This is a genomic window from Clostridium sp., assembly GCF_018372875.1.
Taxonomy (GTDB): Bacteria; Bacillota; Clostridia; order Clostridiales; family Clostridiaceae; genus Clostridium.
The window spans coordinates 1-45,926 of the sequence record NZ_JAHAIF010000020.1 but is presented as its reverse complement, the minus strand read 5'-3'; the positions used below and the strand labels follow the sequence as shown (position 1 = coordinate 45,926).

Annotated in this window: 46 protein-coding genes, 2 tRNA genes, 1 other RNA gene and 1 riboswitch; of the genes, 13 read left to right on the top strand and 36 right to left on the bottom strand. The window is 29.4% G+C overall.

From position 1 onward, the window contains the following. Positions 1 to 101: 101 nt before the first annotated feature. The 12 genes from KIB46_RS08670 to dnaX form a co-directional block, all read right to left on the bottom strand. A complete protein-coding gene (locus tag KIB46_RS08670; RefSeq protein WP_291671438.1) occupies positions 102 to 1,463 on the bottom strand; it encodes a methyl-accepting chemotaxis protein in 1,362 nt (453 codons plus the stop codon). A 177-nt stretch (positions 1,464 to 1,640) separates the two neighbouring features. Beyond that, on the bottom strand, positions 1,641 to 2,897 hold the full coding sequence (locus KIB46_RS08665) for a DUF1015 family protein (RefSeq protein ID WP_291671437.1): 1,257 nt from the start codon (positions 2,895 to 2,897) through the stop codon (positions 1,641 to 1,643). Between the two features lie 21 nt (positions 2,898 to 2,918). Continuing rightward, positions 2,919 to 3,827 (bottom strand): D-2-hydroxyacid dehydrogenase, encoded by a 909-nt coding sequence (locus KIB46_RS08660; RefSeq protein WP_291671436.1) that lies wholly within the window; start codon positions 3,825 to 3,827, stop codon positions 2,919 to 2,921. A 77-nt stretch (positions 3,828 to 3,904) separates the two neighbouring features. Next, complete coding sequence (locus tag KIB46_RS08655; protein ID WP_291671435.1) at positions 3,905 to 4,978, bottom strand: alanine--glyoxylate aminotransferase family protein; 1,074 nt, start codon at positions 4,976 to 4,978, stop codon at positions 3,905 to 3,907. Positions 4,979 to 5,201: 223 nt separating this feature from the next. After that, positions 5,202 to 5,387: a hypothetical protein gene (locus tag KIB46_RS08650; protein WP_027099104.1), complete on the bottom strand. Its 186-nt coding sequence runs from the start codon at positions 5,385 to 5,387 to the stop codon at positions 5,202 to 5,204. A gap of 145 nt (positions 5,388 to 5,532) precedes the next feature. Continuing rightward, positions 5,533 to 6,759: an ABC transporter permease subunit gene (locus KIB46_RS08645; protein ID WP_156561402.1), complete on the bottom strand. Its 1,227-nt coding sequence runs from the start codon at positions 6,757 to 6,759 to the stop codon at positions 5,533 to 5,535. Next, a complete protein-coding gene (locus KIB46_RS08640) occupies positions 6,759 to 7,673 on the bottom strand; it encodes an ABC transporter ATP-binding protein (protein ID WP_291671434.1) in 915 nt (304 codons plus the stop codon). Before KIB46_RS08640 ends, KIB46_RS08645 begins: the two co-directional genes overlap by 1 nt. A gap of 170 nt (positions 7,674 to 7,843) precedes the next feature. Continuing rightward, positions 7,844 to 8,119, bottom strand: a complete 276-nt coding sequence (locus KIB46_RS08635) for a pro-sigmaK processing inhibitor BofA family protein (RefSeq protein WP_156561404.1) — start codon at positions 8,117 to 8,119, stop codon at positions 7,844 to 7,846. A gap of 19 nt (positions 8,120 to 8,138) precedes the next feature. Next, the gene (locus tag KIB46_RS08630; protein WP_156561405.1) at positions 8,139 to 8,417 is read right to left on the bottom strand and encodes a DUF2508 family protein; all 279 of its coding nucleotides are present in this window, start codon (positions 8,415 to 8,417) and stop codon (positions 8,139 to 8,141) included. Between the two features lie 209 nt (positions 8,418 to 8,626). After that, a complete protein-coding gene (gene recR / locus KIB46_RS08625; protein WP_156561406.1) occupies positions 8,627 to 9,223 on the bottom strand; it encodes a recombination mediator RecR in 597 nt (198 codons plus the stop codon). Between the two features lie 70 nt (positions 9,224 to 9,293). Then, positions 9,294 to 9,638, bottom strand: a complete 345-nt coding sequence (locus KIB46_RS08620) for a YbaB/EbfC family nucleoid-associated protein (RefSeq protein WP_027099110.1) — start codon at positions 9,636 to 9,638, stop codon at positions 9,294 to 9,296. A gap of 66 nt (positions 9,639 to 9,704) precedes the next feature. Continuing rightward, positions 9,705 to 11,342 carry a DNA polymerase III subunit gamma/tau gene (gene dnaX, locus KIB46_RS08615; RefSeq protein WP_156561407.1) on the bottom strand — a complete coding sequence of 546 codons (1,638 nt, stop codon included), beginning with the start codon at positions 11,340 to 11,342 and terminating at the stop codon, positions 9,705 to 9,707. Between the two features lie 124 nt (positions 11,343 to 11,466). Here dnaX and KIB46_RS08610 point away from each other — a divergent pair, with 124 nt between their 5' ends. Further along, positions 11,467 to 12,258, top strand: coding sequence for a thymidylate synthase (locus tag KIB46_RS08610; protein ID WP_156561408.1), 792 nt, complete (start codon positions 11,467 to 11,469; stop codon positions 12,256 to 12,258). Further along, positions 12,258 to 12,749 carry a dihydrofolate reductase gene (locus KIB46_RS08605; protein ID WP_156561409.1) on the top strand — a complete coding sequence of 164 codons (492 nt, stop codon included), beginning with the start codon at positions 12,258 to 12,260 and terminating at the stop codon, positions 12,747 to 12,749. The genes KIB46_RS08610 and KIB46_RS08605 overlap by 1 nt, the downstream gene beginning before the upstream one ends. Positions 12,750 to 12,901: 152 nt before the next feature. On the opposite strand, the gene ffs is transcribed toward KIB46_RS08605, so the two are convergent. From ffs to KIB46_RS08565, 8 genes are all read right to left on the bottom strand, one after another. Continuing rightward, positions 12,902 to 13,165: signal recognition particle sRNA large type (ffs, locus tag KIB46_RS08600), an RNA gene on the bottom strand. A gap of 3 nt (positions 13,166 to 13,168) precedes the next feature. Beyond that, positions 13,169 to 13,258 (bottom strand) — tRNA-Ser (locus KIB46_RS08595). Positions 13,259 to 13,398: 140 nt separating this feature from the next. Beyond that, positions 13,399 to 14,166: a prolipoprotein diacylglyceryl transferase gene (gene lgt, locus KIB46_RS08590; RefSeq protein WP_291671433.1), complete on the bottom strand. Its 768-nt coding sequence runs from the start codon at positions 14,164 to 14,166 to the stop codon at positions 13,399 to 13,401. A 3-nt stretch (positions 14,167 to 14,169) separates the two neighbouring features. After that, the gene (locus KIB46_RS08585; protein ID WP_156561411.1) at positions 14,170 to 14,631 is read right to left on the bottom strand and encodes a nucleoside deaminase; all 462 of its coding nucleotides are present in this window, start codon (positions 14,629 to 14,631) and stop codon (positions 14,170 to 14,172) included. A 54-nt stretch (positions 14,632 to 14,685) separates the two neighbouring features. Then, positions 14,686 to 15,936: a hemolysin family protein gene (locus KIB46_RS08580; protein WP_291671432.1), complete on the bottom strand. Its 1,251-nt coding sequence runs from the start codon at positions 15,934 to 15,936 to the stop codon at positions 14,686 to 14,688. A gap of 410 nt (positions 15,937 to 16,346) precedes the next feature. After that, positions 16,347 to 17,204, bottom strand: a complete 858-nt coding sequence (locus tag KIB46_RS08575) for a phage major capsid protein (protein ID WP_291671431.1) — start codon at positions 17,202 to 17,204, stop codon at positions 16,347 to 16,349. A gap of 3 nt (positions 17,205 to 17,207) precedes the next feature. Next, positions 17,208 to 17,774 (bottom strand): DUF4355 domain-containing protein, encoded by a 567-nt coding sequence (locus KIB46_RS08570; RefSeq protein WP_291671430.1) that lies wholly within the window; start codon positions 17,772 to 17,774, stop codon positions 17,208 to 17,210. Positions 17,775 to 18,884: 1,110 nt separating this feature from the next. Further along, the gene (locus tag KIB46_RS08565; RefSeq protein WP_291671429.1) at positions 18,885 to 19,469 is read right to left on the bottom strand and encodes a helix-turn-helix domain-containing protein; all 585 of its coding nucleotides are present in this window, start codon (positions 19,467 to 19,469) and stop codon (positions 18,885 to 18,887) included. Positions 19,470 to 19,603: 134 nt separating this feature from the next. Between KIB46_RS08565 and KIB46_RS08560 the strand changes: the two genes are divergently transcribed. The 8 genes from KIB46_RS08560 (at position 19,604) to KIB46_RS08525 (ending at position 25,113) form a co-directional block, all read left to right on the top strand. Then, the gene (locus KIB46_RS08560; RefSeq protein WP_291671428.1) at positions 19,604 to 19,795 is read left to right on the top strand and encodes a helix-turn-helix transcriptional regulator; all 192 of its coding nucleotides are present in this window, start codon (positions 19,604 to 19,606) and stop codon (positions 19,793 to 19,795) included. Between the two features lie 184 nt (positions 19,796 to 19,979). Continuing rightward, positions 19,980 to 20,276, top strand: a complete 297-nt coding sequence (locus KIB46_RS08555; protein WP_287620892.1) for a DNA-binding protein — start codon at positions 19,980 to 19,982, stop codon at positions 20,274 to 20,276. 8 nt (positions 20,277 to 20,284) lie between these two features. Next, positions 20,285 to 20,467 (top strand): hypothetical protein, encoded by a 183-nt coding sequence (locus KIB46_RS08550; RefSeq protein WP_291671427.1) that lies wholly within the window; start codon positions 20,285 to 20,287, stop codon positions 20,465 to 20,467. Between the two features lie 124 nt (positions 20,468 to 20,591). After that, the gene (locus KIB46_RS08545; protein WP_291671426.1) at positions 20,592 to 22,823 is read left to right on the top strand and encodes a phage/plasmid primase, P4 family; all 2,232 of its coding nucleotides are present in this window, start codon (positions 20,592 to 20,594) and stop codon (positions 22,821 to 22,823) included. Positions 22,824 to 22,838: 15 nt separating this feature from the next. Beyond that, a complete protein-coding gene (locus tag KIB46_RS08540) occupies positions 22,839 to 23,042 on the top strand; it encodes a hypothetical protein (protein WP_195271047.1) in 204 nt (67 codons plus the stop codon). A 191-nt stretch (positions 23,043 to 23,233) separates the two neighbouring features. After that, the gene (locus KIB46_RS08535; RefSeq protein ID WP_291671425.1) at positions 23,234 to 23,641 is read left to right on the top strand and encodes a hypothetical protein; all 408 of its coding nucleotides are present in this window, start codon (positions 23,234 to 23,236) and stop codon (positions 23,639 to 23,641) included. Position 23,642: 1 nt separating this feature from the next. Continuing rightward, complete coding sequence (locus KIB46_RS08530; protein ID WP_291671424.1) at positions 23,643 to 23,813, top strand: hypothetical protein; 171 nt, start codon at positions 23,643 to 23,645, stop codon at positions 23,811 to 23,813. Between the two features lie 133 nt (positions 23,814 to 23,946). Then, complete coding sequence (locus tag KIB46_RS08525; protein ID WP_291671423.1) at positions 23,947 to 25,113, top strand: site-specific integrase; 1,167 nt, start codon at positions 23,947 to 23,949, stop codon at positions 25,111 to 25,113. Between the two features lie 85 nt (positions 25,114 to 25,198). Here the strand turns inward: KIB46_RS08525 and KIB46_RS08520 are convergent. The 4 genes from KIB46_RS08520 to KIB46_RS08505 form a co-directional block, all read right to left on the bottom strand. Next, positions 25,199 to 25,273 (bottom strand) — tRNA-Arg (locus KIB46_RS08520). A 117-nt stretch (positions 25,274 to 25,390) separates the two neighbouring features. Continuing rightward, on the bottom strand, positions 25,391 to 27,793 hold the full coding sequence (locus KIB46_RS08515; RefSeq protein ID WP_156561413.1) for a cation-translocating P-type ATPase: 2,403 nt from the start codon (positions 27,791 to 27,793) through the stop codon (positions 25,391 to 25,393). A 192-nt stretch (positions 27,794 to 27,985) separates the two neighbouring features. Beyond that, positions 27,986 to 28,846, bottom strand: a complete 861-nt coding sequence (locus tag KIB46_RS08510) for a DegV family protein (RefSeq protein ID WP_291671422.1) — start codon at positions 28,844 to 28,846, stop codon at positions 27,986 to 27,988. A gap of 46 nt (positions 28,847 to 28,892) precedes the next feature. Continuing rightward, the gene (locus KIB46_RS08505) at positions 28,893 to 29,669 is read right to left on the bottom strand and encodes a staygreen family protein (RefSeq protein ID WP_291671421.1); all 777 of its coding nucleotides are present in this window, start codon (positions 29,667 to 29,669) and stop codon (positions 28,893 to 28,895) included. Positions 29,670 to 29,802: 133 nt separating this feature from the next. Between KIB46_RS08505 and KIB46_RS08500 the strand changes: the two genes are divergently transcribed. Beyond that, the gene (locus KIB46_RS08500; RefSeq protein ID WP_156561416.1) at positions 29,803 to 30,519 is read left to right on the top strand and encodes a lysophospholipid acyltransferase family protein; all 717 of its coding nucleotides are present in this window, start codon (positions 29,803 to 29,805) and stop codon (positions 30,517 to 30,519) included. A 72-nt stretch (positions 30,520 to 30,591) separates the two neighbouring features. On the opposite strand, the gene KIB46_RS08495 is transcribed toward KIB46_RS08500, so the two are convergent. Further along, positions 30,592 to 31,947 (bottom strand): MATE family efflux transporter, encoded by a 1,356-nt coding sequence (locus KIB46_RS08495; protein WP_156561417.1) that lies wholly within the window; start codon positions 31,945 to 31,947, stop codon positions 30,592 to 30,594. Between the two features lie 111 nt (positions 31,948 to 32,058). Next, on the bottom strand, positions 32,059 to 32,712 hold the full coding sequence (locus KIB46_RS08490; RefSeq protein WP_156561418.1) for a DUF6483 family protein: 654 nt from the start codon (positions 32,710 to 32,712) through the stop codon (positions 32,059 to 32,061). Positions 32,713 to 32,913: 201 nt separating this feature from the next. On the opposite strand from KIB46_RS08490, the gene KIB46_RS08485 reads away from it, so the two are divergent. Continuing rightward, the gene (locus KIB46_RS08485; RefSeq protein ID WP_291671420.1) at positions 32,914 to 33,639 is read left to right on the top strand and encodes an ATP-binding protein; all 726 of its coding nucleotides are present in this window, start codon (positions 32,914 to 32,916) and stop codon (positions 33,637 to 33,639) included. Positions 33,640 to 33,741: 102 nt separating this feature from the next. Beyond that, positions 33,742 to 33,845, top strand: a riboswitch (purine riboswitch). A 28-nt stretch (positions 33,846 to 33,873) separates the two neighbouring features. Beyond that, the gene (locus KIB46_RS08480; protein WP_156561420.1) at positions 33,874 to 35,268 is read left to right on the top strand and encodes an FAD-dependent protein; all 1,395 of its coding nucleotides are present in this window, start codon (positions 33,874 to 33,876) and stop codon (positions 35,266 to 35,268) included. A gap of 42 nt (positions 35,269 to 35,310) precedes the next feature. Here KIB46_RS08480 and KIB46_RS08475 read toward each other — a convergent pair whose 3' ends face one another. The 10 genes from KIB46_RS08475 to KIB46_RS16385 form a co-directional block, all read right to left on the bottom strand. After that, positions 35,311 to 36,072, bottom strand: coding sequence for a YdcF family protein (locus tag KIB46_RS08475; RefSeq protein ID WP_291671419.1), 762 nt, complete (start codon positions 36,070 to 36,072; stop codon positions 35,311 to 35,313). A 99-nt stretch (positions 36,073 to 36,171) separates the two neighbouring features. Next, positions 36,172 to 37,476 carry an HD domain-containing phosphohydrolase gene (locus tag KIB46_RS08470; RefSeq protein WP_291671418.1) on the bottom strand — a complete coding sequence of 435 codons (1,305 nt, stop codon included), beginning with the start codon at positions 37,474 to 37,476 and terminating at the stop codon, positions 36,172 to 36,174. 99 nt (positions 37,477 to 37,575) lie between these two features. Then, the gene (locus KIB46_RS08465; RefSeq protein WP_156561423.1) at positions 37,576 to 38,052 is read right to left on the bottom strand and encodes a hypothetical protein; all 477 of its coding nucleotides are present in this window, start codon (positions 38,050 to 38,052) and stop codon (positions 37,576 to 37,578) included. A gap of 116 nt (positions 38,053 to 38,168) precedes the next feature. Then, positions 38,169 to 39,218 (bottom strand): peptidoglycan bridge formation glycyltransferase FemA/FemB family protein, encoded by a 1,050-nt coding sequence (locus KIB46_RS08460; RefSeq protein ID WP_156561424.1) that lies wholly within the window; start codon positions 39,216 to 39,218, stop codon positions 38,169 to 38,171. A 21-nt stretch (positions 39,219 to 39,239) separates the two neighbouring features. Then, positions 39,240 to 40,460 (bottom strand): ATP-grasp domain-containing protein, encoded by a 1,221-nt coding sequence (locus KIB46_RS08455; protein WP_291671417.1) that lies wholly within the window; start codon positions 40,458 to 40,460, stop codon positions 39,240 to 39,242. Positions 40,461 to 40,540: 80 nt separating this feature from the next. Beyond that, positions 40,541 to 42,079: a UDP-N-acetylmuramoyl-L-alanyl-D-glutamate--2,6-diaminopimelate ligase gene (locus KIB46_RS08450; protein ID WP_156561426.1), complete on the bottom strand. Its 1,539-nt coding sequence runs from the start codon at positions 42,077 to 42,079 to the stop codon at positions 40,541 to 40,543. A 17-nt stretch (positions 42,080 to 42,096) separates the two neighbouring features. Next, a complete protein-coding gene (locus KIB46_RS08445) occupies positions 42,097 to 42,807 on the bottom strand; it encodes an amino acid racemase (RefSeq protein ID WP_291671416.1) in 711 nt (236 codons plus the stop codon). 320 nt (positions 42,808 to 43,127) lie between these two features. Then, the gene (locus KIB46_RS08440) at positions 43,128 to 43,619 is read right to left on the bottom strand and encodes a serine hydrolase (RefSeq protein ID WP_363290408.1); all 492 of its coding nucleotides are present in this window, start codon (positions 43,617 to 43,619) and stop codon (positions 43,128 to 43,130) included. 288 nt (positions 43,620 to 43,907) lie between these two features. Further along, on the bottom strand, positions 43,908 to 45,509 hold the full coding sequence (locus KIB46_RS08435; protein ID WP_291671414.1) for an amidohydrolase: 1,602 nt from the start codon (positions 45,507 to 45,509) through the stop codon (positions 43,908 to 43,910). Further along, positions 45,502 to 45,723: a CPCC family cysteine-rich protein gene (locus tag KIB46_RS16385; RefSeq protein ID WP_363290407.1), complete on the bottom strand. Its 222-nt coding sequence runs from the start codon at positions 45,721 to 45,723 to the stop codon at positions 45,502 to 45,504. Before KIB46_RS16385 ends, KIB46_RS08435 begins: the two co-directional genes overlap by 8 nt. Between the last annotated feature and the right edge of the window lie 203 nt (positions 45,724 to 45,926).

Below are 45,926 nucleotides of genomic sequence, written 5' to 3'. Positions count from 1 at the left end.
AGAATATTTTATCATAAATCCTAAACTCGTAGAGTTTGGGATTTATTTTTTTTACAAAAAAAGAGCTACGCACTAATTATTTAGTGCGACAGCCCCTTTAATTATTTCCATTCTTCATCTTCTGGTTTTTCTAATCTAAACACACCGGCTGCTTTTAAAGTATTATCAGCAAGTACTCCAAGCTCCTTAGCTAATTCATATACAAGCTTAGATGATGAATCCATCTCTTCTGAAGCATAGTTAATCTCTTCAGATAATGCAACTATTTCCTCTGAAGTTTCAGAGATATTTTTAACTTTTTCTATAATATAATCACTCTTTTTTGATACTTCTTTTGAGCTTTTTTCTAAACTATTCATTGCAGGATTCATATCAATAATTAACTTAGATATATCCTTAAATGCTGATGTTGATGTGTAAATAATATTATTTTGTTCTTGAATATCTTTAACCATATCACTAGTCTTACTAACTAAATTTTTAGAATTTCCCAAAACATTACCTACTAATTTATTTATATTTATAGATGATTCCTTAGTTTGTTCAGACAATGCTCTTATTTCCTCTGCAACAACACTAAATCCTCTTCCTGACTCTCCAGCTCTTGCTGCCTCAATAGCTGCATTTAATGCTAGAAGATTAGTTTGTTCTGCAATTCCATTAATAAGAACTGATATCTTGTCCACTTCTTCTATATTAGCTTGCATGCTTTGAATAATAGAAACAAATTCATCAAACTTTCCATTAAAGTCTTCAAATGATGTTCTTAGTTTTTCCATATCATAAAAACTTATGTTGGCTTTGTCATTAACATCCCTGGACATACTGGTTATATTATTAGTTGCCTCTAAATTAGTTTCAAGTATGCTCTTAAAATCAGTTAAAATACTTACTATATTTAATATACTAGCAGATTCCTCTGTTAAATTTGACGTTATTTCTGATACAGACTTTGAAATGTTCTCTGCTGAATTCATTAACCCTTGAGATGTATAAGTTAATGTATTAGACTTATCATTAACTTCAATAGCGGCACTATTAACATCTCCTAACATTTTTACAACAGCATCTTGCATTGCATCTGTCTCTATAGCTATACCAGCTAATTCATCTTCTCTTTTAAAGTGCTTTTCTCTAATTCTATAAAAGAAGTCTCCTTCTTTTAATAGTTGAAAATGGGTTCTAAATCTGTGTATTAAGGTCGCAAACTTTGCTACTGCCTTATAAACAAAAATTACACCTGCTACTAAAGTTACTAATAGTATTGAAGAATAGGCTAATATCATTTTATTAAATGATGATCCTATTGCTAGACTGATAGCTTCATCCTTTAAAAGCATTTTTCCCATGAAATATAGTGATAAAATACTAATTCCATATACTATTGCAAATACTACTGCAACTTTCTTTGTAATAACAATTTTTAAACTTTTTCTATAGGTCTTATCGTATTGGGCGTTCACTTGGCATTCCCCCTTTATCGTACTGTGATTTGAAATAAAAAAGAGCAAGGCAAACATGCCTTGCCCTCTATTGAGCTAGATAATGACCATATCGCCTTATTTAATTATCGTAATATTATTAATAACTCTTAACATAGTTATTAATATTTTTATAAACCTTTTTATAAAAAATTTCTCTTATCTTAATTTATGAACAAATAATCCACTTCTTAATTTAGGTTCAAACCATGTAGACTTAGGAGGCATTACTTGATTTGTATCAGCTACCTTCATTATATCTCCAACCTCTGTAGGATACATAGAAAAAGCAACCTTCATATCCTTATGAACTCTTCTTTCTAGTTCACTTAATCCTCTTATTCCACCAATAAAATCTATCCTATCTGATGTTCTAACATCCTCTATTCCTAATATAGGAGTAAGAATATTATCTTGTAATATTGCTACATCTAAACTCTTTATAGGATCCTCTTCATTAAAACTTCCCTTTTTAGCTTCAAGCAAGTACCACTTATCTTCAATAAACATACCAAATGTATGCTTACTAACTGGTTTTATTGGTACATTTTCTTTAGATTCTATAATTATAAAGTTATCTTTTAACTTCTCAAAGAATTCATCAGTAGATAAACCATTTAAATCTTTAACTACTCTGTTATAATCCATAACCATTAAATCATTGTCTGGGAATGCCACTGCTAAGAAGTAATTAAACTCCTCTTCCCCAGTATAGTCCGGATTTTCTTCTCTTCTTTTTAACCCTACCTTAACTGCTGAAGCTGACCTATGATGCCCATCTGCAATATAAAGATTTTCTATTTCATTAAATAATGCAATTATTTCTTCTACTATTATTTCATTATCTATAACCCATACTTGATGACCTATTCCATCTTCTGAAATAAAGTCATATACTGCCTTTCTTTTAGTTCCTTCCTTAGTCCATTCTTTAATAACCTCAGAAGTAACTTCATCTTCCCTATAAGTTAAGAATATTGGACCTGTATTAGAATCACAATAATCTACATGATTAATTCTATCTAATTCTTTATCTGCCCTTGTATATTCATGTTTTTTTATAACATTATTAAGATAATCATCTATAGATGCACAAAATACTAATCCAGTTTGAGCTCTTCCGTTCATTATCTGTCTGTAAATATAAAGGCAAGGTTTCTCATCTTGAATAAATTGACCATTTTCAATCATTTTGTCTAGATTTTCTCTAGCTTTCTCATAAACCTTTTTATCGTGTATATCTACAGAAGGGTCTAAGTCTATTTCTGCCCTATCAATATGAAGAAATGAGCAGGGATTATCTACAACCATATCTCTAGCCTCTTCACTACTCATAACATCATATGGTAGTGCTGCAATCTTTGAGGCCAATTCTTCAATTGGTCTTATACTTTTAAACGCCTTAACTATAGCCACTTCATTGTACCCCCTAATATTTTATAAACTAAAGAATTCTTTTATAGTTGATGCTACCTCATCACCAATTCTTGTTTGTGCTTCTTCAGTTGAAGCTCCTATGTGAGGTGTTACACTTACATTAGGATGATTAACTAAAGCTTCATTTGCTGTAGGTTCTTTAGCAAATACATCTATACCTGCTCCAGCCACCTTTCCACTGTTTAATGCATCTAATAAAGCATCTTCATCAACAACATTTCCTCTAGCACAATTTATTAAATACGCTCCATCTTTCATTAATTCGAACTCTTTTTTACCTATTACTGAACCCTTTTCTTTATCATATGGAACATGTAATGATATAAAGTCAGACTTCTTTAATAAATCTTCCATATCACAGAATTCATATTCTAAGTTATCTTGTTTTCCAAATATATCATTATATATTACAGTCATTCCAAGGGCTGTGGCCTTTTTAGCTAAGGATCTACCTATTCTGCCCATTCCTATAACCCCTAAGGTTTTACCTGCAATTTCTATCCCTTTATATTTCTTCTTATTCCATTGTCCATCTCTCATTGTTACATTTGAATTACTTAAAAATCTTGCAACTGTAAACATGTGAGCTAATACTAGTTCTGCAACAGAATCTGAACTTGCATTAGGAGTATTCTTTACTGTAACACCCTTTTCATGGGCATGTTTTATATCAATGTTATCAACACCAACACCTGCTCTAACTACTAACTTTAATTTTCCGCCTTCAGCTTTATCTAATACATCAGCCGTAACCTTAGTAGCTGACCTTACAACAAGTGCATCAAAATCCTTTAATGCTTCTCCTAACTTATCTGCTTCTATATGCTCATTAACTACTTCTGCCCCGGCTGCTTTTAAGCTCTCTATAGCAGCAGCTTCTAACCCGTCGTTTGTTAACACCTTAATCATAATATATTCCCCCTTAATCTTTGCTTATTACCATATAATTTTGAAGAGTTTAGATAATACTCTAAACTCTCAAGATTTTATAATCCTAAAACTTCATCAATATTCTTTAATAATTCTTTTATATCTTCAACTTGGCAATCTGCCATATGAGCTATTCTAAAAGTCTTATCTTTTAAGCTTCCATATCCATTAGAAATTTGGAAACCTCTTTCCCCAAGTGCTTTGTTTAATGCTGATACATCTATATTCCTTGTATTCTTAACATTAGTAACTGTATTTGATAAATGATTCTTATCTGAATATAATTCAAAATTCTTTTCTGCCCAATCTCTAACTATTTGTGCCATTTCCTTATGTCTTGCAAATCTATTTTCAAGACCTTCCTCATTTAAGATATAATCTAGCTGATAATCTAAAGCAAACATATGAGAAAGTGAAGGAGTTGATGGATATTGATAATCCTTCTTTTGAATATATTTATATAGTTGAAGTAAATCTAAATAATATCCCCTGTTAGGAACTTGTTCAGCTCTCTTTCTTGCTTTCTCAGAAAATGTACAAATTGACATTCCTGGAGGCAACCCAATACATTTTTGAGTTGAAGTAATACAAACATCTATCCCACACTTGTCCACTTCTACCTTACTTCCTGCTGCAGAACTAACCATATCTACTATAAATACAACTTCAGGATATTTTTTTACTACCTCTCCTATTTCTTCAATTGGATTCATTATGCCTGTAGATGTTTCATTATGAGTAACTGCTATTAAATCATATTCTCCTGTAGCAAGTGCCTTATCAACCTCATCTGGATCAACAGCTTTACCCATTTCTACTTCATAAAGATCTGCTTGTACATTATTTGAAACTGCCATCTCGTACCATCTCTTACCAAAGGCACCTACTGAAAATACTGCTGCTTTTTTTGCTGTACAACATCTTATAGCACCTTCCATAAGCCCACTACCTGAAGTAGTTGAAAGAAGAATTTCATTTTCTGTGAAAAATATCTTTCTCATATTATCACTAATTCTTCTTTGCAGTGCTGAAGCCTCCTTACTTCTATGACCTATCATTGGTTCAGCCATTTTGGATAACACCTCTGGACGTACTTCTACTGGTCCAGGAATAAATAATTTCTTATGCATGTTTAAAATCCCCCTTAATTATATATATATATTTATTGCTGCACTCGAATTTCTAATAAAAAAGCCCCATGTGTATTTGTATGAAATACAAGTGTTCTTGTAATGTATATTATATACCATTATTATGAAATTGGATATACTTTTTTTAAATATTTTTATTTTTAAGATTTATTTATGATTTACTTATATTTACTACCTACAAAACTAAAAACCACTAGTATTTTTACCAGTGGTTTTCATTTTCATCAAAATATAAAACTGATTCAGTTTCTCTACAATACTTTACGCACATACATTGAGATAACTTTCTAGGACATTTATAGCAAAGGCATCTTGTATCATCGCCATTACAATTCCCATTCTTCTTTTCAGGGCATTCTCCACAATTAACTCCAGTACCGGCTGGCATAAAATCATCTCCTTAAACCTTTCAATATAATATAGATTAACATAATAATAGAAGTAAAAGAAGCAATAATTGTAATAAGAGGGGTAATAGAAATATAGGGTATTAATAAAAATAAAGCTTCGCAAATGCGAAGCTTTATTTTTACTTATGCTAAAATATCTTTCTTTTTAAATATAATAGTGGATATTATATAACAAAGAATAATAGTTCCAACCATTAAAGCAACTCCAAGGCCTATGCTGAAGTTAGGATTATTAAACATCTGAGCTATACTACCATCTATAACACTAACTGTATTTCCATAGTTTAAGAATATTAAATGTCCAAACTTAGATGCTACAGAAGGAGACATCATACAAATCATAGTACTTGCTACACAAACTAATACTGAAATAGCCATACTAATCATACTGCTTTTAACTAATGTAGATATCATAAATATAAGAGCACAGCATGCAATTATAAATAATATTTGTAATGCAAACCCTTGGAATAATGCATCCCCTCTTGTTGATAATATTCCACTACCATCAACCTGTGATAATTGAGGTGCACCATACTTTTCTATTTCACTATAATCCCATTGGAACTTCATACCTACCAATTTAGGCATCTTTGCAGCATCAAATCCAGTGAATGCTCCTATCACTCCATAGGCAGCAACTTCTAATCCAGCTATCATAGCTACAACTGTAATAACAACTGCAATAAACTTAGATAAAATAACCTTTGCTCTAGAGATTGGCTGAACTAATAAAAACTTTAATGTAGCTGGTGTAGACTCACCTGAAACAATATCACTCATAAACACAGCAATACCTGCTGCTAATATTATTAAACCTATAACTTGCATGAACTTCATTCCAACATTTGTAGGATAGAACTCCCACTCTTCAACTGGCTTTACCCCAGCATCTAAAAATGAATTTATTTCTGCCATCCTTTGTTTCTCATATGTTTTATATCTATCAGGATAACTTTTGTCATCTAAAACTTCTTGAATATTTTTCTTTTCTTGTTCTAATGTTTTTCTCCACAAATTAGGATCATCAGGATTCTTCTTTCTTTCCTCTTGAAGTTTAATCTCTTCCTTTAGGTTAACTATATATTGTTTTTGTTCCTCTATTGCTTCCTCTGCCCATTTATCCTTATATGTCTCTAACTCTTTTAAATGATCTTCAGCATATTGGATAGAGCTATTTAAAGATTCTATTCTACCTTCTGGAGTATTATTGTAAGCTATATCTTTTGCATCTATATTACTTATAATTCCAATTCCTACAACGCAAATAGCAAATAGTGCAAATACAATCCATGTTTTAGCTCTTTTAGATATCTTAATTAATTCATTTTTTATTAATGTAAATAGCATTATCTTACCCCTCCTTCAACAAGCTCCATATATCTTTGCTCAAGTCCTTTTCTATTCTTATAAATTTCTTCAACTAACACATTATTTTTTAATAATACCTTTAATAATTCCGTTGTTTTTCCTGTTTCCATTATTATGTGAACTTCTTCATCTATAACTGTTGATGAATTTACGAACCCGATATCCTTTAATACTTTTATAGCTTGTTCCTTATCGCTTGAAACGATTAATGTTAAACTATCTAATTCTGTTTCCATGCTATTATCATGAATATCTTCTACAGACTTAATAACTCCATTATTTATAAATGCAACTCTATCACAAAGATTTTGAACTTCGCTTAATATATGGGAAGAGATAAATACTGCCATTCCCCTTTCTCTTGCAGCCTTCTTTACAACATCTCTAAAATCTATAATTCCAGAAGGATCTAACCCGTTTGTAGGCTCATCTAAAATTAATAACTTAGGATTTCCTATTAATGCAGCAGCTAATCCAAGTCTTTGTTTCATTCCTAAGGAATACTTTCTTACTTTATCGTCTATTCTACCTTTAAGACCAACTAAATCTATTAATTTTTCTACTTCCTCTTTAGATACCTTTCTTATTCTTGCTATTTGCATAAGATTTTCTCTACCAGAAAGATATTTATAAAGTTCAGGATTTTCTACAACTGCGCCAACATTTTTAAGAGCTTGTTCTTTTTCTGATAAAACACTTTTACCACATACCACTATTTCCCCTTCATTTGGAGATATTAACCCAACAAGCATTCTTATAGTTGTTGTTTTACCCGCACCATTTGGTCCTAAAAACCCAAAAATTTCTCCCTCATTTACAGATAAATCTAAGCCTTTAATAATTTCTCTTTTGCCAAGTTTTTTCTTTACCCCTTTTACTTCTAAAACTTTCATATGTTCTCCTCCTAAAATTCTATATACTAATAATAACCAACAATACTTAAGATTAAACAATCTAAAACCTTAGTTTTTTCTTAACATATTCTTAAATTACACAATTATTGTCTTTGATTTTATAATTTTCTATAATTAAAAAAAGCTCACAATTAAGTGAGCTTATAAAACTACATAAACAATTTGAATATTACTAAAACAGCTACCCCTGGTACTCCTAAAAATCCTGCTACAAGAGCTGTTATCCAGTTGATCCCAATAAGGTTTGGATATCCAACTTGTCCACCTATAAAGTTAACTAAATATAATAATATCACACCAAATACACCATTAAGAAGTATCTTTAAAGGCCACTTAAATAACTTTAAAATAATAAATAATATGGCTAACCCTACTATACCAAATATTATTGGATTCGTAGTTACTAACTGTGTTAATTGTTCCATTGAAATCCCCCCGTTTACTTTACTCTGCCATTCTTATACACCTATCTAATATATATTCATTACTTACTCTAATATCTCTTTCTTTTGCCAATGAAAGTAAATATTCATATCTTTTTAATGCAACTTCTTCAGCATAGATAGCAAGTTCAATTAATTTTGAGTCCTGTACATTATCGAATATGCTTCTTGCAGCTTCAAGTTCTGCTTTGGCATCTTCAATTGCATCTATAATATCTAATCCTTCATTTTCACTTTCCTTAATACCTGTAATATATTGAATTATATTCTTTTTATTCATAACTACCCCTCCAAACTTATTTATTTAAATTATTTCCATTTTTAGAGGTAATATACAAACGCTTCAAAATTTTTGGAACACATTTCACTATATCCCATATATTAATTCTATAAGAAGCTTTTCACTCATTATCAAACAAAACTTCTAAAACTCCCATCTATCTATTAAGGGGCCCAATGTAAATTGTGGCCCTCCTTTTTATTGCCATATTATATTTCAGTTCTACCTTCTAAGGCTTTAGATAGAGTTACTTCATCTGCATACTCTAAATCTCCACCTACTGGAATTCCAGCTGCAATCCTTGTTACCTTAACATCCAGAGGTTTTAATATCTTAGATATATACATAGCTGTTGCTTCTCCCTCAATGTTGGGATTAGTTGCAACTATTACTTCTTTTATATCTTCTCTCATTCTAGATACTAATTCTCTTATTCTAATATCTTGTGGACCTCTTCCTTGCATAGGAGAAATATTTCCATGCAGAACGTGATAAAGTCCATTAAATTCCTTTACCTTCTCCATTGTCATAATATCTTTAGGTTGTTCTACTACACAAATTACACCCTTATCTCTATTAGGATTTGAACATATTGAACATGGGTCACTATCAGTAAAATTTCCACAAACCGAACAGTATTTTATAGTTCCTCTTGCTTTAACTAATGCCCCTGCAAATTCTTTAACCTCATCTTCTGGTAAATTTAATACATGTAGAGCTAGTCTTTGAGCTGTCTTTTGCCCTATACTAGGTAACTTTGCAAATTCTTCTATTAGTTTTTCTATAGCTACTGGATAAAAATCCATACCTTACCTCATTCCTTTCAGTAAAAAGGCATACAGGAATAATTTATACCTGTATGCCTTAAATAATTTCCTAGAATAAACCAGGCATCTTTAAACCACCTGTTAATTTACCCATCTTGTTAGCTGTTTCTTCATCAGCTTTTCTTAAAGCTTCATTTACAGCACTAAGTACTAAATCTTCTAACATCTCAACATCATCTGGATCTACTACTTCTGGTTTTATGTTAATTCCTAAAACTTCTTTCTTTCCATTTACACGAACTGAAATAGCTCCTCCACCAACTGAAGCTTCAAATTCAGCAGCTTCAACTTCTTTTTGCATTTCTTCCATTTGCTTTTGCATTGCTTGAGCTTGCTTCATTAAGTTATTAATGTTTCCTCCGCCGAAGCCACCTGGAAATCCACCTCTTGCCATAATCAATTCCTCCTTACAAAATATATATTTTATATTATATAGTATTTTTCAATTCAATTCTATCTTTTATTCATCTATTATTTCTAATGCAGATTCTCCTAATGCCTGTAAGAGAACTTCTTCAGGGTTTCTCTCTGCTTCTTCCTTAGTTTCAACAGTAAATCTAACCTTTAATCTTTCTCTCATTACTTCTGAAACCACTTCATTAATAACCTTTATATTATCAGGTTTTTCTAATCTTATTTTATTAAACGCATACTCTTCTTCATATTTTATTACAACAACACCATTATTGCAGGCTACAGGTCTTCCTGTCATTAATGATGCATATATAACCATAGCTCTTCTAGCTTTTAAAGCCTCTAATATATCATGCCATGATCTTTGTATATCTCCAATAGATGTTGTTGCATTAGTATTCACTTCAATAACAGGAGTTTCTGTTACTGCTTGTTCTTTGTTAATCACATTTTGTGTTGCAACTATTTTTTGCACATTAGATACTTCTGAAATCTGATTACTACCTTGTTGTACTTGAGCCACTTGTATCTTTCCACTCTTTATTGCTTCTTCTAATCTATTTATTCTAGCAAGAATTACTTCACTAGATGTATCATATTCAATTTTGCACATTTTAATTGTAGCTAATTCTAAATATAGTCTTGCTTGTTTACTAATCTTAGCATTACCCTCTGCCTCTTGAAGTATTCTAATATCTCTCATTATTTCTTCTACTCTTATTCTAGAGCCTTGCTCTTTTATAAGATTTATATTTTCCATAGACATATCTAGCACTTCTTCAGGGTTATTAGTTACTTTAGCCATTAGTAAATTTCTAAAGTGTCCTGTTAAGTCCTTAATAAATAAATTTATATCCTTACCTGCATAAACTACTTCTTCAATAATATTCATTGCTCTTTGTATGTTTCTTTCTATTATTGCTGAAGTTATATTAAATAAATATTCATTAGTTACTAATCCAAGCATTCCAACTACATTATCATAATTAACTGAACCATCACCCATTGCAATCGCTTGATCTAATATACTTAATGCATCTCTCATGGCACCATCAGAAACTCTAGAAATAAGTTCTAAACTTTTTTCATCTGCTAAAACTCCCTGAGCACCTACTATTTTTCTTAATCTATCTGAAATGTCTGACTTACTAATTCTCTTGAAGTCAAATCTTTGGCATCTAGAAAGTATAGTAATAGGTAACTTTTGTGGATCAGTAGTTGCCAAAATAAATATTACGTTAGCTGGTGGTTCTTCTAGTGTTTTTAGGAAGGCATTTACTGCTCCCATAGATAACATATGAACCTCATCCATTATATATACTTTAAATCTAGCTTCCTGTGGAGGATACTTAGCATCATCAATTATATCTCTAATTTTATCTACTCCATTATTAGAAGCAGCATCTAATTCTGTGACATCTATAGCTAATCCCTCATTTATCTTCTTGCACATTTCACATTCATTACAAGGATCTCCATTTACAGGATTAAGACAATTTAAAGCTTTTGCCATAACTTTTGCAGTAGAAGTTTTTCCTGTTCCTCTGGTTCCACAAAAAAGATAAGCATGAGCAATTCTATCATTTTGTATTTGATTTTTTAACGTAGTTGTTATGTGTTCTTGACCTACTACATCTTCAAAATTTTTAGGTCTCCATTCTCTATATAAGGCTGTATATGCCAAGGTCTTCACCTCTCTACTCTTGTTAAATCCTATATTTCTTATTATACACTACTGCAGAACATATTAGTAAATAATTATTTAATATGTTAAAATAGTTTAGATACTATTTTTAGGGAGGTTAATTATGAGTCTTTACGATGAAAAATATTTATCTATAGTAAAAGACATTCTAGATAATGGGTATTATGATAATAATAGAACTGGAATGCCTACATATAAGTTGCCACATCAAATAATGCAATTTAATCTTCAAAAAGAGTTTCCTATCCTAACAACTAAGTTTGTTGCTTTTAAAACAGCTGTTAAGGAAATGCTTTGGATTTATCAAAAGCAATCTAATGTAGTTGAAGACTTAAGACAAATGAACGTTAAGATTTGGAATGAGTGGGAAGGTGAAGATGGTACTATCGGTAAAGCCTATGGATACCAAGTAAAAAAATTTCACCAAATAGATAATCTAATAGAAGCATTAAAGAACAATCCTCAAGATAGAAGAATGATGTTAAATCTTTGGAACTGGGAAGACCTTCCTGAGATGACCCTTGCTCCTTGCTGTTTCTTAACTATGTGGGATGTTACTGACGGTCACCTAAACTGTATGTTAATTCAAAGATCCGGTGATATACCTTTAGGAGTTCCTTTTAACAGCGCTCAATTTTCAGTTCTAACTTGTATGTTAGCACAAGTTACAGGATTAAAGCCTGGCTTATTTACTCATGTAATTAACAACGCTCATATATATGAAAACCAAGTTGAGGGTATGAAAATACAACTTACCAGAGCAAATGATGCATACACTGCTCCTAAGTTATGGTTAAACCCTGAAATAAAGGACTTTTATGACTTTACAATTGATGATATTAAATTAATAGACTATGAATATCATCCTGCAATTAAAATGGAGGTGTCTGTTTAATGCTTTCAATTATTGTTGCTATAGCAGAAAATAACTTAATAGGTGGAGACAATAAACTACTATGGCATTTATCTGAAGACTTAAAAAGATTTAAAGAAATAACTATGAATAATACCATAATAATGGGTAGAAAAACCTTTGAATCATTACCTGGAATTCTTCCTGGTAGAAAACATATAGTCATAACTAGAGATCAAAATTATAAAGTTGATTCTGATCAAGTTGAAATAGTACATAATATTCAAGATGTTATAAATGAATATGCAAATAATAATGAAAATGCCTTCATAATTGGTGGAGGTGAAATATATAATACAACTTTCCCTTATTGTAGCAAGTTATATCTTACAAAAATTAAAAGAAGTTTTTCAGGAGATACTTATTTCCCTGATATAGACTTTAGTAAGTGGAAAATTACTTATTCTTCTGGTGAAAAGAAAGATCCTAAAAACGGAATAGAATTTGAATATATTAATTTAGATAGACAGTAAGAAAAAGAGGGATTTTAAGCAAAGCTTAAATTCCCTCTCTTTCTTATCCTATTGTCCTATATTGTTAATCCTATTGAAGAGTAACCTAAATATTTCTTGTATATCATAAAAAAAGCCTTTCCTTTATTTTAAGAAAGGTGTACATAATAAAACCGTGCACCCTAGTTCGATTATAAATCATACGCGTTACCTATGCAGTTAGCTCAAGCCAGATTAATCCACGGCACACGAAAGTGACCACTTATCGCTGCTTCCTTCCGGACCTGACGAGGTTCATGGGTTCCATTGCGTGGGACCCGACTATCAACACCACTTACATAGGGCAGACCATACTCATTATAGCCTCCCTAGGGAATTCAATCCTGCTATAGCGGATTGCAGGTTACAAGGCACCGCTAACTCCCCATCTAGCACGGCATTGGCGGAGAGAGTGGGATTTGAACCCACGATAGAGTTTCCCCTATACACGCGTTCCAGGCGTGCTCCTTCGACCACTCGGACATCTCTCCAAGATATACTATTGTTTTTAATACTTCATTATAATATCATAGATATAATTCTAATTCAATAGAATATTTCTTCCTTAAGATTTTATAAAAGAACTGTTCACAAATTTAATATACTATGCAATTTGCTACAGTCCTCAATTTTACTTCTTCTTTCTATAAATATATACTAATAAAAATATACTTATAACTATTCCTAATATACTTACTATCTGAGCTATTCTTAACCCAAAGAACATTAGGCTATCTGTTCTTAATCCTTCAATAAAGAATCTTCCTAGAGAATATAATCCTATATAACTAGAAATAACAATTCCATCAGTTCCCTCTTTTTTCTTATACAAAATAAATATTAAAATTCCGCAAACTAATAAATTCCACATTGATTCATATAAGAAAGTTGGATGATAATAATTTCCCCTTATATACATTCCATCCTGTATAAACTTAGGAAAATGACTTATAAATTCAGACGATACAGGGCCACCATGAGCTTCTGAATTCATGAAATTTCCCCATCTTCCTATAGCTTGAGCTAAAATTAAAGATGGAGCTACAACATCCATATACTCTAATATATTTATCTTCTTCACTTTTGCAAAAATATATGCAGCTAAAAAAGCTCCTATAAGTCCACCATGAATAGCCAAGCCACCTTGTCTTATATTAAATATATCTATAAGATTGCTTCTATACCTATCAAATTCAAAAGCTACATAATATAATCTTGCTCCAATAATTGCACAAGGAAATGCAATTAAAAATCCATCTGTTAATAAATCAAAACTTAAATTTTTCTTTTTACAGTTAAAATAAGCTAATGTTAAAGCAACTATTACTCCTAATCCTATTAATAATCCATACCACCTTACTTCTAATCCAAATAGTTCAAATGCAATTGGGTTGTTCATAAACTATAATCTCCTCTTCTGTAAAATTCCATTCCTCTTTAAATCAAAAAATTTTTTTAATATATCACTACATCGTTCATCATAAGCCCATATAACATTAACAAAAGAATTTAACCTTCTATTGTCTACTAAATTAACTACAGAACCACAAGCTCCCATATCTTTATTAAATGTACCTATATATAGCCTTGATATTCTACTTTGCAAAATAGCTCCTGCACACATTGGACAAGGTTCTAATGTAACATACATTTCACATCCATTTAATCTCCAATCTCCAATGTTACTGCAAGCCTCTCTTATTGCTATAATCTCAGCATGTTCAGTAGGATTACTCTTTTTTTCTTTTTGATTATAACCTCTTCCTATAATAATACCATCTTTCACAACTATAGCACCAACTGGTATCTCTTCTGCCTCCATAGCCTTTTCAGCTTCTATTAAAGCATACTTCATAAAATCCATAAACTATTAACTCCTATATAACTATAGAGGAAGTTAAATAACTCCCTCTATACATTAAGTAAATATTCTAACTTTCTTAATCCTATTTTTATCTACTTCTTCAACAACGAATCTGATGTTATTAATAAGAACCTCTTCTTTTTCTTCAGGTATTCTTCCAAGTTCTCCTATTACTAATCCACCTACAGAATCTAACTCCTCAGACTCCATACTTACTCCTATAAGATCACTTATATCATTAAGTCTAGCACTTCCGTCTACTATATATTCGTCTTCTTTTACTACCTCAATCATTTCATCTTCATCGTCATACTCGTCTTCTATTTCACCAACTATTTCTTCAATTAAATCTTCGATAGTTATTATTCCAACAGTTCCACCATACTCATCTAAAACTATAGACATGTGGTTTTTACTCTTTTTCATTTCCTTAAATACTTCTGTTATTTTCTTAAATTCAAATGTATAGAAAGGCTCTCTTGTATAATCCGTAACCTTAAAATCTTCTTCATTTATATCTGCTATTATCAAATCTTTAACATTAAGTATTCCTATAATATTATCAATAGTTTCCTTATAAACAGGAATTCTAGAAAATTGTTCTGTTTTTATTATATCTAAAACTTCTTTATATTTACATTCAACATCTATAGCAGTTATATCAACTCTTTGAACCATTATATCTTCAACTTGCATATCTGCAAAATCAAAAACATTAAATATCATTTCCTTTTCTACATCTTCAAGAACACCTTCTTCTTCACTTACACCAACCATTGTCTTTAATTCTTCCTGCGTTATAAATGGCTCAGATGCTTTAGGATTTCCTCCAAGAAGCCTAATAAATATAGATGAGATTCCAGTAAATACACTAACAAGTGGTCTAAAAACAGATACCACTAGTTTAATAGGTTTACTAACAATTAATGATACGTTTTCTGACTTTTGTTTTGCAATTGATTTAGGTGTTATTTCACCAAATATAAGTATTAATACAGTCATAACTAAAGTTACTATGGTAACAGCCTTATCACTACCTCCAGATAACTTTAAAGCTAATGAAGTAGCCAATGATGATGCTCCTATATTAACTATATTATTTCCTATAAGTATTGCTCCTAAAAGCTTGTTTGGGTCCTCAATTAATTTCTCTACAAGTTTTGATCCCTTAACATTTTCATCTACCATATGCCTAATTCTTATCTTACTTAAAGACATAAGTGCTGTCTCTGACATCGAGAAAAATCCTGATAATATAATCATTATAATTAATAGAATTATCTCAAACGTGTAGCTAGAGTCCAACTATAATCACTCTCCTAATTCTCCTAAATATATTTTAATATTTATTATATCATAATATTTCTATTTTTTATATTAACTATTATGCCTAGAAATTCTAATATTAATATCATATACAAATCTAATTTACAAAAAAGGTGAGCAGATATTTTTTAATATAAAAATGTAATAATACCTTTGATTTATAGCAAATTAAAATTTTACAATTTCCTAGACGTTAAAAAAAAGTACTCAAGAAAAACTTGAGTACTTGGTATCCCCAGTAGTAATTATAAAGTGTTTTTTATAGCTTGTCCTAATAAATAAAAACCCACCTTAAAAGCTTAGTATTAAAAGCTTTAGGCGGGTTTTATTTTAATCATAAAAATTCTATTTATTTCTTAATTCCGCGACCTATTGTCGCCAAGATGTCGCTACTCTACTTTAGGCTTTATTACTGAAAATGCTTCATCTCTTAATACTTGTGAAGCAACTCTCATTGTAACTCTTAATCCCATAAGATCTTCTTGTCCTAAATTAATGCTTGTACCATCTTCTAGACTTAATGTACTTTCTCTAAGTACTTCATATTGAATATCTTCTAATATCCCTAATCTCAAGTAATCAAAATCACCAGTAATTAATGGAGTTTTTGTACTATCAAAATGAGTTGTATATTCAACTGGTGTAGAATATATATTATTTACATCTGTAACTAATTGAGTTCCCATTGTTGTCTTAAGGTTTCTCAGCTTAGTTTTAGTTGCTGGTGCTTGAATTAATACAGTAGGTGTAAAGCCACCTTCTTCAACTTTTCCCATTGTATTAGATATATCAATCATTATGTCATCTGTTTCATCTACTCCCCTAGTTGTTCCAACTGAAAGTAATGTCTTTTTAAATGGATTTTTTGTATCTCCAGTTAATATAGTCCTATCTATTACACTATAAAAACTTTCTGCTATAGCGTCCTTTAGATCCTCAAATAAATTTGTTACTGGATCTGTAAGAGCCTCCTTTGAAGCAGTCATTATTATTGCTATCTTTTTAGCTTCTAATGTTACTGGAATTATTGAAGGTTTTCCAACTTTTATTTTTTCACCTTCTCCAACCCATGTTGCTCCTGGAACATTAATTACAACTGGTATTGTTTTTTTAGGCGTTGTCATTGGCTCAACCTTTGCATATTTCATACAAATAGAGCCCTCCATTATTTGCTTTACTATCTCATTACTTATTTCATGTGGGATAATCCCATCTAGTTGTTGACTTAAAATCAATTCATCTGCCATATATTATCTTACTCCTTTGACTATACGCTCAAAGTCGCTCATTTGCCCTCTATTATTAATAGAGCCATTTCCTCCTGGAATATATGAATGTAGTTTTAGTCTATTTTCAACTGCTCCATCAACATATTTGACCATTAGATCTTTGAACGTTTCTATATTTTTTATTGTTTCTTCCGTATCCTTACCAGCTAAGAAGTTAACCATCTCAACTGGTATATTCGATTTTACTAACAACTCTTGATATTGCATTTTTAATTCTAATTGTTGCTTTTCCTTATTAGCTTTTTCAAGAGCAGCATTTATTTCTTCTAACTTAATTTCTGCATCTGTTTTTTGAGGATATCTCTTATTTATTTCCTCTTCAATCAAATTATTTAAATTCTTTTCTTTCCATGACTCAATACTCTTATCAAGCCTTTTATTAACTGTTTTATCTACAATGCTATCATAATAGCCTTTAATTTCTAAATTATTATCTAATGCACTTTTAAATTGTTCTAGAGTTACCTCACCAACTGAATCATTGTCAATTGACTTTTGCTCTTCTTGATTATTATTTACTTCTTCCATTTCTCATTTTCTCCCTTCACCATAGACTTTTACACCTATGACTTTTCACGAATTTCATAGAATTTCTGTAACTGGTCAACCGGAATTTGCTACTCTTCAAATTTAGAATGTACCCCTTATAAACACATTAATATTTATGCAAATAATCCTGTATATTATACATTTATATTCTGTATAGGAATACCAATTAATATTATAAATCGCTTTATCACTAACCTTGAGCGATTTTATCATTTAATTAGCGACAATTTTAGCGACAATGCGATTTGTATTAATATTTATATGCACAATTTATACATTTGTTCATAAAGACCAACATTACACCTACATTATACCACAACCCCAGTAATAAAGCCACTTACAAAGATATTTATTGTTTTCTCGCAATGTGTCGCACATCTGTCCAGGTCAGCCTATAAAGATAATGCATAGTTATGCAAGTGTGCAAGGATAAATTATTTACTATTGCATATCTTTCTAAGCTAGTAATATCAATACTCACAGAGATTTATGCAATAGTGCAATAGTCTATTCGTGTATATACTCTATAATATATAATTAATTATTACCCATTTACCCATATTTACATTATTTTATGGGTATTGGGTATATATTTATTTATTATATTTTTTCAATTCTAAATATATATATTAACTATTGCAAAGCTAGTAATAGACTAACTTTAACTATTGCAACCCACTATTGCACCACTATTGCAAAATGTCATATTACTATTGCACATCATATATTCTTACCCAAAAATGTCTGGGTATTTTTCAATATTTAATTTTTCCTTACCCATAAAAATTTTAAGTGTTACCCAAATTTAAAATCGTGCGACACTGTCCTGTAGTTGTCGCATATTTGTCGAAAAATTTTTTTAAAAAAAAGACCCTTACTATTTAGTAAAGGATCATAAATTCTACGGTCAATCAAATTGACCGAGATTTATTAAACTATAAAATATAAAAATAAGCTTCGTCCTTAAGACGAAACTTATTTTTTTTGATAATACTAGGTGTTGGTTTAATCGACACCTAGATAGTAAGATCCTAATGGGTTAACCCCACTTGTGGGTACGAATTTCGTACTAACATATGGATCTAGCAATTATTTATTCTCAAATTCTTCAAATGATTCTTTTATTGAATTTCTTATATTTTGTTTTAATTTATTATATTGTTCATCATTAAGCTTATTTACATCATATGATTTTTCAAATACTGCTGAATTATATATTTTTATTAATTCTGATATAATATCTTTTTCTTTACTATTAAATAAAACCATAATGTTTGTAAAATCTTCTATTCCCTTAATAATTTTATCACACTTTTTTAATAAATTTTCTTGGTCCTCTAAAATCCATTTAATTTTATTATCATTAAGGTTACCATCTTCTAGAACTTCTTTTTTCATTTTATTAGACTCTTCGATTTCTTTCATCTCTTTAAGTAATTTTTCAATATCATATTTAGCATCAAATTCTTCCCATATTGGTATATTAGGATCTAAGTCTGTTACTTGAATATTTAAAGCTTTTGCAATTTTTATTAATATCTCTAATGATGGAGTTCTTAATCCACTTTCATAATTAGATAATGCTCTCAATGATATGCCAGATTTACTAGCTAACTCACTTTGTGTCATGGGTATTCTTTTTCTATAATATTTTATTTTCTTATTTAGTTCCATGAAATCACCTCAAAAATAATTATATCAATCAGTATGCACAATGTACATATTTTTTATTAATCTGTATTGACTTATGCACATTGTGCGTATTATAATACAAATATGCACAATGTACATATTGGAGGTGTATTTATATGAATATGAAGCTTGAAAGAATCAAGAAAAACTGGTCACAAACCGACTTATCATTAGCAGCTAAAGTATGTAGAACAACAATATCACAAATTGAAAAAGGTCAAATTGACAACATTAGATTTGGTACATTAAAGAAACTTGCAGCTGCTCTTAACTCAACAGTTGAAGAATTATTTTTAAAAGAAGAATAAGAACTCAATAGATATTTTGGATTTAAAGGCTAATCCTTTTGAAGGATTAGGGTATTTCTATCATATCTAAAACAACAAGCTAAAAATTTAGCTTACTTATCAAAACGGAAAATTCCGCAGTTAAAAATAAAGTGCAATGCTTTATATAAATTAAAAAGACTTTAACTAATAGGAGGTAATTAACTTGAATAAACAAGAACTATTGGATCTAAATCAAATTCATGATGAAACTGGAATATTAGTTGTTACTCTTCAAAGTGACATAAGAAAACAAAGGTTGAAAGCTAAAAAAATAGGCAGAAAATATATGGTTACTCGTGAGGATCTTAACAGATATCTAGGTATTGAAAATGTTGACGAAATACTTAAAAGAGATTTAGAAATAGCAAAGTTAAAAAATCAATTAGAAGGTTTTAAACGCCAATACGCTACATTAAAGCAACTAATGGATACAATGCAAGGCGTTATAAACATATTGTAGGTGGCGCAATGAGTAAAAGTTTATTATCAAGATTTAAGAAAATCTATGAAGAAGGAACTGGATTAAAAGTAACAAGGAGTAACTTAGATAAGAATGGTAACTTAACAGTTGGAATTGTTAATTCAGAAGGTAAAGAATTATTTTACTTGAACGTTAGGGAATACCCTAATGGCGAGATTTATTGGTTTTAGGAGGATTTTATGAGTTTTAGATTATTTGAAAAATATATTGATATTTGCCGTGAGTTAGGGGTAACTCCTTCATTAGAGGGTGCTGCTAAGTTCAAGATGGCATTTTATAAGTAGGTGATATTGATTGAAAACTAAAGAAGAGGTCATGGAAAGGCTTAATTTATGGCCAGTTGTTCCCATCATTGATTATGATGATTATCGTTGCAGTTGGAGTGATAAAAGTGAAAATCAAGTTTTACTTAAAAATTACCAGGAACTTAAAAATTATATACCACCTAAAAACAAAAGAATTACTGGATACTATATATATACTGGTGAAAAAAGCAACATCATTGTTATTGATTTAGATATAGGTCATAAATCGGATGTTAATGGTATTAGTAATTTCAATGATATTATAACTAATCTACCAATTGAGGATCAAAAAATAATTAATAATACTCTAACTGTATTAACAAAAAGGAATGGTATTCATTTATATTTTAAATACAACTCTGAAATAAATAAAAAGGTAAGCTTTGATGGAATAGATATAATAACTAACGGTTGCCTTGCTCCAGTTCCAGGAAGTAAAAGACGTATAGATCCACCTGGTAATAAAAAGATAGGAACTTACGAGTTATTATTTGACTATCCAATACAACCCATGCCACAAAGTCTAATAGAGGTAATTAAGCAGTATTATGTTAAACCTGAAGAAAAATCTAAGAGGGGTAGACCAACAACTACAAGTAAATACTACAAAGCTATGGTTGAGGGTGATGGTAGAGATGATAATTTAATATCCTGGTTAGGTCATATGATTAAGCGTAATCCTAACCTTAGAAATAAAGACGAGCTATTACCATTAGCTGAAATGTATAGCTTAAGATATTTTAATCCACCATTAGAAGATAAAATTATTAATGAAAAAGTCAATAGTATTTTAAAATATGCTGATCCACCTTATGTAAATGAAAAAGGAAAAATAATAAATGGTGCCTTAGCTGATACCTTAATATCAGATATTAAATATAAATATTATATGGGAAAAAATTATACTTATAACGGCCTATTTTATAAGGAATGGGAATTAACTGAAACTTTGAGAAAGAAAATATACACTTACGTTACAACTGAAAATGAAAGTACCAAAATGGCTAATGAAGTAATATCTCTAATGCATGATAAAGCTAGTGTTGAGGATTCTAAAGACTTTGAATATATAACTGTTAATAACGGACTATTACATTTAAGAAGTAATAAGCTTCTTCCACATAATGAAAACATATTTACAACTTTCAAAATAGATTGTGAATATAAAAGTGATTGGAAACTAGATTATGAAGGCTCTAATATTCAAAGATTTCTAAATACTACCTTCCAAAATAATGAAGACTTAATTAACATGGCAGTTGAGATTATGGGAATGTCTTTATTACCTAACCCTTCATTATTTCAAAAGCATATATTACTTATGGGTGAAGGTAATAACGGTAAAAGTATTTATATGAATTTAATAAAGTCATTACATGGCGGTTATGTATCTGCTCAAACTACAGATAAATTATGTGATAAAAAGGAAAATAAATTTTGTACATCTGCTATGATCGGTAAAAGATTAAATCTTGTTGATGATGAAAATGACATTTATATGAAAGATACTGGATTGTGGAAAAGTATAGTAACTGGTGGTGTTGTTAGTATCGAATATAAAGGTCAAACTCCTACTAGTGGAAACTTAAATATCCTTCTCATATCAGGAACTAATCATGTATTTAAATCAAAAGATAATTCAGACGGTTTTTATAGAAGGTTTTTCATACTACCATTTTATCAAAAGTTTGTTGATAAAAATAAGTTGAATCTACCAATAAACAAAGACGCTTTACCTCGTGATGATTTTATAGAAAGTAATATATTAAATAATGAAATGTATATTCTTTTAGGCTTAGCCTTAGAAGGATTGCAACGAGTATTAAAGCGACACTATAAGTTTAAACCTATAAAAGCTATAGATGAAACATTAGATAAACTAAAAGCTGAAAATAACCCTATATATGAATTTGTTAATGACTTAAAAAAAGGTGAGTATTTGGTTGAGCAAATAACTGGAACTCAATTCAGATTTATATATGAGAGATGGTGTAATGATAATGATAAATTTGATATGGGTGGAAAAACATTTGGAAACCTAATAAAAAAATATTATGAAACTAAAATATCTCATGGAAGAAAGTATTTCAATGTTGATATGCCAAAAGAATATTTAGAACTGTTAAGTAATATTAAATATTCACTAAAGAAAGATATAGAAATACAACCTAAAGATCCAGTATATAACGGTGTACAACTATGTAACACTATTAAATTGTAAAGGAGCAATTTACCAATGGATAATATTATAGATCAACTTAACAACACTATAGAAAATAACGATTATAACACTCTTGAAATTATAAGAGATGACTTAATAGAATTTAAAGAAAATTTAATAGGATCATTGGAATCAATTGATCCTATTAATGGTATTGATGATGTCATGGAAGATATAGACTTATTAATTGAAAAAATCAATGGTGATATGGATTGGTAATATAAAAAATTAACCTTAGTAAATTCTAGAGATAAGGAGTTATCGTGTCTAAAATTTACAAAGGTTATTTAATTAATCTGCCAAGATCAAAAAGTTTTTAACACTAACCCAAGAAATAGGTTAGGAACAATAACTTTTCATCTATTATTATACCATTTAAAGCTAGTTTTTTCAATGATAAGGAGGATTCTATGAATATTATTGAACAATATAAATTCAATAAAACTCGAATTAAAATCATTAAAAATGATTTTGAAATTTACGAAAATAACTATTTAATTTTAGATGAAAAAGAAAACATTAAATTTATTAACAAGTTAACAATAGAGCTGAATAACTTAAGCGAATTTAACAGAAAATTTGATATCGTATATAATTCATTAAATGAAACTGAAAAGTTTTTTATAGGAGAAAGGTATTTTAAAAACAAATCATTAGATGATATGGTTTATTTCTACTTGAAAAATCAAAACTTAATACCTACAATCTCACCTTATAAACAACATACTAATAAACCCAAATCATATAAAACTATTGAAAGTTATCTAATTAAATTTAATAAAAAACTATTTTCCAAATTAGAAAGAGGTGTTTTATAAGATGTTTAAATATAAAGGAAAGAAATTCATCATAAAATTAGTTCCATTTGTACCTGAAGGTAAGGGAATAACATTTAAATACAACAATATTCACATTTGCTATATAAGTAAACTCACTTCTAAAAATAAGCTTCAAACATTAAAACATAAAATGATATTAAGCTGCATTTAAAGGAGGATTATTAATAATGACAGATGAAGAAAAGAAATTTTATGAATTATTAAATAGAATCAAACGTCTTTCACAAAAGCAATTAAAAGATTTACAGTTATTACTTTCATATATAGAATAGGAGGATTACAAAATGGCTTACTTTAAAAATATAGGAACAAAAAACAAACCTAACTGGATAGTTGAAGCTAGTTTCGGAACTGGTAAAGATGGTAAAAGATTAAGGGTCAAAAAAACTGGTTTCAGAACTCAAAAAGAGGCTGAAGCCTACTTAAACGAATATGCTAATAATGTTAATAAGGGAAATATAAAACTTGAAGCAAGAAATATTAATTTTGGTGAGTTTATAGAGCAATGGTTTAATGATCATAAATCAAAAACTCTATCAATAAATACACTAACTAACTACAGATCAAGAATATATACTCATATAATTCCTTCATTAGGGCGTTACAAACTTACTGAAATTGATAATATTATAATTCAAAACTTTTATAATAGCCTTATTGAAGAAGGCTTAAAACCCTCTTCTGTAAAGAAGATTATAGAAATACTAAATAATTGTTTTAAATATGCTATTAAAATGAGATTAATAGTAATTAACCCTACTGATATTGAAAAATTACCTTTAGATAAGCCTAAAATTGAATACTGGAATAAAGAACAGTTAGATTTTTTTCTTAATAGTATTAAAAATACCTCTTTATATACTCCAATATTAATTGATGTATTAACTGGATTAAGAGTTGCTGAACTTTGTGGGCTACGTTGGAAAGATATTAATTTTGAAAATAGATCCATTGAGGTTAATGGTCAAATTATATTTGATAGACTTAATAATGTACTTGTACCTACAGATGTTTTAAAGACCGATAAGAGCCATAGAATTATAAAGATACCTAATATACTAATTAACCATTTAAAAGCCATTAAAGAGGACGTAAAGCCTAATGAGAATAACTTCATCATTACAAACAGATATGGACTTATAGTTAATCCTCGTAACCTAAGTATGAACTTTGCCAGGGAAGTATCTAAATATAAAAAATCATTAGATGATATAAAAAATGAACTTGGATATGATCCCGAGAACTATATGCAACTTCCTCAAATTACTTTTCATGGTCTAAGACATACCCATGCTACATTACTAATTCTTAATGGTGAAAATGTTAAAGTTGTATCTGAAAGACTTGGTCATAAGGATATAGCAACTACACTTCAAACATATACTCATGTAATGGACGATATGAAGGAGAATACTGCCTCTTTACTTGATAAAATGTTTGATAATCTTTAATTAAGAATAATGTCGCTAACATTGTCGCTAATTTATAATAAAAAAAGCTATAACCCTTTGTATTACTAGGTTATAACTCTCTTCTTGGTATCCCCAGTAGGAATCGAACCTACATCTATCCCTTAGGAGGGGACTATTCTATCCATTGAACTATGAGGACATATTTAATTAAATTACATATAGATTTTATTACACTTACCATTAGTTGTCAACTTCATAAATACTTAATTATATATAACATTAAAATAGAAGCCCTTAAAACTAGAGGGCCTCTAACTTAAACCATTTTAACTTTTGAATTTTCTTTAAATAAAACTCTAGCACCCTTAACTGTTATAGATATTAAAGGCCAAGATAAAACTATAAATATTCCTGCCATAATCCATTCTCTAATCGTTAATGGTGATAAACTAAATACTTCCCTACCAATTGGTGTTATATAACATAATACAACACAACTTATCATACCTATTACTAATACAAGTTTAAATTTAGTAATAGGAAAAGATAATCTAATTAATATAATTAAACTTATTCCTGCAAATATTAGTAATGCTATAGACCTGCTAACTTCTACACTATCGCCTGATAAATAGCTCATTACATATCCTACTGTAGTAAAAGAAACCATAAGTACACCATTAGGAATACTTGTTGTTAATATTCTTCTTAAAAATCCGCCCTTTACCCTACCTTTAGATGGCAATAAAGCTAAGAAGAATGCAGGTATACCTATTGCACAGCTACCAACTAAAGAAGCCTGTATTGGTAATAGCGGATAAGGTAACATTAATGCCGAAAAAATAAATGCTAAACATACAAAAAACACCGTTTTTGATAGAAATAATTCTGCCACTCTTTCTAAATTATTTATTTGCTTTCTTCCCTCTTCAACTATATGAGGCAATGCTCCAAAGTCAGAATTTAAAAGTACTAACTGGGCTACAGCTTTTGTTGCATCAGAACCATTTGCCATAGCTATTCCACAATCAGATTCCTTTAATGCTAACACATCATTTACTCCATCTCCTGTCATTGCAACAGTATGACCATTAGCCTGTAATGCCTTTATAATATCTTTCTTTTGGTGTGGGGTTACCCTTCCAAAGATATTATACTTATCTACAACCTTTTTTAATTCTTCAATGTCCTCCGGTAAGGTTCTTGCATCTATATACTTATCCCAATCTTTTAATCCAGCTCTCATTGCTACTGCTGAAACAGTAACTGGATTATCTCCTGATATTACTCTTAAATTAACTCCTTCTTCTTTAAAATACTTTAACACTCTTGGAGCTTCCTCTTTAATAACATCTTCTATATAAATTAATGCTTCTTCTTTAACTTGCGCTTTAATTCCATTCTTTAGGGAAGGTTGATCTAGTCTTCCTAACAGTAAAATTCTTCTTCCTTTTCTAGCTTCCTTCTCAATTCTCTCACTAAACTTACTGTATCTATCATCCAATAATATTTCAGGTGCGCCTAATACCCATGCTCCTTCACCTTTTATTACTACTCCTCCCCACTTTCTTCTAGATGAAAATGGAACCTTTTCTAATACATCTAAGGTGGCACAATCTTTATACCTTGCTAATATAGCTAATTGAGTTGGATTCTTATTGGGTAAATTATGTACTAACGCTGATAATGTCCTATCTACTAGTTCTTTATCGCTATTTCCTATTAACTCAACATTAACTAAGTTAAGCTTTCCTTCTGTGATTGTACCTGTTTTATCAACACATAATACATCCACTCTAGCTAAAACTTCTGTAGCTGATAGCTGCTGCACTAATGTGTTATATTTTGCAAGCCTAACTACAGATACTATAAAAGTTGCACTTGTTAGAAGAACTAAACCTTCAGGTATCATTCCTACTATTCCAGAAACAGCTCCTAATACTGCACTTCTCCATCCAATATCACTAAAAACTGTTTGAGTTGTTGTTAAAACTATTCCCATCGGAACTATTAACCATATCAGAAATTTTATTATTTTGCTTATAGATGATTGTAACTCCGAATTAATTATCTTAAATTTTCTTGCTTCCTCAGCTAACTGAGATGAGTAAGTATTTGCTCCTACTTTCTTAACCTCAGCCAATCCTTCACCTGCAATAATAAAACTCCCTGATAATATTTTATCTCCCTTTGTTTTATATACCGAATCAGATTCTCCAGTTAACATAGATTCATCTACCTCTAATTCATTACCATCAATAAGCTCACAATCAGCTAATACCTGGTTTCCTGAATCAAGGTATATAATATCATTCAGAACTAATTCTTCAACACAAACTTTTTTAATTATTCCATTTCTTAATACTTTGGCATGGGCCATACTTAAAACAGATAACTCTTCTAAAGTGCTCTTAGCACTTAATTCTTGTACAACTCCAATAATGCTATTTATTATTATTACTCCTGCAAATATAGCATTCTTTGGCGATCCTGCTACTATACAAATCAAAGCTAATAATATATTTAAAGCATTAAATATATTAAAAAAATTCGCCTTTATCATTTGCCACATTGTTCTTGAAGGCGCCTTTGGTATTTTATTTATTTCTCCTCTTGCAATTCTATCTATTACTTCCTCATCTGTAAGACCCTTATTAATATTTTTTATTATAAATGAGGAGTTGTTGATGTTATCATTAAAATTCTCTCTACACTCCATACAATACTCCTTATAACTTTCAAAATCTACTTTATACTTTCATTTTACTTTTATAATCTTAAAACACTCTTAAATAAATTGAAAAATTGTATTAATTCTTATTTATATATTGTTATATTTATATATTTTTTTATTTTTATGATTTATTATCCTTAACAAAAAAAGTAGGAGCCTATAACTTAGCTCCTACTTCTATGGTAATTCATTTTTAGTAAAATAAGCTACCCCTATACTTCCTGGACCTACATGCAAACCTATTATTGGTCCTATAGATTGTATTTTTATTGGAATATTCAATTCTTCTTCTAGCCTCTTCGCAAGTTCTCTTCCTTCTTCTGCACAATTTATATGATGAACTATAACATCTCCAAGTCCATAATTTTCAATGTCATCTAATACTTTATCTACTATTACATTAACTGCTTTTTTCTTTGTTCTAACTTTTTCAAAAACTGAAGTAATTCCATCTCTTACAGTAAGAATTGGTCTTATTTGAAGTATTGTTCCAAATAAAGCAGCTGCACCACCTATTCTTCCACCTTTTTTAAGATACCTTAATGTATCTGGTACAAATAAAAATCTACTAGCATTAACAACCTTATTAACTACTTCAACTACCTCTTCTATAGATTTTCCTTCCTTTGCAGCTTTTGCACCTTCAATTACTTGAAATCCCATCTGCATACAATTAGTTCTTGAATCTACTATTTCTATCCTTGCATTTGGATACTCTTCCAAAACCATATTTTTTGCTAAATGAGCACTAGAATATGTGCCACTCATATCTGATGATAGAAATACTCCTACAACATCATTTCCTGACTTAACAATACTTTTAAACGTATCTAAAAGTTCCTCTATACTTGGTTGTGATGATGTTGGTATCTCCATTTCCTGATCCATAAGCTCATAAAAATACTTATTATCTAAACTAACTTCTCTATAACTTTTTCCTTGAAGAATAACATTTAATGATGTAATTAAAATATCATATTCATGTATTAATTCTTCAGAAATATAACTTGTACTATCTGTAACTAACTTTACTCCCATAAAATCACCACTCTCTATAAAATATTTTATAATATTATACCATATATTACCTAGGGTTTTTTACACTTTGTATTTTAACTCCATCAGTACTTATTAAAAACTCTATTATTGTTTCATTTACTGGATTTTTGTTTATTCCAGCAGATTTTACTCTTATTATAACAATATATTTTCCCTTACATGCTAGAGGTGCACTTAAAGGCTTAATCATCATTATATCTGAAAAATTAGGGCAGTATACATACCTTGGTCCATATATCTTCTTCATTTCTTTTTCTATATAGCTACTTAATAATGTGAATATTACCCCATCCTTTAATCTTGAGTTTATTATATTCTGAGGTACCTTAAAATCACTTTGTACCCTATCCTTCTTTATTAAATAATCAGATACCTTTCCCCATCTTTCTATTTTATTATATTTAGGATCACTAGAATTAAAGTAAACTATAATAGGAGAATCTATTAAACTTTTATTTCCAAGAAAAATCCCCCTATCTCCATATACTATTGCTTCCAAAGCCAATGGAAGTTCTTCTCTAAATATTATATCTCTTTTCTCTATATCACCAAAATTATCTTCTCCATCTATACATAAATATACTTCTAAAATATATTTATTATCAATCTCTTTCCAACATGATATAACTTCATCTCTATGCTTTGAAAACTTATCCTCCCTGTACTTTGTATCTATAAACAAAAATAATTCTCCTGTTTCATCTGAATGTGTTAGTGTATAAAATCGATTTTGTATGTTTGTGTTCTCTAATAATAAGTTATTAACTTCAATATGAAACTTTTCTTTTATAAACTCTTTCACTTTCAATCCCCTTGATAATATTATTTATAATGCATTTATATGAATTATTAAGTTTATTAGTTCTTTTATTTATTATTAAGATATAATATACTGTTTTTATATAAAGTTTTGATTCTAGAAAGGAATTATATTTATGATAAGAACTATTTTATTTTATCCCACAGTGGTCTTAAGCTTATTTATTTCACTGTTAGCACTAATTAAAATTAAATATTTAGAACTTAGAGGAAAAACAAAAGAAAAAACAATATTTATTCATAAAGTAACAAGAGGTTGGGCTCGTTTTGTAATGAAAATGAGTGGTGCAGAAATTACTGTTAAAGGTCTTGAAAATATACCTGGTGACCAGACTGTTTTATTTATGGCAAATCACCAAAGCTTCTTTGATATCCCACTATTAATGAGTGTTATTGATGTTCCAAAAGGATTTATAGCAAAAAAAGAACTTGAAAAATGGCCTGGAATAAGCATGTGGATGAGATATATAAGATGCATATTTATGGATAGAGCTAATTTAAGAAAATCAGCTGAAGCTATTGTTGATGGAATTAATATTCTAAAAAGTGGATATTCTATGGTAATATTCCCTGAGGGAACAAGAAGTAAAGGTGGAGAGCCTCATGAATTTAAAAGTGGAAGCTTTAAATTAGCCCTTAAACCAAAGGTTCCAATAGTTCCTGTTACTATAAATGGCACTTATAAATTACTAGAGAGAAATGGTAACAAAATTAAAGCTGATAAAGTTGAGGTTATTATTCATCCAGCAATAGATACTAAATCACTAAGCAAAGAGGAGTCTTCAACTTTACCAGAAAAAGTTGAATCTATAATTTTATCACCATTAAAATAAGCTTCATTATATTTTAGATAATAAAAAAATGAGTTGTTGCTCCGTTGCAATAACTCATTTTTTATTATCTATCTAATTAGAACTTATTACATTATTAACCCATTTACCAGATCTTAATCTAGCAAACTCAAAGAACAGCTTAACTACCTCTTCTAAGCATATAAAGAAATAAACAACATATACTGGTACTTGCAGAACTACTGCTCCTATAAATGCCATTGGAACAGCAAAAAGCCATATAGTACCTGCCTGAACTAGCATTGAATACGTCGTATCTCCGCCCCCTCTGAATACACCAACTATCATTACAACATTATATGTTCTTATTGCACAGAAAACTGCCATAATTCTTAATACATATATCGTATCATTGACTGTACCTTCAGTAATATTAAACAATTTTAAAATTGTAGGGGCAAATATCCATATTAATATACCTAAAACTAGTCCTACTATAGGTGATACAATTCCTATTTTCTTAGAATAATCTACAGCCTCTTCCTCATGTCCTGCCCCAATTTTATTACCTACCATTATAGCTGCTGCACTTGCAAGCCCTATACAAAATACCATAAACATATTATTTAATGTAGTTGCTATTTGCATGGTTGCTACTGCACCTGTACCTATCTGTGCATAAGCTATAGAGTAAGAAGTAAGGCCTAATGACCATACTAATTCATTTACTATTACAGATGTAGATGTTCTAAAGTAAGTTTTTACAAAAGTAAAATCAAAACTAAAAAGTTCTTTTAGGTTAGAAGATACTTTATTATTCCTTACATATACCTCAAATAATATATATAGCATTTCTATTACTCTTGCTAAAGTAGTAGCTAAAGCAGCTCCTGCTACTCCCATTGGTTTACAACCTAAGTTACCAAATATAAATATCCAGTTTAAAAATGCATTACTTAATACACCAATCAAACTTGCGTACATTGTAACTTTAGGTTGTTCTGTACTTCTTAATGCAGATGAATACGCTTGAGTTACATTAGTTATAAAATAGCTTATTGCAATAACCTTTAAGTACATACTACCTAATTCTATTACACTTTTGTCCTTAGATAATATGCTCATTATACCGTCTGATAAGAAGAATGCTCCTATTCCAAATAATAAAGATGCAATAAATCCTATGGTTAAATCTAATCCTAATACCTTTTTTATACTTTTAACATCTCTTTTACCCCAATATTGAGACATAAATACGCTTGCACCAGCATTAATTCCTGATAAACAAAGCATAAAAATAAAGAAATATTGATTAGCCAGTCCTACTGCTGCAATAGCTTCTTCTCCTAACTTTCCAATCATTAAATTATCTACTAAATTTAGTGATGATGTTATAAAGCTTTGTATGGTTATAGGTATTGCTAATGTCAGCATCGTTTTAATAAACTTTTTATCCCTTAATATTCCCATAATTTCCTCCTTAGTTAAAATAAAAAAAGCACACGGGTAGTCTAGCCGCCCGTCTGCTAAAAAATTTCTTATTAAATTACTGATTTATTTTCTTATAATTAATGTATTTTGTCAACAAATATTCATTAATTCTTTATAGCTATCTTCTATTTCTTCTCTGGATAAATTACCACACTCTAGCATCTCATCACTTAAGTTTTTTAATCTTTCATAATAGCTAATTCCCACTGCTATTATATTTTTATCTTTATTACTTTTCTTTATCATGTAAAATAATATATCTTCAGCTTTATCATATTTTCCAACAATCTCATAAAACTTAAATATCTTTTTATTTTCATTTATGGTTAAATCATATGTAGATAATAAATCTGAGATATGTATTCCATCTTGAAAATACCTTTTTTCTATATCGCTATCCTCATTAAAAGCCTCATTTAAAGCATCTATAGACTTTAGATAATATCTAATTTCACCTTCTTCATCTCCTGTACTTTGACATACAAAACCTTGTAAACAAAGTAATTCCCCAAGGGCTATATATTTTTCTCCATTAAATTCATCCTCACGACTTATAATATCAATAATACTACTAAATGAAAGAGTATCAATAGTCATTATATCTAATCCTACTAACCCCTTTAGTTGATTATTTATAGCCTCTTTAGCCTTACTAATATCTCCATTTATTATATTTTTATCAACCTCTCTTTTAACAATTTTTAATGAATTTTCAATTTCCTTCATAAAATCTTTCTTAATCATAAGCACCCTCCATTTACAGAAAGTTTAATTATAGTATAAATATTATATAAATCAAAATAAATATAAATTAAGTTAATTTATTTTAAATTTTCTATTTATTTATAGTAAGTTAAAGTCAACTTAAAATATAATAAGTATATTTTTAAATTTTGCTTTTTGTTATAAAATTATAATAAATTTATAACATAGGAGGAAATATATATGCAAAAGCTTCTTAGTAAAATGAGACAAGCTATAAATGATTTTAATTTAATAGAAAATGGAGATAAAATTGCAGTAGGACTGTCTGGAGGTAAGGATAGCTTAACTTTACTATATCTATTAAATGCTTATAAAAAGTTTTCCCCAGAATCTTTTGATTTAATAGCTATAACGCTAAATCCAGGTAGAGTAGATAACTCTCCCTTACAAAAATTATGCAAAGAATTAGAAGTACCTTTTTATGAAGTTGAAACTAATATAAAAGAGGTAGTTTTTGATATTAGAAAAGAAAAAAATCCATGCTCTCTATGCGCAAATTTACGTAGAGGCGCCTTAAATGATAATGCAAGTAAGCTTGGTTGTAATAAGGTTGCATTAGGTCATCATAAGGATGATGCATTAGAAACTTTTTTACTTTCTATTTGTTATGAAGGTAGAATTAATTGTTTCTCTCCTAAAAGCTATATGGATAAAAACAACTTATCCCTTATTAGACCTATGGTTTATATAAATGAAAGCTCTATTATAAAATTTGCTCTAAATAACAAGCTACCTATTATTAAGAATCCTTGTCCTGCTGATGGAAAAACTAAAAGGCAAGATATGAAAGAACTAATCAAAGATTTAGATAAAAAAATACCAGGTTTTAAAAAAAATATTTTTGGCTGTTTAAATAACCCTAAGCAACTGTTTATCTGGGATAAAGAAACAATAAAATACGAATAATATTCGTGTTTTATTGTTTCTTATTTTATATTTTTACAGTTTTGTATTGATTTTATACATAAAATAAGCTAAAATCACCTTGTAGTTAGAACTTTTTTGTTACTTTTACATAAATCGTTCACTTATATAAATCCTACAATATGGGTTGGATGTTTCTACCGGGTTACCGTAAATTACTCTGGGCTATAAGTGTCTACTAAGTATATTATCTTAATTTACGAGGAGATGTTTATAATGAATTATGATGTAATTATAGTTGGTGCTGGTCCTGCAGGAATTTTTACTGCATATGAACTTAAGAAACAAAAACCACAATCTAAAATTCTTTTAGTTGAGGCTGGAAAACAAATAGATAAAAGACATTGCCCTAAAGACAGGACAAATGTTTGTGTTTCTTGCAAACCTTATTGTCATATCACATCAGGCTTCTCTGGTGCTGGTGCATTCTCAGACGGAAAGTTATCATTAAGCTATGAAGTTGGTGGTGATCTACCAAACCTTGTTGGAGCAAAAACTGCTCAAGAATTTATTGATTATACTGATAAAATATATCTAGATTTTGGTGCTGATACTAAAGTTGAGGGTATAGATAATAATAATGCTGTTAAAGAAATTAGAAGAAAAGCAATTCAAGGTGGACTAAAATTAGTAGATTGTCCTATTAGACATCTAGGTACAGAAAAGGCTCAAGAAATATACTTAAAAATACAAAATCACCTATTAGAAGTTGGTGTTGAAATTAAATTTGATACATTAGTTAAAAACTTAATTATAGAAAATAACTCTATTACTGGAGCATTATTAACTGATTCATTAACTAAGAAAAAGAATGAAGAAGTATTTAGCAATAAAGTAGTTGTTGCTACAGGTAGAAAAGGTGCTGACTGGTTAAAGGACATGTGTGTTGAACATAATATAAACCACTCTGCAGGGCCAGTAGATATTGGCGTTAGAGTAGAGCTTAGAAACGAAGTAATGGAGAGTGTTAATAATGTTCTTTATGAATCAAAGTTAATTGGCCATCCTCTTCCTTTTAAAGACAAGGTAAGAACCTTCTGTCAAAATCCTGGTGGCTTTGTAAGCCAAGAAAACTATGATAATAACCTTGCTATAGTTAATGGTCACTCATATAAAAACCTAAAATCTGATAATACTAATTTAGCTATATTAAGTTCTCATAACTTTGCTGAGCCTTTTAACGAGCCTATTGAATATGGTAAAAAAGTAGCTGAGCTTGTTAACATGCTAGGTAATGGAAAGATATTAGTTCAAAGATATGGTGACATCTTAGATGGTAAGAGAACATGGGAACATGAACTTTATGAATCAAACGTAAAACATACTCTTCCAGATGCTGAAGCAGGTGATTTAACTTCTGCAATACCATATAGAACTATGACTAACATATTAAACTTTATTGAAGCTATGGATACAGTAGTTCCTGGATTTGCAAGTAGAGAAACACTTCTTTACGGACCAGAAATTAAATTTTATAGTAATAAAATAAAATTAGATACAAATTTTGAAACTAATATAAAAGGACTTCACTGTTTAGGTGATTCAAGTGGATGGACAAGAGGTCTTATGATGGCTTCTGCTATGGGAGTTATGATGGGAAGACTTCTATAAATATAAAAACCTCTAGCAAACAACTTTGCTAGAGGTTCCTTTTTATCTATCAAAAAAATAACTTTTTACTAAAGCTACAGCTTCTCTTGTATAAAATACAGGAACTAAGTAATTTACTGTATTGCTTGAATATACTTCAATATTTTCATAACCATTTCTTTTTGCTAACATCTTGCTTCTGAAAGCATGAAAATCTGTTGTAACTATCTTTACACTTACGTCTTTTAATTCTTTATTACTATGCTCTTCAATTTTTTCCTTTGAAAACTTAAAATTTTCAAATGTATTTCTAGATTTATTTTCTTTTATAATTCTATCTTTGCTAACACCTTTTTGTAATAAATATCTTTCCATTGCCTCTGCTTCTGACATATCTTCATCTTCACCTTGACCACCAGAAACCACTATATAACTATCATTATTATATTCATTAAGACAATATAATGCAGTATTAAGTCTATCCCTTAAAGTTTGACTTAACTCATTCCTATTATTTAGCCCTGCACCTAGAACAATAATATAATCAGTGCTCTCTATACTTTTCTTTGGATAGCATATTATAATACTTTCTATAATGAAAAATACAACTAACCCAATACATATAAGGGTCTTAATGGCCTTATCTAATAGCTTTAATTTTTCATTATTGTATATTTTCTTCTTAATAAAGTGATAAATTATTAATAATATACCAGATATAAAAAACACTTCACTAAAGGCAATCTTTCTAAAACTTAATAAATTCACCAATATAGAATATCCTGTTAATATCCCACCTAAAACTATATCTAAATTCTTTTTCATTTTATTTCCCCCCTAATTCCCTATAATTTAATAGTATCAGAGGTAATTATTTCCGTAAATATGCTTATTGCCTTTGTAATTAATATGTAACATATTTATCTATAAAATATTACGCAAATCTTTATGTTCTTTCTTTATATCTAAATATATATCCATTATTTTCTTCGACTTTATATTTGCCATATTCAATATAGAATCATAATTTAGTATAACTAGATTTGTAATATCCCTATCTATTTTATTATTATCGCACATTTCTTTCAGTATCTTAATCACTCTATCTTTACTGAAAGATTCTTTATAACTTCTTCTTCCAACTAATGCACTTAATATATCTGCTATAGATAAAACTCTTATTTCTGTAGATAATTCATCACCCTTAAGACCAAATGGATACCCACTTCCATCGATCTTCTCATGATGTAAAGTAGCAATATCTCTAATATCATCTATATTTAATCCACTTAAAATATCATATCCTATAATAGCATGTTCTTTTATAACTTCAAACTCTTCACCAGTCAACCTGCTATCTTTCTCCAATATATGTACAGGTATAGCTATCTTTCCTATGTCATGCAATATCCCACATATTTTTAATTTATATAATATTTTTTCATCTAATCTCATTAACTTTCCTATCTCATAACTTATGGCCTCTACAATTATACTATGTTTAACAGTAACCTCACTTCTAAAGTCTATAGCATAAGCTAACATTCTAGCATAATCAAATACTTCTTCTCTTTTTAGCCTCTTATTTTTTAAGAAATCATATAACTCAGATTTATATGATTTATCTTTAAGTTTTGTATTAATATCATTCTTATTAATTGCAGCTAAAAGCAATTGTACATTTTCTAAAGTATATATATTAGACATCTTTTTAATTTCATAATTACTTAATTCCTTATTATTCAAAACTAGCACACTAAAATAATCTGCTAAGCCTAACATTATAGCCTCTTTAGGTACATCTATATTTTTAAGTTTTATATATTTATATGTAAAGTGATGTCCTAAAACAACCTTGTATAACTTACTCAATGGTGAAAAGTATTTAATAAATAATGAGCCATATATTGCATGGTCAAAAGGACTAAGAGAATCAACACTTAATAAATCCGTCACTTCCTCTACATTATTAAGTTTATTGTTACAGCTATAATAACAATCAATACTTAATAACCTCCTTACTTCACTTATTTTATATATACCAATATCATGAAACAAGGATACTATACACAAATCTATTATCTCATTTTCATCATTTGTATCTCTTTCTTTTAGTAAATTCATCATTATATATGCTACCTGCTCCCCATGTTCTAGTAGCCTATTATCTATGGAATTTATTGTTTTATGCACAATAGTTATAACATCTTTTAATAATATTTCTTTCATACCTCATACCCATCTCTTTAATGTAAAATTAATAATAATTATTGTAAATTGATCACTTAATTATAAGGTATTTATACATTTTTAGTAAATACATTTCTTTTATTGACCATGAACTTCTTTTCTTAATCTATCTAGTTCTAATGATAACCTATCTATTTCTTTTCTAAGCTGATCCATATCAGAAGTATTTTTTGATGTTGATTCTCCTGTGCCTGAATATGCACTAGATTGATTACTTTGCGGACAAAACGGATTAGTTACATTTTTATATTTAAGATCATAATAACGTCCTGGACCACTTTGAAAATATTGTTGTTGTGCATTATATGTTTCAATAGTTTGTCCTACTAACATTAACCAATTTGCTATAGCATTTTGAACATTAAAAGGTAGACTTCCAGACATAACCATACCTACAATTTGTCCCATTAAAGAAAAAAGCTGAGGATTTAAATCTTGAAAACCTCCTGGCATATCACCACAGTACTCATCTTTATTTATATCGTCAGAATTGTTAACAAAATTAAACATATTGCAAAAAAACTCTTCAAATCCATTATAATTATCTGAATCCATACCTACCTCTTTTTCATCATGATATATTATTATCTATTAATAAACTTTAATTTTTATAACTCTATTTATTTGCAAATAAAAAGTGAATTCACTCATATGAATTCACTTTTTAAAAACTATTTTTTATTTCTTAACCTTTTTACCCTCATACTTTGTATTTTAGGTATAACTTTTGTAAATGCAAAGTACATTGTTTTATTATATACCTTGTCTATCTCTCCAATAAATTCAGTAGCTCCAATTTTTCTACAGAATCCTTCTTTAAATTTATATAAACCATCATTATTATTTAACTCAAACACTCCACCAAAGTCATATCTTTCTGCTCCAGTTTCTAATCCCCACTTAATCATTTCCCATTGCATTAAGTAGTTTGGCATTAAATTACGCTTTTCATTAGAACTAGCACCATAAGCATACCATACCTTATCTCCATAGTTTATGGTAACTGCTCCTGACAAAGTATCTCCTTCATGCTCAGTTAAATAAACTCTTAATTCATCTTTATATGCATCTCTCATTCTAACAAAATAGTCAAATGGGCGCATTCCTATCTTATTACGTTCAGCTGTTGTATTATAAACTTCATAGAACTTCTTAAGTGCCTCATCACTATTATCATAATATACTGTAACACCCTTACGCTTTGATAGTCTTATATTATATCTAGTTTTATTACTAAACTCACTCATTAATTCTTCTTCAGTTTTATCTTTAATATCTAAAATCATATTGTACTTTGGTTGAATTAGATCAGATTTTCCAAATCCTTCATTTCTAACTAAGAAACCTAAACTTCTATATTTCTTATCTAATTCTTTATCAAATAAGACTTCTGGATCAAATCGTAGCATGAATCCTTTATACTTTTTAGCTACCTTATCCACTTCTTTAATTAGTTCACATACTAATTCAGTATCATAAACATCACATACTGGTCCACGAGTAGCATATATCATTGTATATCCTAAAACAAATGATCTAATTAATAGAGACATTGCAGCTACTATTTCCCCATCTCTTTCAACATACACATGTTCACTTTTCCAATCTTTCTTAACTAGTGCCCACTCCATATCTTGAGTTGCAGTAGCATATTTTGAAGTCTTAGTAAATTTTATATATCTTTCAACCTCTTCTCTATTATTGATATCTAATACTGGCATGAGAACCCCTCCACTTGTTTATTAATTCTTCTTTTTAAAGTGTATCTTGTAAGTCTTGTTATAGCCTCTATAGTAAGAAAAGACGCGGAGCTTTCTCTTTAAATTAGAATCTTTATCATAATATAAAGTAAAACTATATTTATTTTCACTTATTAATCTATTAACATCCTCTTTAAGTCTAGAATCATCAAGATACTTAAGTACTAATTTCTTTGGAACCCCTAACCAAAGGTGTTCTTTATCAGCTATTTCAGTAGGTAAATTTTTACCGTATACTAAATCTTCTACTAAATACTTAGCTAAATTATTTCCGCATCCTGTAACAAAAAAACTACTTCTACCTTGTCTTATGTTTATCTCAAAAACTTTATATTTGTTATCTCTTTTATCATATTTCATATCAAAGTTGGCAAATCCTCTATATCCTAACTTCTCTAAGAAGGCTTTATACTTTTCAAAAATCTCTTCATTATAATCATTCTGTATTGCAACATAATTCCCAATAAGAGTAGGTGTACAATCTTCTAACAATACTTTTCCCAAACACATCATAGAGACCTTACTATCTTTATCTACATAGCAATTAAGAACTCTCATAGATGTATCATCACCTGGAATATATTCCTGAACAATTAAGTTTTTATCATATTGTGTTGAATAAATAGTGTTTACTACATTTTTATATTCTTCTTCTGACTCTATAATATAAGCCTTCTTTTTTCCTTCAAAATGTGTTTCAAAATATAGTACACTATCTGCTGGCTTAACTACTATTGGATAATTAAATGGTAAATCTAAATTATTCTTTGTTTCCTTAGTGCAAATATATGTTTTAGGATAATCTAACCCATATTCCTCACATACATTGTAGAAACTTTCCTTATCTATTAATCTTTCCATCATATCTCTTGATATATATGGAACACAGTAGTACTTTTCTAGCTCATGCTTATTATTAATAATTAACTCCGCATAATTATCGCTACTTGCAATAAGTATTAATTTTTCTGCTTCCTTAGATAACTCTTCTGAAACACCAACTAAAGTTTTTAAAAATACTTCTTGTGTATCAAATTTATCAAATAATTTTACATCTATTATATTTGAATTTCTTGCTGAAAACAGGCATGCTTTTCCTATTACAACACTTTTAATTCCATATTGCATATGAAAAGACTTTGCCATTCCATACATATTAGTATCTGTCCCTAAAATAACAGGTATGAAATCTCTCTTATTCATTATGATATTCATCCTCCAAATTTTAATGTTCTTATCAAGTATAACACTATTATTAAAGCTATATCAACTTTGGTATGTATTTAATACTTTTTATTATGATGTTGCTTTCTATCATATTGATATAAGAATTTCTTTGTAAACTCAACATCAGAAGGATAATCAATATATTCTATTCCCCTCTTTTGAGTAGTTTCATTACCCTTACCAGCAATTAATATAACACTCTCTTCTTTTACATCCATAATTGCTTCTTCTATAGCTCTACCTCTATCAATAACTATTGAATAATTGCACCCCTGAACTTCTACAAATCTAGATATCTCTTTACATATATCAACTACTGATTCTTCTCCTGGATCATCTTCTGTTATTATTACCTTATCAGAATATCTACCTGATATTTCTCCTAAATCTTTACGTCTATCTAAAGCTTTCTTACCAGGGCATCCAAATACAGTAACTATCTTTCTTCCTGGATATTCTGCTTTTACCGACTCAAATAACTTTTCAAAGCTCAACTTATTATGTGCATAGTCTACAATTGCAATTATTTTTTTATTTTCATTATTGTAAACTTCCATTCTTCCTTTAACTTTTGCTTTTTTTAAGCCTTCATATATATACTTTTCAGGAATATCTAAAACTTCACAAATTGCTATAGCAGCTAGTGCATTTTCTACATTAAATAATCCTGGAATACATAACTTAAAATCTCTATCAAATCTCTTAGTCTTAGCTCTAAATAGTATATAATTATCATCTTTTCTTACATCATAACCACATACATCTGCATCTTCTATGTTTAACCCAAAAGTTATTACCTTAGAAGACTTTTTACTAGCTTCTAAAACCTCTTCTAAGTGCTCCGTATTTAAATTAACGCAAGCCACTTCACTTTGTTCAAATATTCTAAGCTTTGATTTGAAGTAATCATCAAAGTCTTTATGTTCTATATCACTTACATGGTCATATCCTATATTCAAGAAACATCCAACATTAAAGTTCACTCCTAAAACTCTATCATATTTTAATGCCTGGCTAGATACTTCCATCTCCATGTACTTTATTCCACTTTTAACTGCGTTATTAAAATGCTTATTCAAATCCATTGACTCAGGTGTAGTAATATGCGACTTAATATCTATAACTCCATCATATGTATCTATAGATGACACAACACCACTTAATGGCTCATTAATACTTCTTAGATATTCATCAAATATGTATCTTATGAAATATGTAGTTGTTGACTTTCCTTTTGTTCCAGTAATCCCCACCAAATTTAACTTGCTCCATGCCCTATCATAAAAATAATCTGCAATATATGCCATTGCCTTTCTAATATCATTAACTATAATATAGGGACTATCCATTATTCCGTTATATTTCTTTTCACTAATATAGCAAATTGCCCCTCTATCTATTGCATCAGATAAAAAAGCTTCTCTAAAGTGAGCACCCTTGCATATGAAAAGTGTATTGGATGTTATATCTTTTGAATTACAAGATATATACTTAATAGGAGTTTTTTCTAATTCATTACTGATACTATATTCTATAACTAAGTCTTTACTTTCTAAAAGCTCTAGATACTGTTCTAATCTACATAATTTACTCATAACACACCTCTTCTACATTATTCTCTTGAACACATTTCTATTGATTTTTTTACTAACACTTCCATAGCATCTACATAGAAATCAGATAACTCATGTTGTTTCTTAAAACATGATAACTCAGTGCACGCTAATATTGCTCCATCACAACCATTAGCCTTTAACTCATTTTCAATTTTAAGGAACATATCATAATCACCAATCTTACCCTTTTTAATTTGGTTATATATTATATCCATAATAAATTCTTGACTTTCTTTTGATGGAACATAACTTTCTATATCTAATCTCATACATTCTTTTTGATATACACCTACACTTATAGTTCCATCTGTAGCTAATATTGCAACCTTCTTCATGTTTTTCTTTTTAGAAGATATATAATTAACTGTTTCTTTTATCATATTTATAATAGGAATATTTATCTCTTGCTGAACCTTATCTACAAAATAATGTGATGTATTGCAAGGAATAGCTATTACAGAACAGCCATTACATTCAAGCATATTTGCGTCTTCTATTAATATATCTAATACATCTTGTTCTCTTCCAGCTAATATACATGAAGTTCTATCAGGTATAGTTGTATCATTTAATACTATCATAGGAATATGTTCCTGATCTTTCTCTGCATCTGTTTTATCTATAATCATTCCCATGAATAATTGTGTAGCTTTAGGTCCCATGCCACCTATAACACCTAACTTTTTATACTTTTTATTAGAAACCATTTAGGTACTTCCTCCAAAAAATTATATTTATAAATATTGTATTTTAACTTAATATACTTCTTCTTATATATTTTATTAAAAATACTTGTACAATTTTTGCTTAATATATTATAGTATCTGCTATATTATTTATCAAGACAAGCAATATAGCCATCTTTAGCAAATTATACACATACCATTATACAATATTTCAATAAAAATAACCTCTCTTTTAATTATTGTCACAAAAGAATTTATTAAACACACTTTTGCATATTTAATAAACAAGGGGTGTATAAGCCCAAGGTAAAACTCTTATGCTTATACACCCCTTTGGTTAATTACTTTTTCAATTGTTCATTATATATAATTCTTGATATTTTAGATATTTTTTCAGATGGCCCACTTACACCTTCTGCATATGCTACTATTACATATAGCTTGTCCGTAAACACTATTCCTATGTCACTAACAGCACCACCATAATTACCTATCTTATGTGCAACCATATTGTATGGAAGATATTTATCTAATCTATCATGGAATACTGTATTTTTCATATTATTTATTAATCGTGAATAATACTTATCATTTCTGTTTTCATATAACTTCTTTAATAGCCTAAATTGAATCTCAGGCGTAGTCTTATTACTTGATGTATCACAACTCAATCCTACCATTGAATTCATATTCTGCCTTACGCCTTTAGCTCCACCCAATATTCTATTAAGCATTCTAGTAGCAATATTATCTGAGTGAGTTATGGATAACTCTAACAACTTACTTAGAGATACTAGTTTAGCCAAAGTAGTATTTACTTGACCTTGAAGTATGCCTGTCCAACCTTATATGTGCTTGCTGCCGTAAAAACCTTATTTTCATTTATTGCTATCTTTTCTCCACTTGTTAAATCATAATAAATAAATCCAAACCTATTTATATCAGATCCTAAATACTTTTGTATTCTCTCCTTAATTGAAAGATTAGACTCTAATATAGATTCAGAACCTGTACCTTCCTGTATTTGATTATCTTGTAATAGTATCTACATTCTTAAATATCCCACATAATAATAAAACGAATAAAAAAAGGTGGATAAACCACCCTTTTTAAAATTATAACTATTGCTTTTTAAATATAGTTTCCCCTTCTTTAATAGTCTCAACAACTTGTATATCTTTTATCTTCATAGGGTCAACCTTCAGTATGTTTTTATCTAATATAACTAGATCAGCTAACTTACCTTCTTTTAAGGTACCTTTAATATCCTCCTCAAAATATTGGTATGCTGCATTTTTTGTAACAGCTTTTAATGCATCTAAAGGACTTACCCTTTCTTCTTCTCCTAATAGAACCCCACTTTTAGTTATTCTATTAACAGCACACCATATAGTTTCTAACATATTAGGCTCTATAACAGGTGCATCTTGATGAAATGTATATAGTATTCCCTTATCTTGTGCTGACTTTGCCAAACTTATTTTGCTTGCTCTTTCCATTCCATAATTCTTTATATGAATATCCCCCCAGTAATAAACATGAGCCATAAAGAAAGATGGCATTATCTCTAAAAGTTTTAAATCATCTAATTGATCTTCTGCTAATAATTGAGCATGTATCATAACAGGCCTTATATTATTATTATTTGAATGAGTTCTTTCTTTTGCAACTTTATATTGATCTATGAATTGTTGAGAAGCAGCATCTCCATTGCAATGAACTAATATCTGCATATCTTCCCTTAATGCCTTCTCTAATTTACTTTCTATTTCTTCATCCTTTTGTACTCCATATGCATAATAATTCTTTTCCTTTCCTAAGTACGGGGTCCTCATCCATGCAGTACGACCTTGTGGGGATCCATCCAAGAAAGTCTTATATCCTCCCATTTTTACATGATTAACATACCTTTGAAAGCAATTTGCAAACTTTTCTTTTAATAATTTAGCATTCCCTATATCTAAATATCCAATCAAATCTATTTTTAGGAGTTTAGCCTGTATTAAATACTGGAATATATCTGATAATGCATCTACAACCATTCCCTCTTGAACAGTTGTAATGCCATAGCTGGCATATGCACTTTGAGCCTTAACTAAAGAATCCATAAATTCTTCATTAGATACAACTGGTATAGATTGAATATAATTTATATATGCATTTTCTTCTAGATATCCAGTAACTTCTCCATCCTTCTTTTCTATAATTCCACCCTCTGGACTTGGTGTATCCATGGTTATCTCTAAAGCCTTGATTGCCATAGTATTTAGTACTCCCATATGTCCAGACTTATGTTTAACAATAAGTGGATTATTAGGAGCTGCTTTATCTAAAAGAGCCTTAGTTGGATGAGACTTTTCTTCTAAATAATTTTGATCATAGCCATTTGCTTGAATCCACATTCCAGCAGGTATGTTATTCTTTTTAATAAACTTTTGTATAGCATCAATAATTTCCTCAAAATTTACTGCTTCTACCAAATCTACTTGTGTAAAGGAACTAGCATATCCAGAAAAATGACTATGTGCATCTATGAATGATGGCATTAATGTTTTTCCTTGTAGATTAATTATCTCCACATCTTTGCTTGCTTCTTTAAGTAAATCTTCTTTTTTTCCTAACTTATGTATCTTTCTTCCTTTAATTAACACTGCTTCAGCATATAGATCATCCTCAAGTGTCACTATATCTCCATTAAAATATAACTTTTCTTTATTAGACATTTTCACCCTCACAAAATTCTCTTAATTTATATTTATTCAGCTTTAACCTTTTCTGTGATACACCAAAAACTTTATAGTTATATCTAGCTTCTTTTAATCTTAATCCATTATTTAAATCAATTTCCCAACAACACACCGGGCATATATAAGCAAGTGCATCTCCTTTATTTGGAATTGTAATATACCTACAACAAGGATATGGTGAATCTCCTATTACTTCATTAGAATTACTACTTTTATTCTCTTCAGTTTCTTCTGCATTTATTTCAGGTAAAAATTCATATTCTTAAATCATTCATATATTCCCCCCTCTACTACATATGTTAGTGTAAAGTTTATTTACACTACTTTTCTTTTTAAATCTTTATATATCAAGGTTTCGTAAGTTTTTTTCATAAAAAAAACAACGACCCCCTA

Bases quoted from the DNA above. Each gene is read 5' to 3' on its own strand.
- KIB46_RS08660 (WP_291671436.1), bottom strand. From the start codon at position 3,827: ATGATTAAGGTGTTAACAAACGACGGGTTAGAAGCTGCTGCTATAGAG.
- KIB46_RS08655 (WP_291671435.1), bottom strand. From the start codon at position 4,978: ATGCATAAGAAATTATTTATTCCTGGACCAGTAGAAGTACGTCCAGAG.
- KIB46_RS08650 (WP_027099104.1), bottom strand. From the start codon at position 5,387: ATGCCAGCCGGTACTGGAGTTAATTGTGGAGAATGCCCTGAAAAGAAG.
- KIB46_RS08645 (WP_156561402.1), bottom strand. From the start codon at position 6,759: ATGCTATTTACATTAATAAAAAATGAATTAATTAAGATATCTAAAAGA.
- KIB46_RS08640 (WP_291671434.1), bottom strand. From the start codon at position 7,673: ATGAAAGTTTTAGAAGTAAAAGGGGTAAAGAAAAAACTTGGCAAAAGA.
- KIB46_RS08635 (WP_156561404.1), bottom strand. From the start codon at position 8,119: ATGGAACAATTAACACAGTTAGTAACTACGAATCCAATAATATTTGGT.
- KIB46_RS08630 (WP_156561405.1), bottom strand. From the start codon at position 8,417: ATGAATAAAAAGAATATAATTCAATATATTACAGGTATTAAGGAAAGT.
- recR (WP_156561406.1), bottom strand. From the start codon at position 9,223: ATGGATTTTTATCCAGTAGCTATAGAAAAACTAATAGAAGAATTTGCA.
- KIB46_RS08620 (WP_027099110.1), bottom strand. From the start codon at position 9,638: ATGGCAAGAGGTGGATTTCCAGGTGGCTTCGGCGGAGGAAACATTAAT.
- KIB46_RS08610 (WP_156561408.1), top strand. From the start codon at position 11,467: ATGAGTCTTTACGATGAAAAATATTTATCTATAGTAAAAGACATTCTA.
- KIB46_RS08605 (WP_156561409.1), top strand. From the start codon at position 12,258: ATGCTTTCAATTATTGTTGCTATAGCAGAAAATAACTTAATAGGTGGA.
- lgt (WP_291671433.1), bottom strand. From the start codon at position 14,166: ATGAACAACCCAATTGCATTTGAACTATTTGGATTAGAAGTAAGGTGG.
- KIB46_RS08585 (WP_156561411.1), bottom strand. From the start codon at position 14,631: ATGGATTTTATGAAGTATGCTTTAATAGAAGCTGAAAAGGCTATGGAG.
- KIB46_RS08575 (WP_291671431.1), bottom strand. From the start codon at position 17,204: ATGGCAGATGAATTGATTTTAAGTCAACAACTAGATGGGATTATCCCA.
- KIB46_RS08570 (WP_291671430.1), bottom strand. From the start codon at position 17,774: ATGGAAGAAGTAAATAATAATCAAGAAGAGCAAAAGTCAATTGACAAT.
- KIB46_RS08565 (WP_291671429.1), bottom strand. From the start codon at position 19,469: ATGGAACTAAATAAGAAAATAAAATATTATAGAAAAAGAATACCCATG.
- KIB46_RS08560 (WP_291671428.1), top strand. From the start codon at position 19,604: ATGAATATGAAGCTTGAAAGAATCAAGAAAAACTGGTCACAAACCGAC.
- KIB46_RS08550 (WP_291671427.1), top strand. From the start codon at position 20,285: ATGAGTAAAAGTTTATTATCAAGATTTAAGAAAATCTATGAAGAAGGA.
- KIB46_RS08540 (WP_195271047.1), top strand. From the start codon at position 22,839: ATGGATAATATTATAGATCAACTTAACAACACTATAGAAAATAACGAT.
- KIB46_RS08535 (WP_291671425.1), top strand. From the start codon at position 23,234: ATGAATATTATTGAACAATATAAATTCAATAAAACTCGAATTAAAATC.
- KIB46_RS08530 (WP_291671424.1), top strand. From the start codon at position 23,643: ATGTTTAAATATAAAGGAAAGAAATTCATCATAAAATTAGTTCCATTT.
- KIB46_RS08525 (WP_291671423.1), top strand. From the start codon at position 23,947: ATGGCTTACTTTAAAAATATAGGAACAAAAAACAAACCTAACTGGATA.
- KIB46_RS08515 (WP_156561413.1), bottom strand. From the start codon at position 27,793: ATGGAGTGTAGAGAGAATTTTAATGATAACATCAACAACTCCTCATTT.
- KIB46_RS08510 (WP_291671422.1), bottom strand. From the start codon at position 28,846: ATGGGAGTAAAGTTAGTTACAGATAGTACAAGTTATATTTCTGAAGAA.
- KIB46_RS08500 (WP_156561416.1), top strand. From the start codon at position 29,803: ATGATAAGAACTATTTTATTTTATCCCACAGTGGTCTTAAGCTTATTT.
- KIB46_RS08495 (WP_156561417.1), bottom strand. From the start codon at position 31,947: ATGGGAATATTAAGGGATAAAAAGTTTATTAAAACGATGCTGACATTA.
- KIB46_RS08490 (WP_156561418.1), bottom strand. From the start codon at position 32,712: ATGATTAAGAAAGATTTTATGAAGGAAATTGAAAATTCATTAAAAATT.
- KIB46_RS08485 (WP_291671420.1), top strand. From the start codon at position 32,914: ATGCAAAAGCTTCTTAGTAAAATGAGACAAGCTATAAATGATTTTAAT.
- KIB46_RS08480 (WP_156561420.1), top strand. From the start codon at position 33,874: ATGAATTATGATGTAATTATAGTTGGTGCTGGTCCTGCAGGAATTTTT.
- KIB46_RS08475 (WP_291671419.1), bottom strand. From the start codon at position 36,072: ATGAAAAAGAATTTAGATATAGTTTTAGGTGGGATATTAACAGGATAT.
- KIB46_RS08470 (WP_291671418.1), bottom strand. From the start codon at position 37,476: ATGAAAGAAATATTATTAAAAGATGTTATAACTATTGTGCATAAAACA.
- KIB46_RS08465 (WP_156561423.1), bottom strand. From the start codon at position 38,052: ATGGATTCAGATAATTATAATGGATTTGAAGAGTTTTTTTGCAATATG.
- KIB46_RS08460 (WP_156561424.1), bottom strand. From the start codon at position 39,218: ATGCCAGTATTAGATATCAATAATAGAGAAGAGGTTGAAAGATATATA.
- KIB46_RS08455 (WP_291671417.1), bottom strand. From the start codon at position 40,460: ATGAATAAGAGAGATTTCATACCTGTTATTTTAGGGACAGATACTAAT.
- KIB46_RS08450 (WP_156561426.1), bottom strand. From the start codon at position 42,079: ATGAGTAAATTATGTAGATTAGAACAGTATCTAGAGCTTTTAGAAAGT.
- KIB46_RS08445 (WP_291671416.1), bottom strand. From the start codon at position 42,807: ATGGTTTCTAATAAAAAGTATAAAAAGTTAGGTGTTATAGGTGGCATG.
- KIB46_RS08435 (WP_291671414.1), bottom strand. From the start codon at position 45,509: ATGTCTAATAAAGAAAAGTTATATTTTAATGGAGATATAGTGACACTT.